At 41.6% G+C, this 57,671-nt stretch carries 47 protein-coding genes and 1 other RNA gene (1 of these 48 cut by a window edge); 13 read left to right on the top strand and 35 right to left on the bottom strand.

Annotation, left to right across the window (positions count from 1 at the left end; genetic code table 11):
• Window positions 1–203 precede the first annotated feature (203 nt).
• Window positions 204–4,130, bottom strand: a complete 3,927-nt coding sequence (gene purL, locus F0226_RS14810; protein WP_171736357.1) for a phosphoribosylformylglycinamidine synthase — start codon at window positions 4,128–4,130, stop codon at window positions 204–206.
• 327 nt (window positions 4,131–4,457) lie between these two features.
• Between purL and mltF the strand changes: the two genes are divergently transcribed.
• Window positions 4,458–6,080, top strand: coding sequence for a membrane-bound lytic murein transglycosylase MltF (gene mltF / locus F0226_RS14815; protein WP_171736358.1), 1,623 nt, complete (start codon window positions 4,458–4,460; stop codon window positions 6,078–6,080).
• A 271-nt stretch (window positions 6,081–6,351) separates the two neighbouring features.
• Window positions 6,352–6,489, top strand: coding sequence for a hypothetical protein (locus tag F0226_RS14820; RefSeq protein WP_171736359.1), 138 nt, complete (start codon window positions 6,352–6,354; stop codon window positions 6,487–6,489).
• A 10-nt stretch (window positions 6,490–6,499) separates the two neighbouring features.
• Here the strand turns inward: F0226_RS14820 and tadA are convergent, their stop codons facing one another.
• The 6 genes from tadA to F0226_RS14850 form a co-directional block, all read right to left on the bottom strand.
• Entirely contained in the window at window positions 6,500–7,024 is a 525-nt protein-coding gene (gene tadA / locus F0226_RS14825) for a tRNA adenosine(34) deaminase TadA (RefSeq protein WP_171736360.1), read from the bottom strand.
• A 147-nt stretch (window positions 7,025–7,171) separates the two neighbouring features.
• Window positions 7,172–8,734 carry an AbgT family transporter gene (locus F0226_RS14830; RefSeq protein ID WP_137374918.1) on the bottom strand — a complete coding sequence of 521 codons (1,563 nt, stop codon included), beginning with the start codon at window positions 8,732–8,734 and terminating at the stop codon, window positions 7,172–7,174.
• A gap of 274 nt (window positions 8,735–9,008) precedes the next feature.
• Entirely contained in the window at window positions 9,009–9,419 is a 411-nt protein-coding gene (locus tag F0226_RS14835; protein ID WP_171736361.1) for a prepilin-type N-terminal cleavage/methylation domain-containing protein, read from the bottom strand.
• Window positions 9,409–10,644 carry a hypothetical protein gene (locus F0226_RS14840; RefSeq protein WP_171736362.1) on the bottom strand — a complete coding sequence of 412 codons (1,236 nt, stop codon included), beginning with the start codon at window positions 10,642–10,644 and terminating at the stop codon, window positions 9,409–9,411. Before F0226_RS14840 ends, F0226_RS14835 begins: the two co-directional genes overlap by 11 nt.
• A complete protein-coding gene (locus F0226_RS14845; protein ID WP_171736363.1) occupies window positions 10,641–11,243 on the bottom strand; it encodes a pilus assembly protein PilW in 603 nt (200 codons plus the stop codon). The genes F0226_RS14840 and F0226_RS14845 overlap by 4 nt, the downstream gene beginning before the upstream one ends.
• A complete protein-coding gene (locus tag F0226_RS14850; protein ID WP_171736364.1) occupies window positions 11,221–11,721 on the bottom strand; it encodes a GspH/FimT family pseudopilin in 501 nt (166 codons plus the stop codon). Before F0226_RS14850 ends, F0226_RS14845 begins: the two co-directional genes overlap by 23 nt.
• A 102-nt stretch (window positions 11,722–11,823) precedes the next feature.
• Here F0226_RS14850 and F0226_RS14855 point away from each other — a divergent pair, with 102 nt between their 5' ends.
• Window positions 11,824–12,255 carry a type IV pilin protein gene (locus F0226_RS14855; RefSeq protein ID WP_171736410.1) on the top strand — a complete coding sequence of 144 codons (432 nt, stop codon included), beginning with the start codon at window positions 11,824–11,826 and terminating at the stop codon, window positions 12,253–12,255.
• A 148-nt stretch (window positions 12,256–12,403) separates the two neighbouring features.
• On the opposite strand, the gene dnaJ is transcribed toward F0226_RS14855, so the two are convergent.
• The 5 genes from dnaJ to grpE form a co-directional block, all read right to left on the bottom strand.
• Window positions 12,404–13,549 (bottom strand): molecular chaperone DnaJ, encoded by a 1,146-nt coding sequence (gene dnaJ, locus F0226_RS14860; RefSeq protein ID WP_137374923.1) that lies wholly within the window; start codon window positions 13,547–13,549, stop codon window positions 12,404–12,406.
• Window positions 13,550–13,791: 242 nt separating this feature from the next.
• Window positions 13,792–15,705: a molecular chaperone DnaK gene (dnaK, locus tag F0226_RS14865; RefSeq protein ID WP_171736365.1), complete on the bottom strand. Its 1,914-nt coding sequence runs from the start codon at window positions 15,703–15,705 to the stop codon at window positions 13,792–13,794.
• Between the two features lie 386 nt (window positions 15,706–16,091).
• The gene (locus F0226_RS14870; RefSeq protein ID WP_171736366.1) at window positions 16,092–17,129 is read right to left on the bottom strand and encodes a polysaccharide lyase family 7 protein; all 1,038 of its coding nucleotides are present in this window, start codon (window positions 17,127–17,129) and stop codon (window positions 16,092–16,094) included.
• A 290-nt stretch (window positions 17,130–17,419) separates the two neighbouring features.
• Complete coding sequence (locus tag F0226_RS14875; protein ID WP_137374925.1) at window positions 17,420–18,694, bottom strand: dicarboxylate/amino acid:cation symporter; 1,275 nt, start codon at window positions 18,692–18,694, stop codon at window positions 17,420–17,422.
• Between the two features lie 324 nt (window positions 18,695–19,018).
• Window positions 19,019–19,600 carry a nucleotide exchange factor GrpE gene (gene grpE / locus F0226_RS14880; protein ID WP_171736367.1) on the bottom strand — a complete coding sequence of 194 codons (582 nt, stop codon included), beginning with the start codon at window positions 19,598–19,600 and terminating at the stop codon, window positions 19,019–19,021.
• Between the two features lie 143 nt (window positions 19,601–19,743).
• On the opposite strand from grpE, the gene nadK reads away from it, so the two are divergent.
• The 3 genes from nadK (at window position 19,744) to bamE (ending at window position 23,152) form a co-directional block, all read left to right on the top strand.
• A complete protein-coding gene (nadK, locus tag F0226_RS14885; protein ID WP_171736368.1) occupies window positions 19,744–20,628 on the top strand; it encodes an NAD(+) kinase in 885 nt (294 codons plus the stop codon).
• A gap of 325 nt (window positions 20,629–20,953) precedes the next feature.
• Window positions 20,954–22,618, top strand: a complete 1,665-nt coding sequence (gene recN / locus F0226_RS14890; RefSeq protein WP_171736369.1) for a DNA repair protein RecN — start codon at window positions 20,954–20,956, stop codon at window positions 22,616–22,618.
• Window positions 22,619–22,792: 174 nt separating this feature from the next.
• Window positions 22,793–23,152 carry an outer membrane protein assembly factor BamE gene (bamE, locus tag F0226_RS14895; RefSeq protein WP_171736370.1) on the top strand — a complete coding sequence of 120 codons (360 nt, stop codon included), beginning with the start codon at window positions 22,793–22,795 and terminating at the stop codon, window positions 23,150–23,152.
• A 51-nt stretch (window positions 23,153–23,203) separates the two neighbouring features.
• On the opposite strand, the gene F0226_RS14900 is transcribed toward bamE, so the two are convergent.
• Window positions 23,204–23,512 carry an RnfH family protein gene (locus tag F0226_RS14900; protein WP_171736371.1) on the bottom strand — a complete coding sequence of 103 codons (309 nt, stop codon included), beginning with the start codon at window positions 23,510–23,512 and terminating at the stop codon, window positions 23,204–23,206.
• A 3-nt stretch (window positions 23,513–23,515) separates the two neighbouring features.
• Complete coding sequence (locus F0226_RS14905; RefSeq protein ID WP_171736372.1) at window positions 23,516–23,944, bottom strand: SRPBCC family protein; 429 nt, start codon at window positions 23,942–23,944, stop codon at window positions 23,516–23,518.
• Window positions 23,945–24,063: 119 nt separating this feature from the next.
• On the opposite strand from F0226_RS14905, the gene smpB reads away from it, so the two are divergent.
• On the top strand, window positions 24,064–24,549 hold the full coding sequence (smpB, locus tag F0226_RS14910; RefSeq protein ID WP_137374932.1) for an SsrA-binding protein SmpB: 486 nt from the start codon (window positions 24,064–24,066) through the stop codon (window positions 24,547–24,549).
• 66 nt (window positions 24,550–24,615) lie between these two features.
• Window positions 24,616–24,982: a transfer-messenger RNA gene (gene ssrA, locus F0226_RS14915) on the top strand.
• 47 nt (window positions 24,983–25,029) lie between these two features.
• On the opposite strand, the gene F0226_RS14920 is transcribed toward ssrA, so the two are convergent.
• The 3 genes from F0226_RS14920 to F0226_RS14930 form a co-directional block, all read right to left on the bottom strand.
• The gene (locus F0226_RS14920) at window positions 25,030–25,806 is read right to left on the bottom strand and encodes a hypothetical protein (RefSeq protein WP_171736373.1); all 777 of its coding nucleotides are present in this window, start codon (window positions 25,804–25,806) and stop codon (window positions 25,030–25,032) included.
• A 638-nt stretch (window positions 25,807–26,444) separates the two neighbouring features.
• A complete protein-coding gene (locus F0226_RS14925) occupies window positions 26,445–27,416 on the bottom strand; it encodes an ion channel (RefSeq protein WP_171736374.1) in 972 nt (323 codons plus the stop codon).
• 84 nt (window positions 27,417–27,500) lie between these two features.
• Window positions 27,501–28,427, bottom strand: coding sequence for a LysR substrate-binding domain-containing protein (locus F0226_RS14930; RefSeq protein ID WP_345776525.1), 927 nt, complete (start codon window positions 28,425–28,427; stop codon window positions 27,501–27,503).
• A gap of 99 nt (window positions 28,428–28,526) precedes the next feature.
• Here F0226_RS14930 and F0226_RS14935 point away from each other — a divergent pair, with 99 nt between their 5' ends.
• Together F0226_RS14935 and F0226_RS14940 are read left to right on the top strand one after the other, a co-directional pair.
• Complete coding sequence (locus F0226_RS14935; RefSeq protein ID WP_171736375.1) at window positions 28,527–29,780, top strand: D-amino acid dehydrogenase; 1,254 nt, start codon at window positions 28,527–28,529, stop codon at window positions 29,778–29,780.
• A gap of 300 nt (window positions 29,781–30,080) precedes the next feature.
• Complete coding sequence (locus tag F0226_RS14940; protein ID WP_171736376.1) at window positions 30,081–31,628, top strand: alanine/glycine:cation symporter family protein; 1,548 nt, start codon at window positions 30,081–30,083, stop codon at window positions 31,626–31,628.
• Window positions 31,629–31,786: 158 nt separating this feature from the next.
• Here the strand turns inward: F0226_RS14940 and F0226_RS14945 are convergent, their stop codons facing one another.
• A complete protein-coding gene (locus F0226_RS14945; protein WP_171736377.1) occupies window positions 31,787–32,383 on the bottom strand; it encodes an acetate uptake transporter in 597 nt (198 codons plus the stop codon).
• Between the two features lie 297 nt (window positions 32,384–32,680).
• Between F0226_RS14945 and F0226_RS14950 the strand changes: the two genes are divergently transcribed.
• Window positions 32,681–34,228 (top strand): DUF3369 domain-containing protein, encoded by a 1,548-nt coding sequence (locus tag F0226_RS14950; protein WP_171736378.1) that lies wholly within the window; start codon window positions 32,681–32,683, stop codon window positions 34,226–34,228.
• A gap of 76 nt (window positions 34,229–34,304) precedes the next feature.
• Here F0226_RS14950 and F0226_RS14955 read toward each other — a convergent pair whose 3' ends face one another.
• Window positions 34,305–36,251 (bottom strand): ATP-binding protein, encoded by a 1,947-nt coding sequence (locus F0226_RS14955; protein WP_171736379.1) that lies wholly within the window; start codon window positions 36,249–36,251, stop codon window positions 34,305–34,307.
• Between the two features lie 98 nt (window positions 36,252–36,349).
• Between F0226_RS14955 and F0226_RS14960 the strand changes: the two genes are divergently transcribed.
• A complete protein-coding gene (locus F0226_RS14960; RefSeq protein WP_171736380.1) occupies window positions 36,350–37,324 on the top strand; it encodes an ABC transporter substrate binding protein in 975 nt (324 codons plus the stop codon).
• Window positions 37,325–37,392: 68 nt separating this feature from the next.
• Here the strand turns inward: F0226_RS14960 and F0226_RS14965 are convergent, their stop codons facing one another.
• The 3 genes from F0226_RS14965 to guaB form a co-directional block, all read right to left on the bottom strand.
• The gene (locus F0226_RS14965; protein WP_171736381.1) at window positions 37,393–39,108 is read right to left on the bottom strand and encodes a chitinase; all 1,716 of its coding nucleotides are present in this window, start codon (window positions 39,106–39,108) and stop codon (window positions 37,393–37,395) included.
• A gap of 262 nt (window positions 39,109–39,370) precedes the next feature.
• The gene (gene guaA, locus F0226_RS14970) at window positions 39,371–40,924 is read right to left on the bottom strand and encodes a glutamine-hydrolyzing GMP synthase (protein WP_171736382.1); all 1,554 of its coding nucleotides are present in this window, start codon (window positions 40,922–40,924) and stop codon (window positions 39,371–39,373) included.
• 135 nt (window positions 40,925–41,059) lie between these two features.
• The gene (guaB, locus tag F0226_RS14975) at window positions 41,060–42,523 is read right to left on the bottom strand and encodes an IMP dehydrogenase (protein ID WP_171736383.1); all 1,464 of its coding nucleotides are present in this window, start codon (window positions 42,521–42,523) and stop codon (window positions 41,060–41,062) included.
• 255 nt (window positions 42,524–42,778) lie between these two features.
• Here guaB and xseA point away from each other — a divergent pair, with 255 nt between their 5' ends.
• Complete coding sequence (xseA, locus tag F0226_RS14980) at window positions 42,779–44,110, top strand: exodeoxyribonuclease VII large subunit (RefSeq protein ID WP_171736384.1); 1,332 nt, start codon at window positions 42,779–42,781, stop codon at window positions 44,108–44,110.
• A gap of 54 nt (window positions 44,111–44,164) precedes the next feature.
• Here the strand turns inward: xseA and F0226_RS14985 are convergent, their stop codons facing one another.
• From F0226_RS14985 to iscX, 13 genes are all read right to left on the bottom strand, one after another.
• Window positions 44,165–44,395 carry a zinc ribbon domain-containing protein gene (locus F0226_RS14985; RefSeq protein WP_171736412.1) on the bottom strand — a complete coding sequence of 77 codons (231 nt, stop codon included), beginning with the start codon at window positions 44,393–44,395 and terminating at the stop codon, window positions 44,165–44,167.
• Between the two features lie 125 nt (window positions 44,396–44,520).
• A complete protein-coding gene (locus F0226_RS14990; RefSeq protein ID WP_171736385.1) occupies window positions 44,521–45,522 on the bottom strand; it encodes a sensor domain-containing diguanylate cyclase in 1,002 nt (333 codons plus the stop codon).
• Window positions 45,523–45,801: 279 nt separating this feature from the next.
• Window positions 45,802–46,689 carry an alanyl-tRNA editing protein gene (locus F0226_RS14995; RefSeq protein WP_171736386.1) on the bottom strand — a complete coding sequence of 296 codons (888 nt, stop codon included), beginning with the start codon at window positions 46,687–46,689 and terminating at the stop codon, window positions 45,802–45,804.
• 75 nt (window positions 46,690–46,764) lie between these two features.
• A complete protein-coding gene (gene der / locus F0226_RS15000; RefSeq protein ID WP_171736387.1) occupies window positions 46,765–48,246 on the bottom strand; it encodes a ribosome biogenesis GTPase Der in 1,482 nt (493 codons plus the stop codon).
• A gap of 158 nt (window positions 48,247–48,404) precedes the next feature.
• The gene (gene bamB / locus F0226_RS15005; protein WP_171736388.1) at window positions 48,405–49,580 is read right to left on the bottom strand and encodes an outer membrane protein assembly factor BamB; all 1,176 of its coding nucleotides are present in this window, start codon (window positions 49,578–49,580) and stop codon (window positions 48,405–48,407) included.
• A gap of 11 nt (window positions 49,581–49,591) precedes the next feature.
• The gene (locus F0226_RS15010) at window positions 49,592–50,206 is read right to left on the bottom strand and encodes a tetratricopeptide repeat protein (RefSeq protein ID WP_171736389.1); all 615 of its coding nucleotides are present in this window, start codon (window positions 50,204–50,206) and stop codon (window positions 49,592–49,594) included.
• 72 nt (window positions 50,207–50,278) lie between these two features.
• Window positions 50,279–51,547: a histidine--tRNA ligase gene (gene hisS, locus F0226_RS15015; RefSeq protein ID WP_171736390.1), complete on the bottom strand. Its 1,269-nt coding sequence runs from the start codon at window positions 51,545–51,547 to the stop codon at window positions 50,279–50,281.
• Window positions 51,548–51,617: 70 nt separating this feature from the next.
• Window positions 51,618–52,739: a flavodoxin-dependent (E)-4-hydroxy-3-methylbut-2-enyl-diphosphate synthase gene (ispG, locus tag F0226_RS15020; protein WP_171736391.1), complete on the bottom strand. Its 1,122-nt coding sequence runs from the start codon at window positions 52,737–52,739 to the stop codon at window positions 51,618–51,620.
• A gap of 7 nt (window positions 52,740–52,746) precedes the next feature.
• The gene (gene rodZ / locus F0226_RS15025) at window positions 52,747–53,694 is read right to left on the bottom strand and encodes a cytoskeleton protein RodZ (RefSeq protein WP_171736392.1); all 948 of its coding nucleotides are present in this window, start codon (window positions 53,692–53,694) and stop codon (window positions 52,747–52,749) included.
• Between the two features lie 419 nt (window positions 53,695–54,113).
• A complete protein-coding gene (locus F0226_RS15030; RefSeq protein WP_171736393.1) occupies window positions 54,114–55,256 on the bottom strand; it encodes a bifunctional tRNA (adenosine(37)-C2)-methyltransferase TrmG/ribosomal RNA large subunit methyltransferase RlmN in 1,143 nt (380 codons plus the stop codon).
• Between the two features lie 201 nt (window positions 55,257–55,457).
• Complete coding sequence (ndk, locus tag F0226_RS15035; protein WP_171736394.1) at window positions 55,458–55,889, bottom strand: nucleoside-diphosphate kinase; 432 nt, start codon at window positions 55,887–55,889, stop codon at window positions 55,458–55,460.
• Between the two features lie 105 nt (window positions 55,890–55,994).
• Window positions 55,995–57,290: an aminopeptidase PepB gene (gene pepB / locus F0226_RS15040; RefSeq protein WP_171736395.1), complete on the bottom strand. Its 1,296-nt coding sequence runs from the start codon at window positions 57,288–57,290 to the stop codon at window positions 55,995–55,997.
• Between the two features lie 247 nt (window positions 57,291–57,537).
• A protein-coding gene (gene iscX / locus F0226_RS15045) for a Fe-S cluster assembly protein IscX (RefSeq protein WP_137374964.1) crosses the window boundary here: on the bottom strand, window positions 57,538–57,671 show its 3' portion. Its footprint extends 67 nt past the window's final position; 134 of the gene's 201 nt are visible here — the last part of the coding sequence; its start codon lies off the right edge, out of view; it ends in the stop codon at window positions 57,538–57,540.

A 57,671-nucleotide genomic window follows, 5' to 3' on the forward strand; every position in this document is an offset into this window, starting at 1 on the left:
CTGTCTCTGTCTCTGTCTCTGTCTCTGTCTCTGTCTCTGTCTCTGTCTCTGTCTCTGTCTCTGTCTCTGTCTCTGTCTCTGTCTCTGTCTCTGTCTCTGTCTCTCACGAGTTAAAGCCTAGACAAAGAAAAAGGGCAATGCTTTTGCACTGCCCTTTAATACATTTTCTACTTTAAGTAGCTAACTTAATTAACCTATTACCATTAACCTATGTTTTTACGTGCGTTTTGGAACATACGCATCCAAGCACCATTTTCTCCCCAAGTTTCTGGAGCCCAAGAGTTTGCAACCGTACGGAATACACGCTCTGGGTGAGGCATCATAATCGTTACACGGCCGTCAGTCGTTGTTAGACCTGTAATAGCGTTTGGTGAACCATTAGGGTTATTCGGGTATTGCTGCGTTTGGTTACCATTGTTATCAACGTAACGTAGAGCAACTGTACCTGAGTTTTCAATCGCGTTTAGGTGGTCGTTGTCACGCACTTCTACGCGACCTTCGCCGTGAGAAACAGCGATTGGCATGCGAGAGCCTTCCATGCCGTTGAAGAATACAGAATCAGACTTCTGGACTTCAACTAGGCTGAAGCGAGCTTCAAAACGTTCAGATTCATTACGAACGAAACGAGGCCAGTACTCTGCACCCGGAATGAGTTCACGTAAGTTAGACAACATCTGACAGCCGTTACATACACCTAGAGAGAAGGTATCTTCACGCTTAAAGAAGTTTTCAAATTGGTCACGAGTAGAATCATTAAACAATACTGATTTCGCCCAACCCTCACCAGCGCCTAGTACGTCACCGTAAGAGAAGCCACCACAAGCCACAAGGCCGTTGTACTCTTCTAGTACCGCTTGACCCGTTAGGATGTCGCTCATGTGAATATCAGTTGCTTCGAAGCCTGCGCGGTCGAATGCTGCTGCCATTTCAACGTGAGAGTTAACACCTTGCTCACGTAGAATTGCCATCTTAGGTTTAGCGCCCTTATTAATATAAGGAGCTGCAATGTCTTCGTTCACATCGAAGCTTAGGCTAACGTTCAGACCTGGGTCTGAGTTGTCTTTCTTCGCTTCGTGTTCTTGATCAGCACACACTGGGTTATCACGCAGACCTTGCATCTTATGCGTAGTCTCAGCCCAGATAGTACGCAGTTCAGTACGGTTACGTTGGATTACAACGTCTGCGCCTGACTTAATCACTACTTCGTCTGATGCTTCCCCTTCACCAACAACGCTACCAATTACGTGTGAACATGCTTCTAGGCCGTTTGCAGAAAGTGTAGAAAGAACCGCATCTAAATCATCGTTACGAACTTGGATTACCGCACCTAGCTCTTCGTTGAAGAGTGCAGCTAGCGTATCTTCGCTGTTCTCTGATGCAGATAAAAGCGCCGCAATATCAGCATTAACACCACAGTGACCTGCGAACGCCATTTCAGCTAGTGTTACGAATAGACCACCATCGCCTTTATCGTGGTAAGCCACAACTTGGTCGTTCGATACAAGTGCTTGAACGCCTTCGTAGAAACCTTTTAACTGTGCTGCGTTGTCTACGTCTGCAGGCTTATCACCAAGCTGCTTGTAAACTTGTGCAAGCGCTGTTGCGCCCATACGGTTTTTGCCGTTACCTAGGTCGATAAGTACCAGTGACGTGTTGCCTTTGTCTGTACGCAATTGAGGAGTAATCGTCTTACGAACATCTTCAACACGTGCAAACGCAGTGATAACAAGAGATAGCGGAGATGTGACTTCTTTCTGCTCGCCGTTCTCTTCCCACTTAGTCTTCATCGACATTGAGTCTTTTCCTACCGGGATAGTAAGACCCAGTGCCGGACATAGTTCTTCACCGACGGCTTTAACCGCTTCGTAAAGGCCTGCATCTTCACCAGGGTGACCTGCTGGAGACATCCAGTTAGCTGACAATTTAATGTGTTTGATATCGCCGATGTTGGTCGCTGCGATGTTAGTGATTGCTTCACCAACCGCTAGACGAGCTGACGCGCCGAAATCTAGTAGTGCTACTGGCGTACGCTCACCAAGAGACATTGCCTCACCGTGGTAAGAGTCGTAACTTGCAGCTGTTACTGCACAGTTAGCAACTGGAACCTGCCATGGGCCAACCATTTGGTCACGAGCGACAAGACCTGTAACCGAGCGGTCACCGATAGTAATAAGGAATGTTTTCTCTGCCACTGTTGGTAGGCGAAGAATACGGTCAACCGCTTCGTTTAGTTCGATACCAGAACGGTCAATCGCAGGATTGTTTGCTTTTAGCGTCTTCGCGTCACGGTGCATCTTAGGTGTTTTACCTAATAGGATGTCCATTGGCATGTCGATTGGCGTATTGTCGAAGTGAGAATCTTCTAATTTAAGATCACGCTCTTCAGTTGCTTTACCAACCACTGCATATGGTGCGCGTTCACGTTTACAAATCGCGTCGAATGTTGCCATGTCTTTATCAGCAACCGCCATAACGTAACGCTCTTGAGATTCATTACACCAGATCTCAAGTGGGCTCATGCCCGGCTCATCGTTTGGTACGTCACGTAGGTTAAAGATACCGCCACGCTCGCCATCGTCGACTAGCTCAGGAAGTGCATTCGAGATACCGCCCGCGCCCACATCGTGGACGAATGCGATTGGGTTCGCATCACCAAGCTGCCAACAACGGTCGATAACTTCCTGACAACGACGTTCCATCTCTGGGTTTTCACGTTGTACAGAAGCAAAATCTAAGTCTTCAGAAGAAGAACCAGAATCCATTGAAGATGCAGCACCGCCACCAAGGCCGATGTTCATCGCAGGACCACCAAGAACGATCAGGCTTGCACCTACTGGGATCTCTTTCTTCTGAACATGATCATCACGGATATTACCTAGACCACCAGCCAACATGATTGGCTTGTGGTAACCACGTACTTCTTCACCTGCATGAGAGTTTACTTTTTCTTCGTAAGTACGGAAGTAACCTAATAGGTTGGGACGACCAAATTCGTTATTGAATGCTGCGCCACCAAGAGGACCTTCAAGCATGATATCCAAAGCAGTAACGATACGGCTCGGCTTACCAAAGTCAGTTTCCCAAGGTTGAACGAAGTTCGGGATCTTAAGGTTAGATACAGAGAAAGCAACCAGACCTGCTTTTGGCTTACCACCAATACCTGTCGCGCCTTCATCACGGATTTCACCGCCTGAACCTGTTGATGCGCCCGGCCATGGAGAGATTGCCGTTGGGTGGTTGTGCGTTTCAACTTTCATCAAGATGTGTGTTTTCTCTTGGTGGTAGTTGTACTGGCGAGTTTCTGGATCTGGGAAGAAACGACCCACTTCAGAACCTGTCATTACCGCTGCGTTATCTTTATAAGCAGACAGGACGTGCTCTGGTGTCGTTTCAAAGGTGTTCTTAATCATCTTGAACAATGATTTATCTTGTTTAACGCCATCGATAGTCCAATCAGCGTTAAAGATCTTGTGACGACAGTGCTCTGAGTTCGCTTGTGCAAACATCATTAGCTCGATGTCAGTCGGGTTACGACCTAGCTTTTCAGTGAAGCTTTCAAGAAGGTAATCAATTTCATCTTCTGCAAGCGCAAGACCTAGGGTAACGTTTGCTTGTTCAAGCGCTTTACGTCCGCCAGTTAATAGGTCAACTTCCGCATAAGGAGCAGGCTCAGCAACAGTAAATAGTGCCGCTGCCGATTCGAAGTCAGTGAAAACCACTTCCATCATACGGTCGTGCAGGATTGCTTTCAGCTCAACAAGTTGAAGCTCAGAAAGTTCAGAAGAAGTTTCAATGTAGAAAGCTGTACCGCGCTCTAGACGTGACACTTTAGCCAGTCCACAGTTATGTGCGATATCAGTTGATTTTGAAGACCAAGGCGAGATAGTGCCAGGGCGTGGCGTTGCAAGCAGCAATAAACCTTCAGGTTCATGCTCTTCAATCGTTGGACCGTAAGTCAGTAGCTTTTCTAGCTTCTCAACTTCAGACGCATCTAGGTCTGCTGTTAAATCAGCAAAGTGGGCAAACTCAGCGTAAATACCTGTAACAGGTAAGCTTAATTCACGACAAAGCTCTAAAAGCTTGTTAACACGAAACTCAGATAGAGCTGGGGAGCCACGCAAAATTCTCATGTGCTTAGGTCTCTTATGCAGTTGATTAAGGTGATATTGGAATAAATTCAGTCAGTTAAACAATTAATCAAACTAATTCTTCAACGCTATTTGCGCAGATAACCAAACCTATGCCGATTGCACCTCTTCAATGCGAGCGCATTATAAAGCATTTCTTTTTGTGACGTAACACCAAAAGCAACCGTTTGCGTTATTTTTTTCATTGATTGCTATAAACGGTGATTTTGTCGGTTAAAACATCACTTTTAACAATGTTTATTTAAAGCCACTTTGCCAGCCTCTCGGGGTTTGATATAAAGGAGGTTCTACCTTTCGAGATTTCATTTGATGCCAAAGTTTACTTCTTCTTTTTTCTCTAAATTGCTAATCCTAACGTTAAGTACCCTTGGGCTATTAGGTTGCCAGATTGAATCTGAACCTAAAAGTGTTCTTGATCAAATAAGAGAACGTGGCGTGCTTCGTGTTGGCACCCTCAATAATCAACTTTCCTACTACATTGGTCCCGATGGTCCAGCAGGTTTAGATTACGAACTGGCTCAAGAATTTGCGAGTCAACTTGGCGTAAAAATGGAAATCAAACCGGCATACCGCTTATCTGAACTATTTCCCGCCCTTAAAAAGGGGGAGATAGACATAATTGCAACGGGTTTAACGCAAAATTCTAATTTAACGAAATCCTTTAGAGCGACTCCCGCTTATTACTATGTCAGCCAGCAAGTGGTATATAAGAAAGGACAATGGCGACCTAGAAATTTAAAGCAATTAATTGAGTTTGAAAACAAACGCCAAGCAGAACATGTAACAGAAATCGAGCTAAACATATCGAGCAATCTAGTTGAAGACGAAATCAGTGGAGCGGAAGCTGTCGATCAAATCGAGATTATCCAACCTCTTTCACCTGCACTAGTCGTAGTGAAAGAATCTCATTTCGAACCGACTCTAAAAGAACTTCAAAAAGAACACAGCGATTTCATTTACCAAGCCGTAAATAATGCCGACATTAATGATCTCCTGAGAAATGTATCTAAAAATGAACTTCTATTTACTGTGGCAGATTCAGTTGAGCTATCTCTAGCACAGCGCTTATATCCAGACTTAGCCCTTGCCTTTGAGTTAACCGAAGATCAGCCAATTTCATGGTATTTAAATAAATCTGAAGATGAGAGTTTATATGCCCTACTCATTGAGTTTTTTGGTCATTATAAACAGTCAGGCCAGCTGGCAAGCTTAGAAGAGAAATACATCGGCCATATTGGGACTTTTGACTATGTCGATACGCGTGCGTTTATTCGAGCACTAGACAGTAAATTGCCGAAATGGTCTCCACTCTTCCAAAAATACTCTCAAGAATTTGATTGGCGAATGATCGCAGCTTTAGCCTACCAAGAGTCGCATTGGAACCCTGTTGCTAAGTCTCCGACAGGAGTTCGTGGGATGATGATGTTGACACTACCTACAGCAAAAAGTGTAGGCGTAACCAACAGGCTTGATCCTAAGCAGTCTGTGCAAGGTGGGGTTGAGTACTTAGGCCGAATTGTACGACGAGTGCCAGATTCCATTACTGAACATGAAAAGATATGGTTTGCTCTTGCCTCTTATAATGTCGGCTTTGGTCATATGATGGACGCTCGACGTTTAACTAAATCACAAGGAGCCAACCCTGATTCATGGGCAGACGTAAAAGAACGGCTCCCTCTTCTCAGACAGAAAAAATATTACAGCCAAACCCGCTATGGTTACGCTCGAGGTGATGAAGCACAAAATTACGTTGAGAATATACGACGTTATTACCAAAGCATCATAGGTCATGTTGATAAACAAGCATTAGCAGAGCAAGCTTTGGAAATGGACGATCTCGTTGTTATTGTTCCACAATTACCACTATCTTCAGCATCTGCAGCGCAACCCGCTAACGAATTAACTAACAGCCCGAATGAAACAGACAAGTAAGGGCTCGGGGAGTAATCAAGTTCTCTTACTTTCAAACAAGAGCACTCGCTGAAAAGTAGCGGTGCTCTGGCAAGTCACAAGGCTCTTTCTAAGGTTTCGACTTTTTCCAGCTTGCGAATTAAAAATTCAAGTAACCACGCCATATGTCATACTATGGTAATAAAATCGTTCTATAACCTCAGTCTATATACGCAAGCTCAAATAATGGCATTAACTATTACGAGTGTGTGAAAGTACTAACGGCAAAAGCAAAAATTGGGAGTTCGGCACCATGAAGTTAAGACATAGACTAAAACCAAAGCGCCTTGATAAAACGGTAGCAGCTAATCGTCGTAAACGTATGCTTGCAAACAATAAGAAGAAAATCATTTGGCGCAATCGTGCATTCATGCAAATGATCGTGGAATAGACTCGCTAAGTTAACGGCTTTCCTTCTCATCTAATGATCTTTCTTGCTTTCTTTTCTCTTTAATTTCTTTACGACGTCTTTTAAAGAAAGCCTGAAGCTGTTCACGACATTCATTCTCTAACAAACCACTGTCCACATCGGCATAGTGATAGGAAGCTTGGCTTTCAAATAAATTTAAAACGGTTCCAGCAGCACCCGATTTCAAATCAGGAGCACCAAATACAATTCGTTTAACGCGGCTATGAAGTAAGGCACCCGCGCACATAGGGCAAGGCTCTAAAGTGACATAGAGCGTTGTATCAAGCAGCCGATAGTTTTGAAGTGTTTGTCCTGCTTTACGAAGCGTTTCTACTTCTGCATGTGCCGTTGCATCATGACCACCTATCGAGCGATTCCACCCTTCGGAAATAATGCTTCCGTCTTTAACTAGAACAGCACCGACCGGGACTTCCCCCTCATCTTCGGCTTTTGAAGCAAGCTCAATAGCTCTGCGCATAAACAACTCATCTTGAGCAGTAAAGGTGTTCTCTGACAAGGCTTATTCCTCAAGTTTTCTTTATACGCGTAGATTAACGTGATCTTTTGAATATTCAATAAAAAAGCCCGTACATATCGGTACGGGCTTCATCAATTATTCGCTTAGTTTCATCCTTTCTTGATAATAATCAGAAAGAAATGCTACTTACATTGTGTAAGTGTAAGGAGCTTGAATACCCAGAGGGATACCTAAAGCCCAGTATGCTAGTAGGAAGATACTCCAACCGATTAGCATTGCGATCGAGAATGGCATCATCATAGAAGCAAGAGTACCAATACCTGTCGACTTAACGTAACGCTGACAGTAAACAACCACTAGCGGGAAGAATACCATTAGAGGTGAAATGATATTAGATACAGAATCACCTACACGGTAAGCCGCTTGAGAAAGCTCTGGAGAAATACCAACAACCATTAGCATCGGAACTAGGATAGGACCAATCAGTGCCCATTTCGCTGATGCCGAACCAACAAGTAAGTTAACAAATGCCGTTAGAAGAATCATACCTACAACAGTAGCTTCACCAGGAAGGTCCATTGCTTTCAGACCTTCCGCACCGTACAACGCTAGCATTGTACCGATGTTTGATTGACCGAATGCAGAAAGGAATTGTGCACAGAAGAACGACATTACAATGTAAGCACCCATTGTTGCCATTGTTTCTGACATTGCTTTGATTACATCATTACTGCTTTTAAACGTACCCGACACACGACCATAGACAATGCCTGGAATGATGAACAAGATGAAAATCAAAGGAACAATTGATTTCATGACTGGTGCAGAGAATGAAGTTAACTCACCTTCAGGAGAACGAAGCGCGGAGTTTTCAGGCATTAATGCCGCAATAAGCAGACCAATACCTGCAACCATTGCCCAACCAGCGTATCTAAATGCTTTTGCTTCAATGTCCGTAAACGTACCAAGGTCAGGAGCAGTTTCTGCATCTTCATCAATTGGAAGTTTAGCTAAACGTGGCTCAATGATTTTCTCAGTAACATACCAACCAATCGCAACAATTAAAATTGAAGATAGACCAGTAAAGAAGATATTCGCTAGAGGGTTAATCACATAAGCAGGGTCAAGAACATTTGCCGCTGTTTGTGTGAAGCCCGCGAGAAGAGGATCAATACCTGAAGGAATGAAGTTTGCAGAGAAACCACCAGATACACCAGCAAACGCTGCTGCGATACCCGCTAGAGGGTGACGACCCGCAGCATGGAAGATGATACCGCCAAGAGGAATAACGAGTACATAACCAGCATCAGCTGCAGTGTGAGATACAATAGCAACCAAAATTAGCATTGGTGTAAGAAGTTTAGCTGGCGTGAAGTTCAGCATCTTCTTAAGGCCAGTAGTAATGAAACCAGAAGAGTCAGCAACACCAACCCCTAACATAGCAACAAGTACGATACCTAATGGTGCAAATCCGGTAAACGTAGTTACCATGTTCGCAAGGAAGCTCGCAAGAGCTTCACCCGTTAATAGGTTATTAACTTCTAGAGCATCACCCGTTCGAGGGTTGATAAGATCGAATGAAACATTCGACAAAAGTGCAGATAATACCCATACAATAACTAACGCCCAGAAGAATAAGATTGCTGGATCTGGAATCTTATTACCTGCACGTTCAATGAAATTTAAAAAGCGGTCCATTCCACTGATTTTGCCAGTGTCCGGTGCTTGTTTTACGGCTTGGTTACTCATGGTAACTCCATATGTGATGTTGTTTTCTTTAGGTCTAATTAAAGTTATGACCACGACCTATTGGTTCACACATATTCTATTAAAACCACAATTAAAAAGCACAAGATTCCATCTATATTTCCATAAATGGAGACATATTTTGCAAAAACACCATAATGCAGTAACAATGTAAAAACAAAAAGAACACCATGCTGGATACATCATTTTAACTAGCACGTAAACAATGTCCGAGAAGAGCAAACTATCACGACATTGAAGTTATAAGCTCAAAGAATCAATCGAACTCGCTGTATTTAGAAACCATGGTTTGTAATTTGATTGATTGACTATTACCAAACCTGTCTTCCCAAGAGCTAGTGATTTGAATGGTTTTTAGTGCTCCAGATAAACTGTCCGCCACTGTCCAATCAAGTTGGTATTGAGCATGGGTGTGATCTAGACCATCAACAATATCCGTAGCAAAATCCGCAGGCGTTATACTCGATAAAGCGGCAGATGCACCACGAGTTCTAAACCACTCCAGCTTATTCTCAGCCAAATGCAGAGCTTCCACACTGTGAATAGCAAAGTCAGACTTTTGCTCAACATAAGTCTGCAATTTAATGAGCCCTAGAGAGCCTACTCCGATCAATAAAAATGAAATGAGTACTTCAATTAAGCTAAAGCCTTTTTGCTTATAAATCATTCCATGATCCTTTTTGCCATTGAATTTTCATAAATTCTTTTCTTGAATTATCGATCACATCTTTATTAAATCTAAAATCCAGTGAATCAAAGAACACAGCGGCTTGGTTCGGTGTATCGAAATACTGCCCACCAGATACAGTAAATGCACCATGCTGATAATAAGAGGCGATAGTTCGGTAACTTTCTTCGATAACACTCGGAACATGATTTAAATAGATATTTGCATCAAAGGACGCCCAATCCGCAGGTGTAGGTGAATAGTCCACATTAAAATGAAACAGCACACCTTTAAGTTTATTTGAAGTAGCCCCCGTAGAGGGTTTCCCCATAAAAGACATCAGCCCATCATGAATTAAAATAGTGACCCCATCAGTTGCAGCTGTAGCATCAACCAAATTGTTATATTGATCTTGAGTGACTTCGCAGCCTCCTTCAACCCATAAATGATGATTGCCTGCATTTATCTGTGTTGCCAAAACTTGCCCACAATTAGATAATATTTTTGGTGCCCCCCCACCATTAATAACAAAAAATGATCCTTCATCTCGTATCTCATTATGGTCTGCAGCAGGTACGCCAAAGAATGATTCGAATGGTTTTACATTAGGGTCATGATAAAAATCATCCCCCGTACCATTAGATAAATGATCATTACCAACTACATTTGAACAATCTGCACCTGAAGGATTATTAAAACTACTGTAAGGAGGCACACCATGAATAACTCCTTTATTATCAACAGAAGATGAATAAAACCTATTCCGATAACGTAATGCTACACACTCCCAACCATCACTACTTAAGGCACCAGGATCCGGTGTTGAAAACGTTGCACTTGAATAAAAGTAAACATCGGCACTCGATTGCATCGCACCAGAACTAAGTGAACCTCCAAATACGATATTTTTCTTCAAATGAGAATGCCCACTCACAGAGGATATTTGATAACCTGTTGGAATAACATTAAAAACAGGAGTGATTTGATTCTTCATTGAGCACACCGAAATTATAGGGGGAAGACTTCCTTCATTTTTAAACTGAGTGAAACCACATTCCAGACCTCCCTCTGCTTCCCAATGTTGCTTGCGTGCTTCAACTTCATTTTGCGCTCTTTTTATTTGGTAAAAAACAGAACGATAACTACCAAAAGTTAACATTAAAGCAGAGACCAGCAATACACTTGTTACAAGTAAAACAACTGCGCCTTGTTGATTTTTATTCATCGCCAATTCCTATTTTGTACAATCACGCTTGATGAATAGTTCACTGACGTATCTCCTACTAATTCTGCAGAGATCGTAATAGTTGTAATACCTGAACTAACCCCTTGAGATTCAATACTTGACTGGTTCGCATTAAAGTCAACTACTCGAATTTGATTAGGCTCAAAGATAGAAGAGCACCCACTAGTCGCCGCTGATATTGTTTTTACGATACTGGAGGGACTATCACAAACCTTGACCAAGCCTGAATCAAATACAAAAGCGACATTTCGGATCTCAGATTGATGAGCGTAAGCATATGCGACCGTTTTTGAGTCTGGAGAAATATATAAAGTATCAGTGGAGCCTGATAATTTTAGAGATACACCAGCACCTCCATCGTAGCCCGCACGCTGGATATCCTCTTTAAAGTATTGAAGAGCACCTGAAACTTGTTGTAATAATAGTAATTCTTTACTTCTCTCGGATGCGATGTTTTGTCCGGATATAAATACCGATCCCACGCTTCCAATAACTACAATTCCCAAAATGGAAGAGATCATAAATTCGACTAATGTTGCACCGAATTGTCCCCTCTTAAGTGCAGGTCTGATAACCATAAAAATTTCCCTCTACACCACAAATTCTCATTCTTCCAGAAGCACGATATGTTATGAGCTTTAAAGGCTTAGAGTTCATATCAAATAAAAGATGCCCATCTTTAGCCTTACCGTTTACTCCACTAAATTTAATTTGCTCAGAACTGTAGTTAACGGTGAAGTCTACGTTTCGAAATGAAATCCCTTCCATTGTAAGTATTGCCGTACCAGTATTTGGCACATCGAATTCGGTCAATTCAATTTTCCACTCACCGGTATCATTTGAGTTACCACTCATTAGAAAATGAGCCCAAAGATCTGTATTTCTCATGACCGCCTCAGATTTCGCCTGCATCATAAAACCATTCAACTCGGTAGCTAACCGTTGCATCTTCACCGTTTCCGAGACAGAGCTAAAACTTGGAGCAGCAACAGCCAATAATATTGAGAGCACTGATATGGTTATGAGTAGCTCTAAGAAGGTAAACCCGCGAGACATTTCCCAAATTCCTATGTAAACCGATACGTAACCGTATTTAATCTTGCAAGGATGCTATCACCGGAGAAAAATAGGCTGAATATAGAGAAGGAACTACTCGTGATGATTCGAAAAAATAAATGTAACAACAACAACTTAAGTCGCAAAGGAATGACATTGATCGAACTATTGATCGCAGTGGCTATTATTGGAGTGCTGACCGCTATTGCCTACCCAAGCTATACCGATCATGTAATTAAATCTCATAGAACGGCAGCATTAGCTGATATGGCAAAAATACAACTCACACTTGAACAGTCTTACAATGGTACATATAGCTGGGGAAGTATTATTTCAGGAGGGGCTTGTACTATGTGTGAATCACCAAGTGAACGCTACGTTTTTTCTGTCGCAAGTTCCAGCAGCATGGCATATACAATAACCGCTACCGCGCAGTCAACTAAAGGGCAAAGTGGAGATTCTTGCTTAGGCACTCCCAAAACAATGACGCTAAAATCTTCAGGTGAAGAATCCCCTCCTGATTGCTGGAAATAATAGGACCTAGCTTATAGAAGTTAATGTCTTTTTGATGAATAAAGAATGACTAGGACTAGGCATATACATAGCTACATTTTTAAGTAAACGAGAAGATCAAAAAAGCCTGCACACTGGCAGGCTTTTCAAATTTCAAACCACTATCTAATTACTTAGTTAGGTCATCAAAGAAGTTTTTAACACCGTTAAAAAAACCTTCAGATTTAGGCTTATGCTTATTGGCTGCTTCACCGCCACATGTCTCTTCAAACTCTTTTAGAAGTTCTTTCTGACGAGAGCTCAACTTCACTGGAGTTTCAATAACAAGCTTAACGATTAAATCACCAACGCCACCGCCACGAACGCCTTTAACACCTTTGCCACGCATACGGAACATACGACCGGTTTGCGTTTCTTCAGGCACTTTAAGGTTTACACGACCATCTAGTGTTGGAACTTCAACTTCACCACCCAATGCTGCCATAGCAAAGCTTACTGGCACTTCGCAGTAAAGGTTGTTGCCGTCACGTTCGAAGATGTGGTGCTCTTTAACATGAACTTGCACATACAAATCACCAGCTGGAGCGCCTTGCTCTCCCGCTTCACCTTCGCCAGATAAACGAATGCGATCGCCAGTGTCCACGCCAGCAGGGATCTTAACGTTAAGCGTTTTAGTCTTTTGCTTGCGACCTTGTCCATGACAAGAGTTACAAGGGTCTTTAATGATTTTGCCTTTACCGTTACATGTTGGACATGTTTGTTGTACAGCAAAGAAACCTTGACGCATTTGAACTTGACCGTGACCGTGACAGGTTCCACATGTTTGTGCAGATGAGCCTTTTTTCGCTCCGCTGCCATCACATGTATCACACTCAACAAGGGTCGGTACTTCGATTTCTTTAGAAACACCACGAACCGCTTCTTCTAGCGTTAATTCCATGTTGTAACGTAAATCAGAACCACGTTGTGCACGTTGCTGACCGCCACCACGGCGACCACCACCGAAGATATCACCAAAAACATCACCAAAGATGTCGCCGAAATCACCTTGACCGCCGCCGTAGCCACCGCCACCACCCATTCCGCCTTGTTCAAAAGCAGCATGACCATATTGGTCGTAAGCGGCTTTCTTTTGCGAATCGGTTAAGATTTCGTACGCTAATTTTACTTCTTTAAACTTATCGGCTGCGCTCTCGTCACCCTGATTACGGTCTGGGTGGAATTTCATTGCTAAGCGCTTATACGCTTTTTTAATATCACGCTCTGATGCATCGCGGCTAACGCCTAATACTTCGTAAAAATCACGTTTTGACATGTTTTAAGTCACCAAATTATTGCTACCATATCGCATTTAATACTCACTATTGGTTAGTAAGCTATCACTACAATCGGCGGTTTATGTATCAATCTAGATAAAGGTTCGAGATTCGAAATTCGAGAGCCATTATCTAGATCGACAAGCTAATTACAAATATGCGGGCGTAAGAGTTACCTCTGACGCCCGCAAAAATATTCATGAAGAAAAGGAGCTGTTAAAAGCCCCTTAATCAATAAGAATTACTTCTTATCTTCTTTTACTTCTTCAAATTCAGCGTCAACAACATCGTCGTCTTGCTTCGGTTGCTCACCAGCGTCAGCACCAGCTTGTTCTGCTTGAGCTTTCTGTTGAGCAATTTCCATTAGCTTTTGAGCAGCTTGCATAAGTTCTTGAACTTTAGCGTCGATAGCTTCTTTATCATCACCAGACTTAACTTCTTCTAGTGCTGTAATTGCCGCTTCGATCTTCTCTTTCTCGTCTGCAGGTAGAGCTTCACCAGCTTCTTCTACTTGCTTCTTAGTGCCGTGGATCATTTGGTCAGCTTGGTTACGAACTGTTACTAACTCTTCGAACTTTTTGTCCGCTTCTTTATTAGCTTCAGCTTCTTGTACCATTGCTTCGATCTCTTCCTCAGACAAACCGCCTGATGCTTGGATAGTGATCTTCTGCTCTTTACCTGTCGCTTTATCTTTTGCAGATACGTTCAGGATACCATCAGCATCTAGGTCGAATGTTACTTCGATTTGTGGCATGCCACGTGGTGCTGGTTGGATACCTTCTAGGTTGAACTGACCAAGAGACTTGTTGTAAGTCGCTTGCTTACGCTCACCTTGAAGAACGTGGATAGTTACTGCGTTTTGGTTGTCTTCAGCTGTAGAGAACGTTTGATCCGCTTTAGTAGGGATAGTCGTGTTTTTCTCGATTAGCTTAGTCATTACGCCGCCCATCGTTTCGATACCGAAAGATAGAGGAGTAACGTCTAGAAGAAGAACGTCTTTAACTTCACCAGCTAGTACACCACCTTGAACAGCAGCACCCATTGCAACAGCTTCGTCTGGGTTCACGTCTTTACGTGGCTCTTTACCGAAGAATTCAGTTACTTTAGCTTGAACCATAGGCATACGAGTCTGACCACCAACTAGGATAACGTCAGTGATTTCGCCTACAGATAGGTCAGCATCTGCTAGAGCAACTTTAAGTGGCTCAAGAGAACGTTGAACTAAGTCTTCAACTAGAGACTCAAGCTTCGCACGAGTCACTTTGATGTTCATGTGCTTAGGACCAGTCGCATCAGCAGTAACGTAAGGTAGGTTTACGTCTGTTTGAGTAGTAGAAGAAAGCTCAATTTTCGCTTTTTCTGCTGCTTCTTTAACACGCTGCATAGCTAGTGGATCAGCTTTAAGGTCGATACCTTGCTCTTTCTTGAACTCATCTACTAGGTAGTTGATCATGCGGTTATCGAAATCTTCACCACCTAGGTGAGTATCACCGTTAGTTGAAAGAACTTCGAAAGTTTTCTCGCCTTCTACTTCATCGATTTCGATGATAGAGATATCGAATGTACCACCACCAAGGTCGTATACAGCGATAGTGCGGTCGCCGCCTTTCTTGTCTAAACCGTAAGCTAGAGCTGCAGCCGTTGGTTCGTTGATGATACGTTTAACATCAAGACCAGCGATACGACCAGCATCTTTCGTTGCTTGACGCTGTGCATCGTTGAAGTAAGCAGGAACAGTAACTACTGCACCAGTTACTTCTTCGCCAAGGAAGTCTTCAGCTGTTTTCTTCATTTTCTTAAGAACTTCAGCAGATACTTGAGGAGCAGCCATTTTTTGGCCTTGCGCTTCAACCCATGCATCACCGTTATCAGCTTTAACAATGTTAAAAGGCATGATTTCGATATCGCGCTGTACTTCTTCATCTTCAAAACGACGACCGATTAAACGCTTAATAGCGTATAACGTGTTTTGAGGGTTAGTCACCGCTTGACGCTTCGCTGGTTGACCAACTAGTGTTTCGCCGTCTGTATATGCGATTACAGATGCTGTTGTGCGTTCGCCTTCAGCATTTTCTAGTACGCGTGGTGCGTCGCCGTCTAAAACAGCAACACAAGAGTTAGTAGTACCTAAATCAATACCAATGATTCGACCCATCAGGCTATCTCCGAATAAATTCTATTTAGTTTTTGCTATACCCACTATGTGGGGGATGGTAATCAGGGATTCAACCCTAATACACAAAATTAAAGTGCAAATGTATTTTGCTTTCGTATGCACCATAGATAGGGGCTGCAAACTGGTTTTCAAGGGAATAAGTAAAAAAAAACGCATTTTTCATGCTTCTTTTTACTTATCGATGAAAAATAGGTTATCCCTTACAGGTTAAGGCTTGAAGGTTAGAGATTCGAAAGTTCAACATCCATAAAGTAAATGCCTGATATATCCTGCCCATATAAAAAAAAGACCTCCACAAAGAAGGTCTTTTTCAAATAGATGTTAATCAAATAGATATTGATAAAATGATTATTGATTCGCCAATATTATTGATTGAGAGTTAACTGATAGAAACTTGCTTGGGTGTAATCTCCCGCTTCCATACCACGCCATTCACAGGCTGAACTCGATTTTTTAGTATTACATTGGTTATAAGCGCCAGCTTTGAAATACATCCAGTCTTGACCATATCCAAGATCGACATCATGCCCTTGGTATTTGCCTTTAGCTAAATCAACATCGTAAGTCTTAACAACTGGATCCGCTGAGTTAGGATTTTTAGTAAACGTTAAATGCATAATGTTGTCTTTAATGTCTACATCATATGAGAAAACTTCACCAAGCTTAATACCATCACTAGGATCTGTGCTGCCTTTCTTTAGATTGTATTGTCCAAACACATCATGACGAATATCTTTACGCAGCTTTTTACCATTTTCGTCTTTGGCATTTTTAAGTTCTTTTGGAGGGTTTAATTCATAATTCCAAGTCAAAGAACCGTGCTCATGCTCAGGTAATTTACGGTAAACAATTTTTAATGGCTCATTATCTGAACCATGAATTTGACCGATCACCACAGAGAACGCGCCTGTCTTCTTATAATTTCCGCTAGTACTCACTTGGTCAACAGAAAGTGTCGCTGTCATTTGTCCGCCGATAGAACCAAACTCTTCAGCATTCTTATGGCTAGAGATCGCAAAGTTATTGCTCGGTGCTGAGTAGCTATCTGCCAGCATTGCTCGTAGTTCACTACGTGTATTCTTACTATTTGGTGTTGTTGGTGCTGTATTCGGAGCAACAAAAACCATCGCGCCAGATTCTGCATCTGTATAGAACCATTTAGGGTGAACATAAGGCGTTTCTACATTCGACAGTTCTTTCTTACCTATCTCTAGTGTTTTTCCTTTTCTAGAACCTTCAGTGGTCAGCTCTGGTAAATTAATTTTCCACTTTGATAAGTCGAAGTTTTGAGCTGGGGCTTTCGCCGGATCAAGGTCAAACTGTTGACCAACATCGAGATTAGAAGCAATTGCAGGAGCAGCTAAAAGACCAGCAGTCAGTAGGCTAAGGTAAGACAACTTCATTATTGGGTTTCCTTTATGTCGTCAGAATGTAGGTTGTCAAAGAATATAAAATACTATTGTAGTATTATATGTGATCAAGGTTAAATATTGAAAATAGATGATCTATCCCTATCCAAGTAACGATAAAAAGTGAGATCTAAAACCAAACTTGGCACTTATTTTCAACCATCATATTAAGTACCCACGAACTGTTATTACTTAATAATAAATATTACAGGCACAAAAAAGCCCCGCTCTATTTGAGCGAGGCTTCCAGTTATCAAGCTTTAGTTAAAACTTAAAATTAAAACTTAAGCTTCTGCATTTTTAAGTTCAGCGCCTTCTTCTTTCTCCACGCCAATCTCATTTTCAGATTTCGCTACGATAGTGTTTACCGCAGTGTCACCAACAACGTTTGAAGATGTACAGAACATGTCACAAATACGGTCAACAGCAGCAACAATCGCTAGACCTTCTGGCGGTAAGCCTAGTTGGTGTAATAGAACACCGACCATAACAACACCACCACCAGGAACACCACCAGCACCAATAGATAGAAGAAGGATAGTTAGACCCAGAGTAAAGATATCAGCAGTGTTGATTGGCTGACCAAATGCGTTTGCTACGAACATAGTTGCTAGTGCGATGTAGATAGAGACACCTGACATGTTCATCGTTGCACCAAGCGGTACACCAAAACCAGCTACTGATTTAGATACGTTCAGTTTATCCGTTAGAGTACGCATTGTTACTGGAATTGTAGCGTTCGAACTTGCAGTAGAAAGTGAGAAAAGAACTTGCTCACGTGTTGCACGTAGGAATTGCTTTGGTGAAATACCAGTGAAAGAACCAACCATCATTGGATAGAAGAAGAAAATCCAGAATACTAGCATTGCAACAACAAGCGCAACGTAACCCGCAACCGACATTAAGGTATCAGCATCAAGTGTCGCACCTAGTTGAATCATAAGCGCAAATACACCGTATGGCGCTAGGCTCATCACTAGACCAATTAGCTTCATCATGATTTCGTTAGCCATCTTGAATGTCTTGATAGCAGGACCGCCACGAGAATCAAGCGCCTGAATAGCAAGACCTGTCAAAATTGCCATGAAGATGATTTGTAGCATATCGCCGCTTGCAAACGCTTGAACAGGGTTGCTTGGAACGATATTAACAACAAGAGAGAAGATGTCTGGCGTTTCTGTTGTAGTCAGCGCAATAGTTTCAGAAACCGTACCTGCAAGGTTTGCACCTGCACCAGGTTGGAAAATCAGACCAATCGTTAAAGCAGCTGAGATCGCGATGATGGTGTTAATAATGTAAAGAGCAAAGGTTTTACCACCTAGACGACCAAATGAACGAATGTCTTTCAGTTCAACAATACCGCAAACAATCGATACGTATACCAATGGAACAACAAGAAGTTTAATCAGCGATACAAACATACCACCAGCACCTTCTGCAGCGCCGAGTAGGTAAGTGTCAAAGATTGCAATGCCGCTAAATAGATACTGAATCGCAGTACCAATAAGTAGGCCAGCAAACAAGCCTACAAAAATCTTACTTGAGAGCGATTTATCCATCGTTCTTCTCCAGTCTGTTATGTTTGAAAAATGTGTTTTTATAGTTATATATGCGAGTCAAACCGCTATATTGCAGAGGATTTTACATACAGAAATAACAATTAAAAGCATTATTTTACAAAATAATTACAACTGTGACATTGAAGCATTTAATCAAAAACAATCAGTTTCATAAAATAAAACACTAAATAATTGAAAAACCGCATTTTAAAGGAATGAGCAACCATAAAATTAGAACATGCTTATTTAATAAGGTATCTAGCGTATAGGCATAAAAAAAAGAGAGGCATATGCCTCTCTTTTAGTATCGATTTTGCTAGTGGTTTATTTTGCAACCATAACCATCGCAGGACGAACAACTCGACCATTTAGCTCATAGCCTTTTTGCATCACGAACATAACTGTGTTTGCTTCATGATCTGGGCTTTCTTGAATCGACATTGCTTGGTGAAATTCAGGATTGAAAACTTCACCTTCAGGGTTGATCTCTTTAAGACCAAACTTAGATACAGTATCAACAAAAGTTTTATGCGTTAGCTCAACACCTTCAAGGATTGGCTTAACCGCGTCATTTTCTGTATCAGCAGCTTGGATAGCGCGCTCTAGGTTATCGATAACCGGAAGTAAACCTTCAGCAAATTTGTTCAAAGCGAATTTACGCGCCTTATCAACTTCTTGCTCACTACGACGACGCATGTTTTCAACTTCAGCTTTCGCGCGAAGAACAGAATCTTGCTGCTCCTTCACTTTAGATTCGCTAGAAAGCAGTGCTGCTTCCAGTTGAGCAATTTTTGCTTCCTGCTCATCAGCAGCGTCTTCATTCAGTTCAGCTTCTTCCACTTTCTCAGCTTCAGCAATGATCTGATCTAGCTCTGCTTCGGTTACTTTGTTTTCTTCGTTGCTCATGATATCTCCAGAATTCGTTTTCAATGCAAGTGACAGGCGTTTTTGCGCCCCAAATTGATATAAAACACTCGCATAGACGTTCAACTTGCCTTTATTATGGGGATGAAGAATTTTGATTCAAGCCTAATTCGTTTGGAAACGTTATGAAAAAGCCATTTGAAGTCATCGCCATTATCGGTAAACCTCGAGATCAGCAAGCAATTCAGACTCATAGAGAGCTCTATCAGTGGTTAAGTACTGAAGGTTATCAAGTATTTGTTGATGACCGACTTGCGAGTATTTTAGACGATATCCCACAAGAACACTTTTCTAGCCTCATTGAGCTGGGCAAACGCGCCGATCTTGCGATAGTTGTTGGTGGTGACGGAAATATGCTCGGGGCCGCTCGTATCCTATCGCGTTTCGATATATCAGTGATCGGTGTTAACCGAGGTAACCTAGGTTTCCTTACCGACTTAAACCCTGAAAACTTCCAAGAGTCGCTGACCGATGTATTGAAAGGCGAATTTATGGAAGAAGAACGCTTTCTACTTGAAACCGAAATACACCGACACGGTCAAATAAAAAGTCATAATGCCTCCCTCAACGAAGCCGTGTTACACCCTGGGCAAGTCGCACATATGATCGAATTTGAGGTATACATTGATGATAGCTTTGCATTTTCTCAGCGCTCTGATGGTTTAATAGTTTCAACACCTACGGGTTCTACCGCGTACTCACTATCAGGTGGTGGTCCAATTTTATCTTCAAGTTTGAATGCTATCTCATTAGTACCGATGTTTCCGCATACACTCTCCAGCCGACCTCTTGTAGTCGATGGAAAGCGCCGCATCAAGCTTATCGTTTCACCTGATAATCGTGGTACTCAAGAAATCAGCTGTGATGGTCAAATCTCGCTCCCGGTTTCCCCAGGCGATGAAATTCACATTTACCAAAGCCCAAATGTACTCAAGCTTATCCACCCAAAAGACTATAATTACTATCACGTTCTCCGTAACAAGCTAGGCTGGTCGAGCAAGCTGTTCTAAACCAATAGACTGCTTTCAGCGAATAACGAATAACGAATAACGAATAACGAATAACGAATAATTTAAACAAGGTTGGCTAAGTTCGGTCAGCCTTTTTTATTACCTATAGAACTCTCATCAAATCAATACTTATCCTTACGTCCTGTATCAAGATCCCTTCATTGGAAACGAGTTAATCAGGAATCTATAGTAGTTTCAGTGCTCTATAGAGAACTCCAATTCTGATGACTATCACAAAAAATTTTCAACCGTTGACTTTACTGTATAAAGAAACAGTATATACTGAGCTTATATACAGTATTGTTCAGTTATACAGGTAAATAAAATGCTGGCTCATTTAAGTGTTAATAATTTTGCTATTGTTAAGTCTTTACAGCTAGAACTTTCTAAAGGCATGACAACAATTACCGGAGAAACCGGTGCAGGTAAATCTATTGCAATTGATGCATTAGGTTTGTGTCTTGGAGGAAGAGCTGATGCAGGAATGGTTAGGCAAGGTGAAGATAAAACCGAAGTCAGCGCTGCATTTTTACTCGAAAACAACTTACATGCGACTCGCTGGCTAGAAGATAATGATCTTCTCGATGGTGGTGAATGTATTTTACGTCGAACAATTTCAAAAGAAGGTCGCTCAAGGGCTTTCATCAATGGTAGCCCTGTGCCTTTAGCTCAGCTCAAATCTCTAGGACAATGCTTAATCAATATTCATGGTCAGCATGCACACCATCAACTAATGAAAGGTGACTACCAAATGGCTATGCTTGATCAATATGCAGGTCATTTCAACCTTCTCAAATCTACCCGCTTGGCTTACCAAACTTGGCGTCAGGCTGATAACTATCTGAAACAACTTCTTGAAAATAGCCAACAAAACCAAGCTCAAAAACAGCTGCTTGAATATCAAATAAAAGAGTTTAATGAACTATCAATCAATGAAGAAGAGTTTACGGAGTTAGAACAGGAACATAAGCGCCTTTCTAATAGTGGTGAGCTAGCTTCTACTTGCCAGCAAGCAATTGAGTTGATTTATGAAGGTGAGAATGTAAATGCACTAAGCATCTTACAGTCAGCAAACCAATCATTGCTAGAATTAGCTGAGTTAGATGAAAGACTCGTTGAACTTCCGAATTTACTTGCTGAAGCCATTATTCAAATCGAAGAAACCAACAGTGAACTCAGAACGTATTTAGATAGTATCGATGTTGACCCAGCTCGTATGGCATATGTCGAAGAACGTTATTCTAAAATCATGTCTATGGCTCGTAAGCACCAAGTATTGCCTGAAGATCTATACCAACACCACCAAGACCTATTGCAACAAATTGAAAGCTTAGATTGCTCTGACGAAAAACTTGAAGAGCTTGCTCAAGATGTCGAATTGCAGTACCAAGCGTTCGTCGTAAAAGCTGAAAAACTGCATAAATCACGAACTCGATATGCTAAAGAACTCAATAAGCTAATTACGCAAAGCATGCATGAACTCAGCATGGAGAAAGCACAATTTGAAATACAGGTGAGCAATACCAACACACACCCTTCACCTTTAGGTATGGATAGTGTGACTTTTGTGGTTTCAACCAACCCAGGTCAACCAATGCAACCTATCGCAAAGGTGGCTTCAGGTGGTGAACTTTCGCGAATCTCACTTGCTATACAAGTTATTACTGCACAAAAAGTTGATACCCCTAGCCTCATTTTTGATGAAGTAGATGTAGGCATTAGCGGCCCGACAGCTGCTGTAGTCGGTAAAATGTTACGCACTCTAGGGGAATCAACCCAAGTGATGTGTGTGACTCACTTACCTCAGGTTGCAGGTTGCGGTCACCAACAGCTGTTTGTTGCCAAAAGCACCAAAGCTGGAAAAACAGAAACACAGATGCGCACACTAGATGAACAGCAGCGCATTTCAGAGCTGGCACGCCTGCTTGGGGGAAGCCAAATTACAGAATCTACGCTCGCGAATGCAAAAGAACTATTGATTGCAGCATAGTATTTGGTGTTGAAAACATACTTTCATTCTCAATCGAGTCTAATTTGTTCATAAAATTTGCAACTTAATTCAAATTTGCTAGTCATAACTAGCTCAATACGCAAGGAGCTTTTTACTTCTTGCGAGAGCTTGTTTATTATCAGGCTGTATTTTAGCGAATTAAGATCTCAAACTATGCGAATTAAAAAGTGGCTAGTCGCCGTTCCACTAGCTCTCACAATGTTGACGGGTTGTTCTGTACTAGAAAAATTGGTTTATCGTATTGATATAAACCAAGGTAACTATGTTGAGCAAGATGCCGTAAACCAACTCAAGTTTGGTATGACCAAAACTCAAGTTCGTTATGTTATGGGCTCACCAATGTTGATTGAAAATGGCTTCCCTGATACTTGGTATTATATTTACCATCATACTGAAGGGCATAACGACTCCATCCAAAAGAACCTTATTGTTGATTTCAACGCTGACGGCACATTAGTCGCTGTAGCGGGTGACTTTGAAAGTGGTGATGAGTTTTTCGAAAGTCTACGATAAATATAAATAAAGCTCGCCACTGGCGAGCTTTATTTTAAATGTCTTAATAAATTATTTTGCGGCGGCTTTCTTAGCTTGCTCTGCACGTTTCCTGCGAATCTCTTTTGGGTCAGCAAGTAAAGGTCTGTATATCTCAATACGATCTTTATCTCTAACAGTCGCATCTAACTTAACATTTCGGCTAAACACTCCCACTTTATTTTTAGCGAGATCAATCTCAGGGTAAAGTTCCAACACACCAGATTGCTCAATAATATCGCTAACATTAGTGTTCTTATTCACCACTAAAGTAAAAACGCGCTGTTCCAGAGGAAGCGCATAAACCACTTCTACATGGATCATGTCTGATTCAATTGTCATGGCTTAGTAAACCTGCTTAGCTCGTTGTGTGAACGCACTGACCATATTTCCTGTGAGTTCATTAAAGACTTTTCCAAATGCCATTTCAATCATTCGGCTGGAGAATTCAAATTCTAACTTTAACTCAACTTTACACGCTTGCTCGTCTAATGGCGTAAAGTGCCATCCACCCTGTAGCTTCTTAAAAGGTCCATCAACCAACTCCATCATGATCATCGCCCCTTGAGTCAGGCTATTAGAAGTGGTAAATGTTTTACTTATGCCAGCCTTTGACACATCAACAGATGCTACCATCGATGTTTCTGATGATTCAATCACACGAGAGCCTGAGCATCCTGGTAAAAATTCTGGATAACGAGCAACATCGTTGACCAAATTAAACATTTGATCAGCACTAAATGACACCAATGCTGAACGAGTAACCTTTGGCATATAGACTCCTGTTAAAGACAGCGTTACATTAAAAGCTGTCAGCAATTCTAATTCTATTGAGCTAGCGCGCAAACAAAAGGATTCCCCAATAGAGGCGCAATCCGTATAATGAGGCCATTATGGCAAAGAATAAATCAAAATCCAAAGCTGGTAGTAATACCATTGCGCTTAATAAGAAAGCTCGCCACGAATATTTCATCGATGATGAAATAGAATCGGGGCTTGAGCTACAAGGCTGGGAAGTTAAATCCTTACGTGAAGGCAAAACCAACATTGCTGAAAGCTATGTTTACATCAGAGATGGTGAAGCATACATCAGTGGTATGACGATTACTCCGCTTACTCAAGCTTGTACTCATACCGTTGCAAACCCAACGCGTATTCGTAAACTTCTTTTAAAACGTAAAGAACTCGATAACCTTATCGGACGTATAAACCGTGAAGGCATGACTTTAGTGGCAACCGCACTTTATTGGTCTCGCTCATGGGCGAAAATCAAAATTGGCGTAGCTAAAGGTAAAAAGCTGCATGATAAACGTACTGATATGAAAGAAAAAGATTGGGCTAGAGATAAAGCACGAATTATGAAGAGTAATTTGCGCTAAATTTAAGCACTTAAACGCACAATGCTAGACAGGCAAAGCTTTTCTGGTACTATGCAAATAACACTTGGGGCTGATTTAGGATTCGACAGGAATTTTGAAGTCTGAGGTGCATGCCGTGGGGCGGTTGGCCACGTTAAAAGCCGCAAAAAAATAGTCGCAAACGACGAAAACTACGCACTAGCAGCTTAATAACCTGCTCAGAGCTCTCTTACCCTAGCTTCCGCTCGTAAGACGGGGACCAATAAGAGATCAAACCCAAACTAGCTAGCGCGGATTCTCCCACCTGAGAGGAAAAGCGCGAATAACAATTCAGGTTAGCCTTTAACTAGCGTGTCGGTTCGCAGGTTGCTGGTGAAATTAAAGATCGACTAAGCATGTAGTACCAATGATGAATGATTTTTGGACGCGGGTTCAACTCCCGCCAGCTCCACCAAACGTTTGGAAAAGCCCAACTCGCAAGAGTTGGGCTTTTTTATCAAATCAAAAGTCATAATAGATGCAATTACTTCTAGTAAGCACTTTTTCTGAGAAATTGAACTCTCCATTCAAATCTCGGTAAGCTTCATTTTGACCGAATCGGTATAACAAAGAAGCATAGATAGAATCTAGATATAAAGACATAGGATCGATTAGCTCTTGATCTGTACCTAGCTCCTCCATGCAGTTTTCCCATGCAAAAAGAGAATTAAACAGTTCAAGGGACTCTTCTTCCAATAAATTAATCGACTCATCAAGCTCTAATTCATGTACTGCTCGATAAATAAATGACATATTCAATGCCATTCGTTGAAGTTCTTCATTTTGATAAGTCTCTAGCACAGCCAGTTCAAAACTGTCTTTAATGTTATTTCTGTTTAGATCCGTACCTAAAATCACCTCTGCCGACTTGGGGTTAGATGATTCAACAGAAACTTCGATATTACTTTCAAGTACACCATCAGTAGCAAGCCTTCTCCAGTACCATGACGTTTCAGGTTGCTCTCCTTTATGCCCCCATTTAGATAGGTATAAATCTCCGTTTACATAAACCACCTGCCCGCTATGATAATTCTCATCGACATCAAATTGTGGGATAGATTGATTCACATGTATCCAACCTTCCCAATGGCTCTTGCTGACACTCGGTTCATTGCTTTTATTCCATAATGTGGCGACAAAAATCTCCCTACTATGAGTAACTCTATCTCCTACATTGTAAGTTACTTGTTCTTCCCAAGGTTGCTCACTCAATGCATAGAAGCTTAAAAACCAGCACATAACCAAAAATAACTTTATTAAATTCAAAGTGTTTACTCACATAAAAAGTCGCATGAGCAGTTTGGTGGTAAGTTAAGTTGATGTTCATTTTGGAGAAAAGAAAATGGATCAGTTCGCCTAATTTGAATAACTAGCTAGCAGTCAATTACACTAAAAATGAGAGTTAAGAGATAACTAAGATCAAACACTAGAATTCAATACAGTGATCTTATTAGTCAGAAATAAAGGGATGATATAAACAAAGAATTTATGAGTGGTGCGGGGAGAAATAATTCAGCGGTTTTGAAATCTATTGCAGATTGGAGAGTGTCTTATTTACTTAATGCATAGGCTGTAAGAACACCTACCGTTACTGGCATTAGCCAAAGCATAATTTCGATCCAAGTTCTAACGATGCTCTTCTTTTTTTTCTTATTGCTTGTTTTTTTATTGCTATGATTCTGACTTCCTGATGATTTCACTTGTGCCTCAACCATAACCCAATATACGAGTTTACATTCTCCCAGTACGAGGTTAAAACACAAGACAAATATAATGTAAGTATCTATAACAAAAGACCAAATAGACAATTGCCATACAAATATTTTACATATTAGACTCAACTACCAAGCCATCTTAATAAATAAGTTAGGTATTGTTCACCGAGTCATTTTCTTTACAAATACAACAACAAACAATGCCATGATAAAACTCCCCATAAAAGCTTCCACTGCAGCAATAAACCGAGCAATCCCAACAGGCGATATATCTCCATACCCAAGGGTTGTAAACGTCACAACGCTAAAATAAAGAGCATTAAAAAACTCTAAAAGAAGAAAGTAAGGTGCACTGGTGTCTGCATTGGAAGTAATGGTCGTATCTAAGAAAAAATACGCAACTGCACAAGTAATAATAAGAACAATAGAAAAAAGGACAACACGCAATGGGGACTCACCATAGCCACAAAAATAATCCACCAGCTTAGAAATAAAACGATGAAAACTGTACCTAGGTAACTGATACCGGCGAAAGCGCATTTCTTTAGTGAAAAACATCCCTGCAGTCTCGAACAAGCCCTGCTTCTCGCATTGCTTGCGTATATTTCTGCATACCTCTTCAGCTTCTTGATACAACGACCTGGCTTTTCTTCTCTCTTTACGCTTTTCTGCTTTCTTAGCTTCAGTCTCTTGTTTTAATGAATTACCCCAATTGATGTTATCCAACCTTGCTCGTCCTAAATCAGAGCCAAGTAAGTTACAATTGTCCAAGTGAGCGCAGTGTAAATTGGCATTCACCATTCTTGCTTTCATCAGTGAAGAACCGCGCAGATCAAGCCCAAAGAAATGCGCGTCTCTTAAATCCGCTCTATAGAAATCAACATTTCGGCATGAGTACCCCTTTTTACACCCTCTATTCACTAAATCGATATCACGTAAGTTTGTTTTGGCTAATTGGAATCCATCAAGTGGTTTACCTGTGATTACCCATTTTTCTATTTTTTCTTTTACGTCATCATTACTTTTGTCGACTTTAGGGTCATGCCAATAACAAAGCCCTGAATCACCACCCTCTTCTTCACAATGCCAACCGTCGGGATTTATATAACCACATGTTATTTTTTCTTTTTCCATGGCTCCTCCTTACAGTTACTGATAATTGTAGAAGTTATATTGTAGGCTTGTACAAAAGTGCTGAAAAATATGTTTCGACCACACTTACTGGTCGTCAATTTGCTTCGATAACCATGAAACAAATGATTGAACGGATCTGCTAGAGGAGTGGGTTAAAGTGAAGTAACCAGCGTTTGCTTTCACCTCTTCAGACAATGCCACTAAGCGACCTGTCTCTAATTCATCTTTAATCAACGCTTTTCGAGCAAGCGCAACCCCTACACTCGCTTCCGCAGCTGCCATTGCCATATCTGTTCGATTAAAAAAATGGCCTCGGTTAGTTTCAAAATCTATATTCATTTTATATGCCCAATAAGCCCATTCTTGATCTCGATTAGAGCCCAACCAAGGTTGAGCGTCGTGCAACAAGGTAACGCTAGCCCAATCAATATCTACAACAATTTCAGCAGCATTTTTACTAGAACCTTTTGCAAATAGAGTCTGCAAGTAATGCGGGCTGGCTACTGGCACTAAATATTCTTCAAATAACAAAGTCGCATTTGCATCTGTATAAGGTAATTCCCCATAATCAATAGCAATATCAAAGTCCTCCCCTGATTTATCAACAATTGCTCCTTCAGCAAAGGTTTGCACTTGGATCTCCGGGCAAAGCCTATGGAAATCTTCAAGCCTTGGAACCAACCATTTAAACGCAAAAGAAGGGGTGAGCTTTAAGCGGATATCAGTATTCGGATAACTTGCGGAGTCGAATTGCGCTAATACTTCATCTATATCCTCAAGGCTCGACTTAGCAACTTGATGTATGCGGGAACCAACCTCTGTTAAGCGGATCCCTCTAGAGTGTCTTTCCACTAATGTCAGCCCAAGCTTTTGCTCTAGTTGCAATAATTGCTGGCTGATTGCTCCAGTTGTTAAACACATAGATTTAGCCGCGCTAGTCAAGCTAGAGTGCCGCCCAACTTCTACGAATGTCATCAAAGACACCGCCATATTACTTTTTAAATACTTCACACTCAGCCTTTAGTAAAACTATAACCTGCTGTTAATTTATATCGATTGTTAGCAATTTGTAAACAAGACACTCTACCTCTATAGAATTTAGGGGATAGTATGAAGATTATTGTGTTAGGCAGCGGTGTGATTGGTTTAACAAGTGCGTGGTATCTTGCTCAGCAAGGACACCAAGTCACTGTTATTGATAGGCAGGATAGCGCAGCAAATGAAACCAGCTTTGCTAATGCAGGGCAAATCTCTTATGGCTATTCGTCACCTTGGGCTGCTCCAGGGGTTCCCCTAAAAGCCATAAAATGGCTGGCTCAGCAACATGCTCCATTAAAAATCACGTCCCCGCTATCATTAGCGACCATCAAGTGGGCTTCAAAAATGGTAAGTAACTGCACGACACAGCGTTACGACCAAAATAAAGCTCGAATGTTGCGTGTTGCCAACTACAGCAAGCAATGCTTAAACGACCTTAATGCTCAAACGAATATTGAGTATCAAGGGCGTCGCTTGGGGACGCTTCAAGTTTTCAGAACAGCCAAACAACTACAAGCAGTACAAAAAGACATGAAGCTTCTCAAGCAAGCGAATACCGCTTTTGAGCTCTTAGACCAAACAGGCTGTATTGATAAAGAGCCAGCTCTTAAAGGCGTTAAAGATAAAATACTGGGAGGACTGCACCTACCTGAAGATGAAACTGGCGACTGCTTTTTATTTTGTCAGCAACTGAGGAAACTAGCTTCATCATTAGGTGTGAACTTTATGTTTAACACGCAAATAAAAAGTCTAACTACAAACAAAAATCGCATTACTTCTGTGGTCACTAATAACGGAGAGCTTACCGCAGACAGTTATGTGGTGGCATGTGGCAGTTATTCCGCGCAGCTTCTAGCTCCTTTAGGTATCACACTTCCGACTTACCCCGTAAAAGGCTACTCGCTAACCTTACCCATCAAAAATAGTGAACAAGCACCACGCTCAACCGTGATGGATGAAACGTATAAAGTTGCCCTCACTCGTTTTGATGACAGGTTAAGGGTCGCTGGTACAGCTGAATTGAGCGGTTTTAATTTAGAACTTCCAGAAAAAAGAAGAAAAACCATAGAACTTGTTATCCAAGATTTATTCCCAAATGCGGGAGATTTACAGCAAGCAGAGTTTTGGACAGGGCTAAGGCCAATGACACCTGATGGACCCCCTATCATCGGCGCAACACCGATAGAAAACTTATTCACCAATACAGGTCACGGCACATTAGGTTGGACTATGGCTTGCGGTTCTGGAAAGTTACTCGCAGACATAGTGTCAAAGCGCAAACCTGATATTGATTACACTGATCTTTCTGTTTCCAGATACCTTTAGAGCCTATAAAACCACCAGCACAACAGGTTACATAGCGACCACCAATCAGAATTAAATCCGTTGCATATTAAAAAACTTAAAACCGACGTTAATCCTGACATTTTGCAGAATGGACGCATATATATGCAGATATGAAGGGCATCAGTATGCCAATACTAAATTTTAACACTTAATTAGCATTTCGTGCTTGGCATCACGCATTAAGATAAAAGCAGATAAATAAATTAACAAATAAGTTACAAAAAGATTAATATATCGAACGAAAAATAAACATAATAGTTAATAACAGGGAAAATACTCATGCAGTCACTCGTTGATTTTTTGAATGGAATTATATGGAGCCCAGTGCTGATTTACTTGTGCTTGGGCGCAGGTTTGTTCTACTCCATCATGACTCGATTCGTACAAATTCGTCACTTCTTTGAAATGTGGCGCTTGCTTCTTAATGGTAAAAGTTCTGAAAAAGGAATCTCTTCTTTCCAAGCATTAGCAGTATCGCTATCAGGTCGTGTTGGTACTGGTAACATTGCTGGTGTTGCTGCCGCGATTGGCTTTGGTGGCCCAGGTGCAGTATTTTGGATGTGGGTCGTAGCTTTCTTCGGTGCAGCAACTGCATATGCAGAATCAACATTGGCTCAAATCTATAAAGAAGAAGATGAAGGTCAATTCCGTGGTGGTCCGGCTTACTATATTGAAAAAGCAATGGGTCAGAAATGGTACGCTTGGATCTTTGCTATCTCGACAATTTTCGCTTGTGGTATTTTACTTCCAGGCGTTCAATCGAACAGTATTGGTAATGCAGTAGAAGCCGCGTTTGGCTCTGGTGACATGATTGAAACAGCTATCGGTACCTTTAGTTTTGCCAAAATTTTAACCGGTACAATCATCGCTGTCATTCTAGCGTTCATCATCTTTGGTGGTGTGAAACGTATTGCAAACTTCACTCAAATCGTTGTTCCATTTATGGCGCTGGCTTACATCATTGTTGCCTTCGTTATTATTCTATTGAACATCGGTCAAGTTCCTGTTGTTTTCTCTATGATCATTGGCGACGCATTCACTCCAATGGCTGGCTTTGGTGCCGCGATTGGTTGGGGTGTGAAACGTGGTGTTTACTCAAATGAAGCAGGTCAAGGTACAGGTCCTCACGCGGCAGCGGCTGCAAGTGTTGATCACCCGGCACAGCAAGGTTTGGTACAAGCATTCTCTATCTACATTGATACGCTACTTGTTTGTTCAGCGACTGCCTTCATGATCATCATCACTGGTGCTTATAACGTACACGGTGGCGCTGAAGGTGTTTTCCTTGTTCAAAACTTAGCAGCAAATATCGGTGCTAATGGTCCTGTCTTTACTCAAATGGCAATCGAAAGTGCGCTACCAGGAATCGGCAAACCGTTCATTGCATTTGCTCTATTCTTCTTCGCATTTACAACGATTCTTGCTTACTACTACATCGCAGAAACCAACATTGCGTACCTAAGACGTACAGTTAAGATCCCTGGGATGATGTTCACACTTAAACTTGTGCTTATCACGGCTGTTTTCTACGGTACGGTAAAAGCAGCAAACCTTGCTTGGGCTATGGGTGATGTTGGTGTTGGCGTGATGGCTTGGTTGAACATTGTCGGTATTCTTATCATCTTCTTCATGGCTAAACCTGCAATTAAAGCTCTGCATGATTACGAAGAACAGCAACGAGCTGGCGTGACTGAGTTTACTTTTAACCCTGTAAAACTTGGTATCAAAGGTGCTACTTACTGGGAAGAAAAATACAAACGTAAAACAGGCATAGACCCAAAATCTGAAGCACAACAAACAGATGCTGTAGAACAACCATCAACATAATGGTGAGTTTTAAAAGCACTTAAAAATTAAATGACTTATTTAAAATAAGCAGTGGATATAAAAAAGGGTTAGCAAATGCTAACCCTTTTCTTTTGTCTTAGTACCATCTAAAGCTTCAAAGCAGCATTCGAATGGCTTTCAATTTAGAGAAGTTGCTATTAAGCAGCAATCTCTTGAGTCATTGTTTTTTCTACAGGTTTCTTTTCACCAATAGGTAAAACAGTGCGACCGTATTCATTGTTGATTACTTGAGCCATTGCAAAGTAGATTGCAGATGCACCACAGAAAATACCTTCAAAACCCGCGATAGTGCCGATTAATTCGCTGCCAGTGAAATCACGAGCGGCAAGCAGGAAGAATAGAATCGTCAGAGAGCCAAACACCACTTGTTTCGCCACTGGGTAGCAAAGTGAACCAATAAACATGAAGCCTGTGAAGATACCCCATAGCAATAAGTACCAACCCATGAAGCTAGCTGGGCTTGCAGGTAACCCCATGTAAGGCATAACAATAATACCAACTAGAGTTAACCAAAATAGACCGTAAGAAGTAAATGCAGTTGTACCAAACGTGTCACCACGTTTAAAGCACATCATGCCAACAAGCACTTGGCTAATACCACCGTAGAAAATACCCATAGCAAGAATCATTGAGTCAATTGGGAAAAACCCAGCATTGTGGATATTAAGAAGAATAGTGGTCATACCGAAACCCATTAGGCCAAGTGGCGCTGGGTTAGCTAGTTTGGTCGACATTGCGAATTTACCTTACAAATGATGGTTATTAAAAAATAATGATAAAATTTATTAGAAAATTTTAATCTATAAACTGCAGTAAAAATATTTAAGTTATCGCAAACTAAGGTTGTACAAATGATCACATATAAAAATACGGTCTAAATACCCTCCATACTCATTCCACTTTGTGATAATTCGTTTTAATTTGTTCGTTTTACATTCATTGGGGACATTTCATAGTACCAACTCATACGTTAAGCGTTGAACTATGCTAAACCTATACAAGAGGCTATTAATGTTGAGTCGAGATTGCATATGGATTTGTTCGCCGATCACAGGGAGCCTTCTTCGTCTCCCAATACACCCGTGACACCTTCTTCTTTAGACGTGGCACTGTGGAAAGTATTGTTAATCGATGACGATGAGCAAATGCATCAAGTGACTAAGTTAGTACTCGCCAACTTTACATTTCAAGGGAAAGGTTTAGACCTTATATCTGCCTATTCTGCTGCTGAAGCTAAAAGTATTTTGACTCAACAGCAAGATATTGCACTAGCGTTAGTCGACGTAGTGATGGAACACGATCACGCCGGATTGGACGTTGTAAAATACATCCGAGAAGAGCTAAAAAATACTAAAATTCGGTTAGTGCTTAGAACCGGTCAAGCAGGGCAAGCGCCTGAAGATTTTGTTATTCAAGAGTATGAAATTGATGACTACAAAGAAAAAACCGAGCTGACGACCCAAAAGCTCAAGACTCTCCTTTATTCAATGCTTCGAGCCTATCGAGATCTGACCACCATCGAAGTCCAAAAAGAAGGTCTAAGTAAGGTGATTAAAGCTTCGGCAAACGTACAAAATACAACCACTCTAAAAGATTACGCCTCTTCTGTTTTGAGCCAACTCACGTCGCTGATTCAATTAGATGCCTCTGCTTTTTACTGCTTAGTTAAACCACGACCTGATGGTGAAGAATCACGAGCATTAACATTAGCAGCGACGGGGGATTACGTAGATTCTTACTCTGAATGTCTCTTTGAAGTGTTACCTGAGGTTGTCTCAGCCCGTTGCCAGTTTGCACTTAACCAACAAAGCAGCCAAAGCTATGATGATGCCTATGTTTTTCATATGACCGATGAATCTGGAGTCGACAGCCTTCTATATATCAATATATCCAGTAAATTGAGTGAATTAGACAAACAGTTACTCGAAATCTATATGCACAATATTGGGCTTACTTTTGAAAACCTAAATCTACTTGTCGACCTGCGCGAAACCTCTAAAGAGTTAGTCTATAACTTAGCCAATGCGGTAGAGGCAAGAAGCAAAGAAACGGGTGCTCATGTACAAAGAGTTTCACTTTTTAGTGAAAAGCTAGCACAGCTTTATGGATTACCTCCACAAGAAGTACAAATGATAAAGCACGCTTCTCCTTTACATGATGTCGGTAAAGTCGCCATACCTGATAGCATTTTGCATAAACCAGGAAAGCTCGATGCCGAGGAGTGGGCAACCATGCAAAAACACGTTGAATATGGTGTCGATATTCTCAGTAAATCAAAACGAAAACTCATTTCTGTCGCTAAAGAGATCGCTCAAAACCACCATGAAAAGTGGGACGGTAATGGCTACCCAGCCCAACTAAGCCAGTTTGATATCCCTGTAAGTGGTCGAATTACAGCTCTCGCTGACGTATTTGATGCGCTGGGTTCGATTCGCAGCTACAAAAAAGCGTGGTCAGATGACGATATTAAAAATGAAGTCATAGCTCAAAGAGGTAAGCACTTTGAACCCAAGCTCGTAGATCTACTTGTTGAATATTGGGATGAATTCATTGCCATTAGGGAGTCACACCCAGATTAGTATCCCCTACCCATTCATCATATTGGTTTATGAGGTTATAGGTTTGGCTAATGGTTTATGGTTTATGGCTCAAAGCTTAGGGCTTATTTAGTTCTTCATCGTTCATCGGTAAATCTCTAGGCAATGAAAAAGTAAAAGTGACTCCATCCCCTAATTCAGATTCAAAGCTGAGTTGTCCAGAAAGCTTCTGATGGACCAAATTGAAAACTAAGTTCAAACCTAGCCCAGAACCACCTTGCCCTCTTTTACTAGTAAAGAAGGGTTCAAAAATTTTCTGATGTAAGGCGCTGTCTACGCCACAACCGTTATCCCGATAAATAAAAATGATGCAATCACCTTCTTCATGGAAGTTAAGTTCTATTTGCGCATCTTGTTTCTCAGAGAAAGCATGATTAACGCTATTCAATATAAGATTAGACACCACTTGCGTTAATACCCCAGGGAGGCTGTTCATTGTGACGCTAGAATCACCATTTAACTGCGGTGTTACGGGTACTTTTCTAGTTTCGGGGTGAATACTCGTAATAAGAGCATCTAAGGTTTGTTTTACATTAAATTGACTACGACTTTCTGATACTTGATCGACAGCTGTTTGCTTGAAATCTCGGATCAATTTAGCACCACGATTTAAGTTATCTTCAAGTAAAACGCTGGCTTGATTCATCTGCTGCATAATTTGTTCAAATTGCTGGCTCGTTAATGTTTGAGAGGTAAATGCACTGTTCAATTCATTACATGATTCTTTAATCAGAGAAGACGCCGTCACTGCAATACCAAGCGGGGTATTCACTTCATGAGCGACACCAGCAACCAACCCACCTAATGCCGCCAATTTTTCTGATTCAACCAGTTGCCCTTGAGCCTCTTCCAGAGATTGCATACTTTGTTCAAGATCACGTGTACGTTCAGCTACTTTTATTTCTAGGTTTTGATTCAAATCTTCCAGTCTAAGCTGCGCATCTTTTAGAGCTGTCACATTAATTGAGCTACCGCGGTACCCTTTGAATTTATTCTCTTCGAGGACACTCATTCCTTGAAAGAACATATAAAAAGTCTGCCCATCAATTTCTAAGTTCACTTCGCACATTGAGAAGTCTTTTTGCTTACTCATATAATCGCAAAGTCTGTAAGCATTAAGTATTCCATCGACATCATTAATAAAAGGGTGCTGATGAATATCAATATTCAAAGCTAGCTGCATAGCTTCAGAGACAAACACTAACCGACCAATTTCATCCGTTTCCCAAAGCCAATCTGAGGAGACATTGGCAAAGTCGACAAATCGTTCTTGTTCGAATCGTATATTGTTGTAGAGAGTTCGAATATTACCCGTAATTTTATTGGTTTCGTCTGCCAGCCAATTCAATTCGTCATCCTGTTCCATTACCCATGGATGATAAGGTAGCTTTAACGGATCACTTGGATGCCTTGGGTTGAACTTACGTAAATACGTTGCCACAGCAAAAATACGTCGATTCACATTTTTATGGAAAACCATCAGGATCAGGTAACAAACAATAGTCGTTTTGATGGCGTTAATCGCTAAGGTTAACAAGAACTGCCGAAGTAAATAACTGTAGATTTCCTCCCCATTGGATTCCATGTACAAACTGCCAAGGGCTTCTAATTGGTTATCTATTGGAGAGTGGTATTGCAGCTCAAACTCAGTCTGAATTGGGTACTTGGTGACTTTTTCACCCGCAATGAACGTGTAACTACCCGAACGAATCTCCAAGTAATTAACCTTAGGGAGGTTTACTAGCCCTTCTAATTTTTGCTGAAGCAGCACTAAGTCATAGCTCCACAAAGAAGCAGCGAGTAACTCAGCATGAACAGATTCAATTTCCTGCTGCCTTTGTTCTACACCGCTAAATTCTCGGCTGTAATCCCAATACAGCTGAACAGTAGTCGCAAGTAACGTTACTGCCCCGCTTAGAATCACCATAATCAGAATGATTCGACGACCTATACGGCTATAAATTGGGTTGCTATCACTGTCTTCAAATTTTTTAGTACGGCTCATAACATTGCGCTCCAATGCCCACTTGATGGCATACTTTTCAGTATAGAAGCGAATAGCTTAGCTATACTAAATAGATGGTTTATTGAAGGAAATGAGTGATGAAATTGTTCTTGTCGGTTCTATTTGCTTTACTTGCACCTTCAGTTTCCGCTGAGGATGTCCTGATCATTGAAAGTTACCACTCTGAATACCCATGGGATAAAGACTACGTAAAAGGTATACGCAACACGTTAGATGAAAAACACTCTGTCACGACCTTTCAAATGGATACCAAGCGTTTACCACAACACCAATTTCCAGAAATGGCTCACAAAGCCTTATTACGCTATCAAGAGCTCAAACCTGATGTCGTTGTATTGGGTGACGATAATGCATTGAAGTTTATGCTGCCGAAGCTTTATAACGAGCCTATTAGTATCGTCTTTCTGGGTATCAATTCGAACCCGAGAAAACTCCTTGCTCGTTATCAAGGGCAAGCACAAATAACAGGGATACTAGAACAGCCTTTATTGATTAAAAACATCAATGAGATTGGCGAACTTATTAATGACAAGAACTCAAAAATATTGGTGCTGTTTGACTCTGGTACAACTTCAAAAATTGCAGAGGAATATATTTCAAAGCAGTATCAATCAATAAAAAATTCACTCTCTGTCACGGTCGATATCGAGAATGTAGCAACATTAAGTCACTGGAAGAACATCGTTAGAGCAAGCCAAGAAAAAGGATACTCTGCGATTGTAATGGGCTTATATCACACCTTAATAGATAAGAAAGGACACCATGTTAACGCAGACGATTTAATGGCATGGACACATCAACACTCGCCAGTGCCTTTATTCGGGTTTTGGGATTTTTCCGTTGGTAAAGGAAAGGCTTTAGGAGGTGTTGTATTATTTGGGCAAAGCCAAGGAATAGAAACGGGTAAGATTCTCAATCAGATACTGTCGGGGAAAAACACTGACCACATACCTATCCGCATCGGAAAACAGGGAAAAGCTATTTACAGCAAAGAAGAAATGGAAAGATGGGACTTAACGCCACCCTCTCATTGGCAAGCAATAGATGAATAAATAAGGGAGTGACAATGCACTCCCTATTCTACTTTAAAAAATCAGTCTACTTTAAAAATCAGACATCACTACTGACAGCTAATTTCATCCCAGAACCAATTAGATTGTGTTGGGGTTTCCCATGTTCCTGGACCATTTTTCGCAACAAAGCACTTACCGTTATAAGTCACTTTATCACCATTACTCACTTGGCTAGCACCTGGTGCCCATGTAATGAATTCCGATGGATCAACCACTACAGGTGGCTCAGTTACTGGTGGCTCTACAACTGGCGGTTCAGTGACTGGTGGATCAACTGGTGTTGGATCTGGCACTACTGGTGGAACCGGCTCACCAGAAATCAACTTCCAAGGGTCTCCAGCAGTTGGTTCATTACCTTGGCTCCACCACTTCGCTTCATAAGTCGCTCCATTGAAGGTCACTTGGTCACCAGAGTTATAGACCTTATTCGCATCCCACGCATTTCCACCAGGATCTGTGCCTGGATCTGTAGGTTCTAGCTTATCAACCACTTTCACTTCAGGCCAGCTGGCATGTGAGCCATAGAAATTCGTCACACACTTTTCGTAATCACCAGGGACTAGCGCTGAATAAGCCGTTTGGAACCCAACAAGTTCACACTCAAAAGAGTAACCTTCAGGGCGATCTGCGTAGTATTTCCAATTGCCGTCCCAGTTAGTGTAAAGCACATCTGTCGCACCATTTAGATTCAAACTACCGTAAGGGGTTTGCTGCCAACAGGTGTTCGCTTCATCCGCTTCAATAGGAATCTGATAATGTTCTGCTAAACCTTCCCAGTAACGAATTCGGTTAACAGGTTGTCCTTTGTTTTTGTTTTGCTCACCACATTCAATGCCACCATTGATTACATTGATTGTGGTGCCGAAACCATAGCCAATCCCTGCATCTAACTCACGTTGGGATGGCGTCCATGTACGGTCAATAACATGCAACATAGCTGGTTTAGGCGCTTGAGGCGTTAAGAAGAACCAAATAGCAGAAGCAAGGTTCAGCCAAGAGTCTGCAACTAAACCTGGATTATTCAACAGTACAGTCGCATCACCGTCATACATAACTTCAGAGAAAGCACCATAGTTGAAATGATAAGACAGCTGCTTCGCGCCTCGACCAAAGTAACCTTGACCGGCAGCACATGGCCAGCGAGCATTTTGCCAATCATTCTGACCACAACCAGTCGTGTAACCTTCTTGTCCTTCTGACCAACCCATTTCGCGAACATGCACTAAAGCTTGTTGCCATTCTTCTAATGCTAATGGGTTATCCCACGTATTATCTTTTGCTATATGTCCGCCCGTTTCTTGAGAGAAATGAGCAAATGCCGTCACTATAGATTTTTTACATATCGCGTCAGAATCTCGCCCATCGGTGTACTCTCCACAAAAAGCTGGGAACTTACCAATAGCACGCAAAAATCGCGTATAGGTATATTCTGGAGCCGCCATTTGAGTTAAGAAATCCCACTCTGATTGCGGGAAAACACGCTCAACACGCTTTACGTTATCAGGGTTGCTTGCTAAACCAGGCAGTATCGCCTCTACAACAGAATTAGGACGTGTATCTAATGCTTGTGACCAAATGGCATACATCGGATCAGCGGTTTTAGATTGCTCTGCAGCTTGGAGATCACTCTTTAACACCAAATATCCATTGGGGTTTTGAGGGTCAGGCTGAATATTCATTGATGATTGGCTATTTACTTGAGCATAACTATTGCCCGCCAGTAAACAACCCAGCACTGTAGCTAAATATTTAGGTTTAAACATTTTTAGTTCTCTATCTATCCATAATAAGTCGATAAAATAGTAGATAGGTCTGGAGAGATAAGGTAGGTCCAGATTTGATAGACGATAAGAAGTGCGAGTGAGAATATTAATTCTCGGTGTGCACTAAGTAAAAATGACATTAAGTTTGGACACCATGTCTAAAAAACAAAAAGCCCCAAACTAAGTTTGAGGCTTCTAATATTTAAGACATCATTGCAATGATAAAGATCTTACCAGAGCTATTGCTCGCAATGAATCAGGATTATTCCCACTCGATAGTTGCTGGTGGCTTACCAGAAATATCGTAAACAACACGGGAAATACCGTTAACTTCGTTGATGATACGGTTAGATACCTTACCTAGGAAGTCGTATGGTAAATGCGCCCAGTGAGCAGTCATGAAGTCGATAGTTTCTACGGCACGTAGAGATACAACCCAATCGTACTTACGGCCATCGCCCATTACGCCAACTGAACGTACTGGTAGGAATACCGTGAATGCTTGAGATACTTTGTGGTAAAGGTCAGCAGCGTGAAGCTCTTCAATGAAAATAGCATCAGCACGACGCAGTAAATCACAGTACTCTTTCTTAACTTCACCAAGAACACGAACACCTAGACCAGGACCAGGGAATGGGTGGCGGTAAAGCATATTGTATGGAAGACCAAGCTCTAGACCAATCTTACGTACTTCATCTTTAAACAACTCACGTAGAGGCTCAACAAGACCCATTTCCATATCATCAGGAAGACCACCAACGTTATGGTGAGATTTGATTACGTGTGCTTTGCCTGTCTTAGATGCAGCAGACTCGATAACGTCTGGGTAGATAGTACCCTGAGCAAGCCATTTAGCATTCTTCAGTTTCTTAGATTCTTCATCGAAGATGTCTACGAATACGTGACCGATAATCTTACGCTTCGCTTCTGGTTCAGCTTCACCTTCCAGAGCGTTAAGGAAACGATCTTCAGCATCAACTTTAATGATATTAAGGCCGAATTGGTCACCAAACATGTCCATAACCTGCTCGCCTTCGTTTAAACGAAGAAGACCGTTATCAACAAATACACATGTTAATTTGTCGCCGATAGCACGGTGAGCAAGCATCGCAACTACAGATGAATCAACACCACCAGAAAGACCAAGGATAACTTCGTCATCACCCACTTGCTCTTTAATACGAGCAACTGCGTCTTCAATGATAGAAGCTGATGTCCACAGACCTTCACAGCCACATGCGTTAAGAACAAAGTTCTCAAGCATTTTCAGACCGTTTTTAGTGTGCGTTACTTCTGGGTGAAATTGAACGCCGTAGTATTTTTTATCTTCGTTTGCCATTGCCGCGAATGGGCAAGTTTCTGTCTCAGCAATCTTTGTGAAATCAGCTGGGATCTCAACAACTTTGTCACCGTGGCTCATCCAAACATCTTGAGTCGACTCAAGATCTGCAAACAACGCTGATTCACCAGTCACCTGAACGGCTGCATAACCGAACTCACGTTCTGTAGACGTTGATACTTTACCGCCTAGCTGTTCAGCCATAGTTTGCATGCCGTAGCAAATACCGAAAACAGGAACACCTGAATCAAATACGTACTGTGGTGCACGTGGAGAGTTATCTTCTGTAACACTTTCAGGGCCACCAGATAGGATGATGCCATCTGGGTTGAATTCACGAATGTCAGCTTCTTCTACGTCCCAGCTCCAAAGCTCACAGTAAACACCGATTTCACGAATACGACGCGCAACAAGCTGCGTGTACTGAGAACCGAAGTCTAAAATCAGAATACGTTGGTCATGAATATTAGTTGTCATTTTGGGGTAATCTCAAAAATTAATTGATTGGATGGAGGCATAAAACACCGCCATAAACTTCAAAATAATGTCTCTCAACAACTGGTGTTTGCATCATAGAATCAACAAGCACCAATCATGAGTGAAACGTTCTACTTAACCTAAACGGTAGTTAGGTGCTTCTTTAGTAATTTGAACGTCATGTACGTGAGACTCTTTCATGCCTGCACCAGAGATACGAACGAACTCTGCTTTAGTACGCATATCTTCAACAGTTGCTGAGCCAGTTAGACCCATGCTTGAGCGTAGACCACCCATTTGTTGGTGAACGATCTCTTTTAGACGACCTTTGTATGCGATGCGGCCTTCAATACCTTCAGGAACAAGTTTGTCTGCAGCATTATCAGATTGGAAGTAACGGTCAGATGAACCTTGAGACATAGCACCAAGAGAACCCATACCACGGTAAGACTTGTAAGAACGACCGTTATAAAGAATAACTTCACCCGGAGCTTCTTCAGTACCCGCGAACATTGAACCTACCATCACACAAGATGCGCCAGCAACGATAGCTTTACAGATATCGCCAGAGAAGCGGATACCACCATCTGCGATTACTGGAATACCGTATTCGTTTGCCACTTCAGCTGCGTCTGCGATTGCAGTAACTTGAGGAACACCTACACCGGTAACAATACGAGTAGTACAGATTGAACCCGGGCCGATACCCACTTTAACCGCACTAACACCCGCTTCGATAAGAGCACGAGCGCCAGCGCCAGTTGCTACGTTACCACCGATAATTTGTAGATCAGGGTATGCAGCACGAGTATCGCGAATACGGTTAAGTACGCCTTCAGAGTGACCGTGTGAAGAGTCGATAAGTAGAACGTCTACGCCAGCTTCAACAAGAGCAGCAACGCGCTCTTCGTTACCAGCACCAGCACCAACAGCTGCGCCTACGCGCAGGCTGCCGCGCTCATCTTTACAAGCGTTTGGTTTACGTTCTGCTTTGTGGAAATCTTTTGCAGTGATCATTCCTGTAAGTTGGAAGTCATCATTTACAACAAGAACTTTTTCAACGCGCGCTTCGTGCATTTTCTCTTGAACTTCTTCACGAGTTGCACCTTCTTTAACAGAAGCAAGGCGAGCTTTAGGCGTCATTACTACATCAACTTTCTTAGAAAGGTCAGTAACAAAGCGAACGTCACGGCCGGTAATAATACCAACAAGTTCGTTTGTTTCAGTAACAACAGGGAAACCGGCAAAACCGTGTTTTTCAGTAAGGGCTACAACATCAGCGATTGTCGCGTCAGGGTTTACAGTAACAGGGTGAGAAACTACACCTGCTTCGTAAATTTTAACCTGGCGAACCATTTCAGCTTGTTGTTCTATAGACATGTTCTTATGAATGAAGCCTATTCCGCCTTCTTGTGCCAGTGCAATCGCTAGGCGAGCTTCTGTCACAGTATCCATCGATGCAGAGATCATTGGGATGTTTAGGGAAATATTCTTCGTCAGCTGAGTGCGAAGATCAGCTGTATTAGGGAGAACGGTGGAGTGTGCTGGCACTAGCAGTACGTCGTCGAATGTCAGCGCTTCTTTGGCAATTCTTAGCATTTGCAATATCTCACAATAATAGGAGTAAAAAGAAACAATCCAATCTCATCGTTTCGCCTAATGAGGGCAGCCAATTAAGGAGAATCAAACTGCATTTGGATTAGATATTGCGGACGGATTATACGGCTAACGAAATCGCTTGGCTACTCATTTTTATAATTTTAATTTGCATTATCCCCCTTGCTATGTATTATATTTCCGCTATCTTCCATACTCACGTCTTGTGGGTTAGATTCTAAGAATGATAGTCACTCTATGACCAATCCAAATATCTTCACTGTGTCTCGCCTCAACTCTGAGGTTCGCTTGCTTCTTGAAAATGAAATGGGAATTGTTTGGCTGATCGGCGAAATTTCTAATTTCTCAGCTCCGGTTTCAGGTCACTGGTACCTAACGCTTAAAGATTCTCGAGCTCAAGTAAAGTGTGCGATGTTCCGTGGGAACAACCGTAATGTTTCATTTAAACCTAAAAATGGTAACCAAGTTCTAGTGAAAGCTCGCCTTTCTCTTTATGAACCACGTGGTGATTACCAACTGATAATTGAAAGCATGCAACCTGAAGGCGATGGTCGACTTCAACAAGAATTCGAAAAGCTGAAAATGAACCTCGCGGCTGAAGGTTTATTCTCTCAATCTAGCAAACAAGACTTACCTGAACACCCTAAACGAGTTGGTATCATTACCTCTAAAACAGGCGCTGCGCTTTACGATATTTTGGATGTTTTAAAGCGAAGAGATCCATCATTACCCGTTGTCATCTATCCTACTATGGTTCAAGGTGACGAAGCTTCGATTCAAATCGCACAAGCTATCGGTCGAGCAAATGAACGTGATGAATGTGATGTGTTAATTGTGGGTCGAGGGGGAGGCTCATTAGAAGATTTATGGTGCTTCAATAATGAAATTGTTGCGAGAACTATCGCGGCAAGCCAAATTCCTATCATCAGTGCTGTAGGTCATGAAGTCGATGTGACGATTGCAGATTTCGTTGCTGATATGCGAGCACCTACGCCATCTGCTGCGGCTGAGCTAGTGAGCCGTGACAACAGTAATAAAGAGCAAGCTTTCGCAGCTAAGAAAGCGCGTTTAAACAGTGCGATTCGCCATTTTCTACTCAAGCAAGGCAAGCACACTCAATTGCTTACACATCGACTAGAAAGAAACCACCCTAGCTACCAATTACAAAAACAAAGCCAACAACTGGATGATCTTGATACACGTTTGCGTCAAAGCATAAATCAATACATCAAGCAGCGCTCTCAAGATATTGAACGAAAACATCACCAGTTACAGCTCCACTCTCCAGTAAAACGTTTAGGTGAACAAAAACTGCATCTACAGCGCTCTGAGCAAAAGCTATTAGACGCAATGGATAGAAATTTACTGACTACGCGCCACAAGCTAGCAATGGCTGCTGAAAAACTTGAAACCGTAAGTCCACTAGCGACTTTAAAACGTGGCTACAGTATTTCTCATTCGAAATCTGGTGCAACAATTTCATCAATTAAGAATGTAGAAGTGGGTGAAGTGATCAAAACACAAGTGGAAGATGGGATCATCGAATCAAAAGTCATCGATATAAACTAGCAGGGTAAACTCCCTTAAAAGCCTTCTAATAAAAAATTTATTGGTAAACGCAAATTAAGCGTCAACTTTTTGGAAAATGAATTTAGCTCTAGACTTTGATTTAAGTTCATTACACTTAGAGTTACAAAAATAACTTGCCGCACCACACGCCTGCAATTTTTCTAACTCGGCTTCACAATCAGGACAAAAAGCAATTTTCTTAAAATGAAAGTTGCAGCTACTACAAACGTACTGACCATCCCAATTCAATTCAACTTGGCATCCTGGGCATATATTTTCTTGCATCATTTCCTCTCACTTAGCTCTTACAAGGTAGTTATTACAGATGGTTCTTACAAAATAGCTCTTACAAGACGCTAGTGGTGTAACTCATCATATCAGTGGGTATTTCACCGCCTCGTAAGAATGTACTACCACTTGGATTTAGCTTGTTTGACTTTATACATGTTCTTATCAGCTAAGGTGATTAATTGATCTAGGTTCACCTCATCTTTCGCGCACGCTAGTCCAACACTGACAGAAAATTGCATTTCATTAATAAGTAGCACTTCCTTCAATTTTGAATTCAGAGCTAAATAATAGTTCTGAGCGACTTCTTCAGAAGCAAAACAAGAAAAAATAACAAACTCATCGCCTCCGTAGCGCCCTATTTTTGAACATGGCGAAGATACTGAAGACAAAGTATCAGCAACTGTCGTTAGGATTTGATCACCAAATTTATGCCCAAAATTATCATTAATAAATTTAAACTTATCTATATCCACGAAAAGACATGACATGACCTTGCCAGAAAAACACTCGCCATCCATCACTCTCTTTGCCTCAGAAAATAAAGCTCTGCGGTTGTAGCAATGCGTTAATGAGTCGCGATTAGCATAAAAGTTGAGTTGAGTTTCCATTGCAAACTTTTCAAGCGCAACAGAATATAAAGAAGCGAGAAGTTCCAGGATCTCAGTTTCAAGTTCACCAGGGGTCGATGGTAAATCGCTATAGATAGCAAAAGTACCCAAGACTTGATTATGTGACGAAATGATAGGGACAGACCAACAAGCATGAAGGTTAGCACGATGAGTCAATGATAGAAAAAGAGACCAATTGGGATGCTCATTTATATTAGAAACGATCACAGGCTTTTTTAATGCCGCAGCTTCACCGCATGAGCCAATCCCAACACCAATTTTTACTCCTTCAATTGCTTCATTATAAAAATCTGGCAAATTTGGAGCAGACTCTAAATGTAGCCTTTGAGTTGAAGGATCCAAAAGTAGAATTGATGCCTTTCTCTTACCAAAAAGATCCTCTGTTAACGCGATTACTTTCTTGTTCAGTGCTTGTCGATCAAGCCCAAGAGCAAGTTGTTTAAGTAAGGAGTTTACGGAACGATGGGCTTCTAATAAAAATTCTTGGTCCATTTACAACGACTTCCTATAAGATTCGTGCGTAATTTATACATCTATAGTCTATTTTGCAAACAAATACTAAAAGCTCACTAATAATTTAAAAGCGAAAGATCTTTATGTGATCTTTCGCTTTATCTAATTTGATCAGCGATCTACCCTTAAAAGAATATTTATATCACCACACACCGAAAGCATAAGTTACATGTGCTGCATTCTCATTTTAAATAGAGTTATAAACTGCGATATGATATTTAAATTAGAATAATTAGAGCTTTGTAATAACAAAGAACGCTAGCAGGTAGAGTTTACATCGGTGCGCATTTCAATATGTTGTTCATCGAATATACTGAGTGTGACAGTGACTTGCTGTAACTCTTTAATACTGTTGATATGGCTTCCTCCGCAAGGTATTGATACAGCATCACCATCAATTAAGCATTCCCAGTAACGGGAATCAGTCAGAGTTTCACCTTCTAACCTCATCGTTACCTCAGCTGGCGTCGTTAACCATTTCGTTATCAGTTGATTTGTATTCGACTCAATATCTTTAAGGTTGCTCAACATATCAGCCACATTCAAACCACGCTTTTTCAGCGTTTTACCTAATCGATATTTATCAATACAAGTATCTGGTGTTACAAAGCTCGTCACTTGAGCATAGCTATTAAAATCATAACTACCTAGAGCGTCCTTTCTATCTGCATCTTTACGCCAGTAACTTTCTGAAAGTATTTTATTCAGAGCTAAGAAGGCGATATGGCCCGCACTATGACCTCGGCTCAAACTCATTTGGTAATCCTGATCCACATTCAACTGAATCATATCTCCAACTTCCGGTGAACTTGCTTCTTCTGAAAGCTGGTGAACAACAACAAAACTCCAGCCCTCTGCATTTCGTTTAACTGGAATATCAGAGCCTACAAATAACAGCCCTGTTGCTTCTTCAAACGCTCCGACTAAGCAATCTTCAACTGGACACAAGGTGTTTTTAAATTGAATCGTTCCTCGGTCTGCTGGGTGATCTGGCCAAATATGGCTGACAGGGTGAAAAGGCGTTTCATCTGTAACGATATAAATTCTACCTTCATTCTTTTCTACCAGTTGAACCACTGCTTCTAGCACCCATGTGTTATGGCAAAATTTAATTTTAGTTGGGGGTACAGCTTTAGTATTAGTCATATTAATTTCTTTACTGAATTTTGCTTAAAAAAATACCCAAGACTAAGCTCGGGTATTTAAATGTAAGGAGGAAGGTTATTTACGACCTTTCATCATCGACATCATGCGTTTACGTTTACGCTCTTGTGAAATCGTCAGCTTATTCGTTTTCGCTTCAAACGGGTTTTCACTGTTTTGGAATTGAATACGAATCGGTGTACCCATGATTTCCAAAGAACGGCGGTAGTAATTCATTAAGAAACGTTTGTATGAATCTGGCAGGTTACGAACTTGGTTACCGTGAATAACGATAATAGGTGGGTTATAACCACCAGCGTGCGCATACTTAAGCTTAACACGACGTCCACGAACCATTGGTGGTTGGTGATCATCTGTTGCCATTTTCATAATACGAGTCAGTACTGAAGTACCTACGCGAGTCGTTGCTGATTTATATGCTTCTTCAACAGATTCAAACAAGTGACCAACACCAGTTCCGTGAAGTGCAGAGATAAAGTGAATACGCGCAAAATCTACGAAACCTAAACGACGGTCTAGTTCTTTCTTCACGTGTTCTTTAACATCACTATCAAGACCATCCCACTTGTTTACTGCGATTACGATTGAACGACCCGCATTCAATGCAAAACCAAGTAGGCTTAGATCTTGATCAGAAATGTTTTCACGAGCATCAATAAGCAGTAAAACTACGTTAGCATCTTCAATTGCTTTCAGAGTCTTAACTACAGAGAACTTCTCTACTGTTTCATTAATGTTTTTACGGCGACGAACACCTGCAGTATCAATCAGAACGTATTCACGATCGTCTCGCTGCATTGGGATGTAAATTGAATCACGAGTCGTACCAGGCATATCGTAAACAACAACACGCTCTTCACCAAGAATACGGTTTGTTAGTGTAGATTTACCTACATTTGGTCGACCAATGATTGCTAGCTTGATTGGTTGATCTTGAAGACGCTTGAACTCTTCTTCAGCTTCTTCTTCAGTGAAATCAACTTGCTCTTCTTCGTCGTCTTCGAACTCAGTTAAATCGCTTACTTCGCCGTTTTCCGCTTTTAGTGCTTCTGCAAAAGGGTTAAGAGCAAGATCAATCAAAGCTGTTACACCACGACCATGAGCCGCAGCGATTTGGTACATGTCTTCAACACCTAGCTGCCAGAAGTCAGCACTTGCTGCATCAGGGTCAATACCATCAACCTTGTTTACTACAAGCATTGAAGGCTTTTCTAGTTGACGCAGGTGCTTGGCAATCGCTACATCTGAAGGTGTAAGACCAGCACGGCCATCTACCATAAATAGAACCACATCAGCTTCATCAATCGCTGCTAGCGACTGCTCTGCCATTTTTGTTTCAACACCTTCTTCAGTACCGTCGATACCACCAGTGTCGATAACAATAAAGTCGTGCTCACTAAAATGTGCATGACCATATTTACGGTCACGCGTTAAGCCTGGGAAATCCGCAACCAATGCATCACGAGTTCGAGTCAATCGGTTAAATAACGTAGATTTACCTACGTTTGGACGCCCTACTAGAGCAACAACAGGTACCATAACAACCTCTACAATTTCATTTCTTAATGTAGTTATAGGTAAACACTTGCCAGCAAGTTTAAATTTTTACCTATAACCACATGATTTATTAAATTTATAACAACAAAACGGCTCCTAGCTGTTACCAACCAGGAGCCGATTGTGAATTATATCACGCTTTATTGGCTAATCGTCAGTTTCTTTACATCGCCATTGCGAGTAACGATTAAGTAACCTTCAGGCAATTCAATAGGGCTAACAGAGAATCCACTATCATGCACTAACTGCTGGGCAACAAATTTGCCAGTTGAGCGATCCAACCAATGTAAGTAACCTTCACTGTCGCCAACTACTAGATAATTATCAATAAGTGATGGTGCCGTCAGTAAGCGGTTTTCAAGTTGATCTGTCTTCCACAGCTCAGTACCGCTTCGAGCATCCACAGCGACTACATGATCTTTATCCGTAACAACAAAAATACGGCTACCATCGCTAGTCATATCGATGGCTGAAGAATAATTACGTTTCCAAGTTGGTTTACCTGAACGTAAATCAATTCCTATCAACTGACCATTAATACCAATGGTATAAAGCGTTCCACCTAGAACAATTGGAGAAGCATCAACATCGACTAGACGATCAATTTCAGTCGCACCTTGGGGTGTGCCAACAGGCTGTTGCCAAATAAGTTGACCACGTTCAACAATAGCGGCTGCTAAGCGACCATTTGCCGTTCCCCAGAAGACACCACCAGAAACCGCAACAGGAGCACTGTCACCACGGAGTGTTAAGCTAGGAACTTCAGTACTTATTGTCCATTTTTGTTCGCCAGTCGCTTGATCAAGAGCAATCAACATACCGCGGCTAGTATGAACAAGGACTAAGTTACTGTCAGTTGCGGGAGAAGCGAGTACTTCACCATTAACCAGCACTCGCCAAAGTTCTTCACCGGTTTCTTCGTCAAGAGAAATGACTTCGCCGTTCTCAGTACCAACAAATATTTGCCCGTAAGCAGCAGTCAAACCACCAGATAAACGTGCATAAACCTCTTTTTCAAGATCCGCTTTCCAGATTTCTTTGCCCGTTTCGGGGTCAAGTGCCTTTACTAAGCCATCTCGGCTCGCAATAAATACTTTCCCATAAGCAAACTCTGGATTGAGCTTAGAAAAATAATGCCCTACTCCGTCACCAATTGAAGTTGACCACTCTGCCGACGGCGTAAATTCACTATTTACAACAGGCACAGGAGCCATAATTACAGTGTCTTCCTCACTAGCACAGCCAGCAAGTAATCCAAGACCAAGAGCACAGATCGTGAATTTAGAAAGTACCGATTTTTGGAACATTCTCTTCATTGAGATCTGCCTTACTTAGCTAGGTCGTCGAGTTTGATTTGCAGTGTTTGGCTTGCATCAGCAGCTTGTTGAGCTTCAGAATAAGCGCTGTATGCTGCATCAGAGTCACCTTTACGAAGTGAGATATCACCACGTAATTCAGCTACTCGACCTTTCCATGATTCGTCAGAAATCGCGCTTAGCTCAGTAAGAGCGGCATCAAAGTTACCTTGTTCAGCTTGAATACGAGCTACACGGTAAGCCAGCAATGGAGATAGTGCAGCGTCTTTCGTTGCCGCCTTAGCCCACTCTAGTTGCTTTAATGCTTCATCAAGGTTGCCCGCTTCAACTTGAGCTTTCGCTAGTTGCATCGCCGCTAAAACAGAGTATTCAGCGTCAGAGTTAGAATCAATAAAGCTTTGAATATCAGCTTGTGCATCAGCACCTTTAACGTCTAAAACAGAGATTGCTGATGTGTAGCTTTCAGAAGCAGCCTCACGAGCTTGAATCGCTGAATCTTGGTAATAACGCCAGCCAAATAAACCGCCTAAACCAATAACAGCACCAAAGATTACGGCTTTGCCATTCTCTTTCCACCAATCTTTAATGGCTTCAACTTGTTGTTCTTCAGTATCGTAAAGTTCCACTTCCTGTCCTCTTTAATTCTTTAGTAAAGCGATAAAGAATGCTTCATCGCTTAATATTCTTTAATGGCTTAATTAGATAAGCGCTGCAATTTTTTGAGCTACGTCTGCTTGAGAAAGCGTTTCTTGTGTTCCAGCAACAAGATCTTTAAGAACTACCGTTCCATCAGCAACTTCGTTCTCACCAAGTACAAGCGCTACAACCGCACCTACTTTGTCAGCACGTTTAAATTGCTTCTTGAAGCTACCACCACCGAAGTGGCTCATTACACGCACACCTTCAACAGTATCGCGTAATTGATTCGCTAATTGCATGCCCGCGATCATCGTGCCTTCGCCTGCGGCAACCATGTATACGTCAACGCTGCGACGAACTTCTGTTAGCTCTAGAGTTTCCATCATTAGCACTAGACGTTCTAAACCCATTGCGAAGCCAACTGCAGGGGTAGCTTTACCACCAAGTTGCTCAACAAGACCATCGTAACGACCACCACCACATACTGTTCCTTGTGCACCAAGGCTGTCAGTGATCCACTCAAATACAGTGCGGTTGTAGTAATCAAGTCCGCGAACTAGGCGCTCATTAACTTGGTATTCGATACCTACAGCGTCAAGAAGTTCACATAAACCAGTAAAATGTTGCTTTGATTCTTCACCTAAGTAGTCAGATAGTCGAGGAGCGTCACCTAAGATAGCTTGAACGTCTGGGTTCTTGGTATCTAATACACGCAAAGGGTTCGTGTGCATGCGACGTTTGCAATCTTCATCTAGTACATCAATGTGTTGCTCAAGGTACGCCACTAACGCGGTGCGGTAGCTTACACGATCTTCTTGAGAACCAATTGAGTTCAGCTCCAAACGAACGTGCTTATCGATACCTAGCTCACGCCATAGACGCGCAGTCATCATAATAAGTTCAGCATCAACGTCCGGACCTTCTAAGCCAAACACCTCAACACCACATTGGTGAAATTGACGGTAACGACCTTTTTGAGGACGTTCGTGACGGAACATTGGACCCATGTACCATAGGCGCTGCTCATCACGGTTGATAAGGCTATTCTGAATACATGAACGTACGCAACCTGCTGTACCTTCTGGACGCAAGGTTAGGCTGTCGCCATTACGATCATCAAAGGTATACATTTCTTTTGAAACAACGTCTGTCTCTTCACCAACGGCACGGCTAAATAGGTTCGTTTCTTCAACGATAGGCATACGTACTTCGTTATAACCGTGTGCACTCACCACATTTTTCACAGCGTTTTCTACTTTCTGCCACAGTGGTGATTGAGTTGGAAGGCAATCGTTCATGCCTCGAATTGCTTGAATATTTTTAGCCACAATAATTTTTCCATCATGCTTTCAAGGAGAAGTGATAACTCATAGAGTTCACCCACTCATTGAAATTGAATTAATCTTCTAAGTTTTGTACATCAATGCGATTTTTTTCATCTAGCACTGATGCCTTTGCTCGAATTCTAGCTTCAAGCTTATCCACTAGATCGTTGTTATCAAATCGTTCTTTCTGGCGCTTACCATCTTCATAGAAAGCACTTTTACGAGCACTGCCCGCAAGACCTAAGTGAGAGACTTCAGCTTCACCAGGACCATTCACAACACAGCCAATGATTGATACATCCATTGGAGTGATCACATCTTCTAAGCGCTCTTCTAACGCATTCACTGTATTGATCACATCAAACTCTTGACGAGAACAGCTTGGGCACGCAATAAAATTGATGCCACGAGAACGAATACGTAGAGATTTAAGAATATCAAAACCAACTTTGATTTCTTCTACTGGATCAGCGGCAAGTGAGATTCGTAATGTATCACCAATACCTTCCGATAATAGCATCCCCAAACCAACAGCCGACTTAACAGAACCGGCACGCGCACCGCCAGCTTCTGTAATGCCTAAGTGAAGAGGCTGATCAATCTGTTTCGCCAGTAATCGATATGAACCAACGGCCAGAAATACATCTGACGCTTTTACACTGACTTTAAACTGATCGAAGTTCATACGGTCAAGGATATCTACATGACGCATTGCCGATTCAAGTAGAGCTTCCGCTGTAGGCTCGGTGTATTTCACTTGGATGTCTTTCTCCAGTGAGCCACCATTTACGCCAATACGAATTGGAATATTCATATCTTTTGCGCAATCAACAACCGAGCGAATTCGGCTTTCATTGCCAATATTCCCTGGATTAATACGCAAACAATCCACTCCATATTCCGCAACTTTTAGCGCAATGCGGTAATCAAAGTGAATGTCAGCAACCAAAGGAATGGAAACTTGTTGTTTAATGAGCTTGAAAGCCTCTGCTGCATCCATTGTTGGAACAGAAACGCGAACAATATCAGCACCTACATTTTCAAGTGCTTTAATTTGAGCAACAGTCGCGGCAACGTCTGTTGTTCTTGTATTGGTCATGGACTGCACAGCGATAGGTGCACCATCACCGATCGGCACATCACCCACATAAATGCGGGTTGATTTGCGACGAATAATAGGAGATTCGGGTTGCATATTGACTCTAAGGTAAGGTGATTCTTGCTACTTTGCCTGAAGTATACCCAGAAAGGTCGACAGGTTCACTTGCAAATGTCATTGATACACCTTCAGGTGCACCTAGAACCACTTTATATGGTGTGGTTCCTGAAAGGTTAAGCGATTGCCCTGCTTTTTTGATCCCAGTAGAAAGAGTGGCACCAGTGGCATCTTTGACTTGAATCCAACAATCGGCTTTAAACTGCATTACCAGTTCATTTAATATAGGTTCAACTTGTGCCGTGTTTTCTTCCACTAGCACGTCTTCAACTACAGAAGGCACCTTTGTGCTTACTTCCGCTGGATTGCTATCTGATACGTTAGTTTCACCTGACGCAGCTGCAGCAGTTGTAGTAGCTTGATCTGCACTAGAAGCAGTAAGTTCGAAGTCAGCAGTAAGCTCTTCAGGTGCAATCATCGATAAATCGGCTTCTGATGATGTATCTACCAACAGTTCTTCTTGTACTTGCTCTTCAACGACTGGCTCACTAGAGGTAACAGCTAAAGTATCTTGCTCTTGATTCTGCCACCACCAGATAGATGAAATCCCCGCGATCACAACAAAAATACCCCAAGTTAAGCTCATGATTCGGCTGTTGTGCTTTTCGGTATTAGTTTTACGGGAAAAGCTTTGCATTTCTTGTTCTTCATGCTGAGCATCGCCCGCATGATCCAGTGCATCTAGCACTACCTTTTCATCAACATTAACGCATTTTGCATAAGAACGAAGGTAACCTCGAGTAAAGGTAGCCACGAGATCGGATTCAAACTGGTTTTCTTCAATTTTTTGTATAACGGTAATGCGAAGTTTAAGTCGATCAGCAATTTGTTTTTGAGTCAGCCCTAGAGACTCACGCTTGTTCTTTAAAATTGTGCCAGCTTCTGGTCTTACCGTTGCATTTTGTGATGCTTGAATATCTTGTTCTGTGTTCATAAAAGTGAACTTCTAAAGTAATACTACGAATAATGGAGAACGTTTTTATTCTAATATGGCTCAATCAAATAGTTCGTAATAGATGGAAATTATTCTTGTTACTCAAACGTAATTTAAAAAGAAAACAACAGCAGTAGTGATACTTTGGCTGTTTTCACAGGTAACCAACCTAAATAGACAATTTCTGGTTTGAGCTACAAGCTAAAGCTTAAAACACTAAGCAGTATCAATCATAAGCTAATGCCATGACAAGGCAAAAACACTTTCAACGAAATTTACCGTTAGCTCAAGCTTTTGTCTAAAAATTAACTGAAAATGTAAGAAAACATGCAGTCACAGTCAAAATTGACAGAAATCTAGGAACTAAAAAGCAACAAGCCAGAAGTATTACCTCTGGCTTGTTTTCATTAGAATGGTGTTTAAACCGCTTTGACTTCGATAACGCCACCAGCGATAAGATTTGCTTCACTGGCTGCTTTAATCATTTTGGTTCGTTTCGTTCTGTCTATCACGTCACCAACTAATTGACCGCAAGCGGCATCAATATCATCACCACGAGTTTTGCGTACCGTGACAGTATAGTTGTATTCCATCAATGTTTTCTGGAAACGGTCAATACGAGAATTACTTGGTTTCTTATAAGGAGAACCTGGGTATGGGTTAAACGGGATTAAGTTAATTTTACAAGGCGTGCCTTTCATAAGCTCTGCAAGCTCACGAGCATGATCCATATCATCATTCACACGATCAAGTAAAACGTACTCAACCGTCACCTTACCGCGGTTTGCATTAGAAGATGCAATGTAACGACGAACTGATGCTAAGAAGTCTTGAATATCCCAACGATCATTAATCGGCATAATTTCACTACGAAGCGCATCATTCGGAGCATGAAGTGAAATAGCTAAAGCAACATCAATGTTATCAGTCATCTGATCAAGGCCTGAAACAACACCAGATGTTGATACCGTCACACGACGCTTAGACAATGAAAAGCCTAAATCATCCAACATGATTTCTAGTGAAGGTATTAGGTTCTTCATGTTTAGAAGAGGCTCACCCATCCCCATCATTACTACGTTAGTAATTGGACGACGACCGGTCTCTTTTTCTAAACCGATTTCACGAGATGCACGCCAGATCTGACCTACAATTTCAGAAACTTTAAGGTTGCGGTTAAAGCCTTGTTGAGCTGTTGAGCAAAATTTACATTCAAGAGCGCAACCTACCTGTGAAGATACACACAGTGTTGCTCGGTCACCATCAGGAATGTATACCGTTTCAACATCTTGGTCGCCAACTCGCATCGCCCATTTGATAGTGCCATCAGAAGAGTGCTGAGCATCAGAAACGATAGGAGCGGTAATCTCACATCTACGGATCAATTTCTCACGCAATTTTTTGTTGATGTTATTCATTTTTTCGAAATCATCGACACCAAAATGATAAATCCACTTCATCACTTGCTCTGCTCGAAACGCCTTTTCATCTAGCTCTTCTATGAAAAATTTACGAAGACCTTTACGATCAAAATCGAGTAGATTGATTTTAGCTGTGGTCATGATGCCTCTCAATGACGGAACGATAAATAAGGGCGCGAATTGTACAGCCTTTAGTCATTACCAACAAGTGTTGTAAAACCTTGAGTTTGGTAAGGCATTCAAACAAAAAGACTAATATTTAGACATTTGTTTATCGAGCCCTCCTTAAAACGAAAAAGACCCCACATAGTGAGGTCTAAGTATTCATCAACGTCTCTACATTTACTCAGGACGAGGGCAAATTTCTGAGTCAGGGAAGAAGAATTCAATTTCACGAGCCGCTGATTCAGGGCTATCGCTACCATGTACAGAGTTGTAACGCATGCTGATCGCGTAATCTGCACGGATAGTGCCACATGCAGCTTCTTCAGGGTTAGTTTTACCCATCAGCTCACGATAGCGAGCAATCGCGTTTTCGCCTTCAAGTACTTGAACCATGATAGGACCAGAAGTCATGAACTCTTTAAGTGGTCCAAAGAACTCTTTACCTTCATGTTCTGCGTAGAAGCCACTTGCTTGCGCTTCAGTAAGACAAACCATTTTAGCGGCAATAATCTGTAGGCCAGCCTTTTCTATGCGGTGGTAGATTTCACCAACAAGGTTACGCTTAACTGCATCAGGCTTAACAATTGAGAACGTTCTTTCTAGAGCCATAGGGATTCCTTCACTTCATTTTTTGTTATTAAATTCTGAAATTACTGAGATCATTCGATATCAGTTTATGAATAAGCGGTATCGATATACCGCTCACTCTTATTATTATTTTGCTTGGTCGGTAAGAAGACGAGCCAGTGTACGAACGCCCATGCCAGTCGCGCCTGCAGCCCATTTATCACTCGCTGACTTACGGTAAGTACCTGCGCAATCCATATGTAACCAACCTTTTTTGTAGTCATCTACAAAATAAGAAAGGAACGCTGCAGCGGTACTTGCACCAGGAGTGTAATCACCAGAGCTGATGTTTGAAAGGTCAGCAAAGTTTGAAGGCAACATACCACGGTGGAAATCAGCAAGTGGAAGTGGCCATAGCCCTTCTTTTTCTTGATTTGCCGCTGTTAACGCTTGGTGTGAAAGTTCATCATCAAAGCTTAAAAGTGCGTGATAATCATTACCTAATGCGTTTTTAGCTGCGCCAGTTAATGTCGCGCAGTCAATAATAAGCTCTGGGCTTTGTTCACAAGCATACATTAGACCATCAGCAAGTACTAAACGCCCTTCAGCATCAGTATTCATGATTTCTACAGTCTTACCATTTTTGTAAGTAATGATATCGCCAAGTTTAAGCGCACGGCCTGAAATCATGTTTTCAGCACAACATAGAATAAGTTTTACACGTTTATTCAAACCACGTTCAATAGCTAAACCAAGTCCGCCAGTGATTGTCGCTGCGCCACCCATATCGGCTTTCATCGCAGTCATAAACTGCCCCGGTTTGATGCTGTAACCGCCCGAATCAAACGTGATGCCTTTACCCACTAAACATGCAAATACAGGCGCGTTTTCATCACCAGTAGGGTTAAAGTCTAGTTGTAGCATCGCTGAAGTTCGTTCAGAACCACGACCTACTGCGTAAATACCTTGCCAACCTTCGGTCAACAAGTCTTTGTCTTTTACTACTTTAGCTTTAACCGTGCCTTGAGGCGCGACTGATTTAATATATTCAGCGGCCATCGTAGCAAGTTGGCGCGGAGCCACCTCTTCAGCGGTTTTGTTAATTACATCGCGCGTCCAATCAGTAGCACGAATACGGGCTTCTAGTTCTAATTGAGCTTCTTCAGATAGAGAATCCCATTCAATATTATTCGCTTTCTTCGGACCACGGTAACCTTGGTAAAATGCCCAAACACTTTCCAAATCCCAGCTTTCACCTTGAAGAGAAATAAATGCGATGCCTTGTCCGTCAAGCTTACGAGCTGCGCGCTGAATTGCGCCGAAATCATGCCCTTCACCTAAATGAATAGTCGCACCGTTTTCTGAAAACGATAAGATTGCTTTGTTTCCCCACTGAGGCTGGGCAGGTTCTTGACTTAAAAATACGGACATTTGTGTAGACATGTTTTCTCCTTGTCTTTGAATGATGATGACTTTATTCCAGTCACTCATGCCATTCAGATTATTCTTTATGAGCGACCTGATGTTAGCATTATGTAGAAGTAAAATGTCACTTTGATAAAAAAACGGACCATAAGGTCCGCTTTTTTTAGTAAGAATTGTTAACTTGGCTATATTTTCACAGAAGCCCTATTTAAAGCCTCCTACGAATAACTGAGTTACCTGATTCAGGAAGATTGCCGAATGGCAGTTAATCCATTTCATCCATCCAACATAGGATTACTGCTTCTAGGATTTTCTCATTTGATTTATTAGGTTCATCTTCAAACTCTTCTAAATCGAGTATCCATTGGTGAAGGTCAGTAAAACGTACCGTTTTAGGAT

Origin of the sequence: Vibrio sp. 99-70-13A1, from assembly GCF_013114625.1 — a bacterium.
GTDB lineage: Bacteria > Pseudomonadota > Gammaproteobacteria > Enterobacterales > Vibrionaceae > Vibrio.

What these genes read in the sequence shown, in the direction of transcription:
- F0226_RS14920 (WP_171736373.1), bottom strand. Translation starts at nt 25,806, where the DNA reads ATGTGCTGGTTTTTAAGCTTCTATGCATTGAGTGAGCAACCTTGGGAA.
- ndk (WP_171736394.1), bottom strand. Translation starts at nt 55,889, where the DNA reads ATGGCTCTAGAAAGAACGTTCTCAATTGTTAAGCCTGATGCAGTTAAG.
- F0226_RS14950 (WP_171736378.1), top strand. Translation starts at nt 32,681, where the DNA reads ATGGATTTGTTCGCCGATCACAGGGAGCCTTCTTCGTCTCCCAATACA.
- grpE (WP_171736367.1), bottom strand. Translation starts at nt 19,600, where the DNA reads ATGAGCAACGAAGAAAACAAAGTAACCGAAGCAGAGCTAGATCAGATC.
- F0226_RS14820 (WP_171736359.1), top strand. Translation starts at nt 6,352, where the DNA reads ATGAAGTTAAGACATAGACTAAAACCAAAGCGCCTTGATAAAACGGTA.
- F0226_RS14835 (WP_171736361.1), bottom strand. Translation starts at nt 9,419, where the DNA reads ATGATTTATAAGCAAAAAGGCTTTAGCTTAATTGAAGTACTCATTTCA.
- pepB (WP_171736395.1), bottom strand. Translation starts at nt 57,290, where the DNA reads ATGTCTACACAAATGTCCGTATTTTTAAGTCAAGAACCTGCCCAGCCT.
- ispG (WP_171736391.1), bottom strand. Translation starts at nt 52,739, where the DNA reads ATGCAACCCGAATCTCCTATTATTCGTCGCAAATCAACCCGCATTTAT.
- bamE (WP_171736370.1), top strand. Translation starts at nt 22,793, where the DNA reads ATGCGAATTAAAAAGTGGCTAGTCGCCGTTCCACTAGCTCTCACAATG.
- bamB (WP_171736388.1), bottom strand. Translation starts at nt 49,580, where the DNA reads ATGAAGAGAATGTTCCAAAAATCGGTACTTTCTAAATTCACGATCTGT.
- F0226_RS14995 (WP_171736386.1), bottom strand. Translation starts at nt 46,689, where the DNA reads ATGACTAATACTAAAGCTGTACCCCCAACTAAAATTAAATTTTGCCAT.
- dnaJ (WP_137374923.1), bottom strand. Translation starts at nt 13,549, where the DNA reads ATGTCAAAACGTGATTTTTACGAAGTATTAGGCGTTAGCCGCGATGCA.
- nadK (WP_171736368.1), top strand. Translation starts at nt 19,744, where the DNA reads ATGAAAAAGCCATTTGAAGTCATCGCCATTATCGGTAAACCTCGAGAT.
- mltF (WP_171736358.1), top strand. Translation starts at nt 4,458, where the DNA reads ATGCCAAAGTTTACTTCTTCTTTTTTCTCTAAATTGCTAATCCTAACG.
- F0226_RS14990 (WP_171736385.1), bottom strand. Translation starts at nt 45,522, where the DNA reads ATGGACCAAGAATTTTTATTAGAAGCCCATCGTTCCGTAAACTCCTTA.
- rodZ (WP_171736392.1), bottom strand. Translation starts at nt 53,694, where the DNA reads ATGAACACAGAACAAGATATTCAAGCATCACAAAATGCAACGGTAAGA.
- F0226_RS14985 (WP_171736412.1), bottom strand. Translation starts at nt 44,395, where the DNA reads ATGCAAGAAAATATATGCCCAGGATGCCAAGTTGAATTGAATTGGGAT.
- F0226_RS14945 (WP_171736377.1), bottom strand. Translation starts at nt 32,383, where the DNA reads ATGTCGACCAAACTAGCTAACCCAGCGCCACTTGGCCTAATGGGTTTC.
- F0226_RS15030 (WP_171736393.1), bottom strand. Translation starts at nt 55,256, where the DNA reads ATGACCACAGCTAAAATCAATCTACTCGATTTTGATCGTAAAGGTCTT.
- dnaK (WP_171736365.1), bottom strand. Translation starts at nt 15,705, where the DNA reads ATGGGTCGAATCATTGGTATTGATTTAGGTACTACTAACTCTTGTGTT.
- F0226_RS14955 (WP_171736379.1), bottom strand. Translation starts at nt 36,251, where the DNA reads ATGAGCCGTACTAAAAAATTTGAAGACAGTGATAGCAACCCAATTTAT.
- guaB (WP_171736383.1), bottom strand. Translation starts at nt 42,523, where the DNA reads ATGCTAAGAATTGCCAAAGAAGCGCTGACATTCGACGACGTACTGCTA.
- F0226_RS14830 (WP_137374918.1), bottom strand. Translation starts at nt 8,734, where the DNA reads ATGAGTAACCAAGCCGTAAAACAAGCACCGGACACTGGCAAAATCAGT.
- guaA (WP_171736382.1), bottom strand. Translation starts at nt 40,924, where the DNA reads ATGACAACTAATATTCATGACCAACGTATTCTGATTTTAGACTTCGGT.
- F0226_RS14845 (WP_171736363.1), bottom strand. Translation starts at nt 11,243, where the DNA reads ATGGTTATCAGACCTGCACTTAAGAGGGGACAATTCGGTGCAACATTA.
- F0226_RS14940 (WP_171736376.1), top strand. Translation starts at nt 30,081, where the DNA reads ATGCAGTCACTCGTTGATTTTTTGAATGGAATTATATGGAGCCCAGTG.
- F0226_RS14875 (WP_137374925.1), bottom strand. Translation starts at nt 18,694, where the DNA reads ATGGATAAATCGCTCTCAAGTAAGATTTTTGTAGGCTTGTTTGCTGGC.
- F0226_RS14935 (WP_171736375.1), top strand. Translation starts at nt 28,527, where the DNA reads ATGAAGATTATTGTGTTAGGCAGCGGTGTGATTGGTTTAACAAGTGCG.
- F0226_RS14850 (WP_171736364.1), bottom strand. Translation starts at nt 11,721, where the DNA reads ATGTCTCGCGGGTTTACCTTCTTAGAGCTACTCATAACCATATCAGTG.
- F0226_RS14870 (WP_171736366.1), bottom strand. Translation starts at nt 17,129, where the DNA reads ATGAAGTTGTCTTACCTTAGCCTACTGACTGCTGGTCTTTTAGCTGCT.
- xseA (WP_171736384.1), top strand. Translation starts at nt 42,779, where the DNA reads ATGACCAATCCAAATATCTTCACTGTGTCTCGCCTCAACTCTGAGGTT.
- F0226_RS14905 (WP_171736372.1), bottom strand. Translation starts at nt 23,944, where the DNA reads ATGCCAAAGGTTACTCGTTCAGCATTGGTGTCATTTAGTGCTGATCAA.
- F0226_RS14900 (WP_171736371.1), bottom strand. Translation starts at nt 23,512, where the DNA reads ATGACAATTGAATCAGACATGATCCATGTAGAAGTGGTTTATGCGCTT.
- F0226_RS14960 (WP_171736380.1), top strand. Translation starts at nt 36,350, where the DNA reads ATGAAATTGTTCTTGTCGGTTCTATTTGCTTTACTTGCACCTTCAGTT.
- F0226_RS14840 (WP_171736362.1), bottom strand. Translation starts at nt 10,644, where the DNA reads ATGAATAAAAATCAACAAGGCGCAGTTGTTTTACTTGTAACAAGTGTA.
- F0226_RS14855 (WP_171736410.1), top strand. Translation starts at nt 11,824, where the DNA reads ATGATTCGAAAAAATAAATGTAACAACAACAACTTAAGTCGCAAAGGA.
- der (WP_171736387.1), bottom strand. Translation starts at nt 48,246, where the DNA reads ATGGTACCTGTTGTTGCTCTAGTAGGGCGTCCAAACGTAGGTAAATCT.
- F0226_RS14925 (WP_171736374.1), bottom strand. Translation starts at nt 27,416, where the DNA reads ATGGAAAAAGAAAAAATAACATGTGGTTATATAAATCCCGACGGTTGG.
- F0226_RS14965 (WP_171736381.1), bottom strand. Translation starts at nt 39,108, where the DNA reads ATGTTTAAACCTAAATATTTAGCTACAGTGCTGGGTTGTTTACTGGCG.
- smpB (WP_137374932.1), top strand. Translation starts at nt 24,064, where the DNA reads ATGGCAAAGAATAAATCAAAATCCAAAGCTGGTAGTAATACCATTGCG.
- recN (WP_171736369.1), top strand. Translation starts at nt 20,954, where the DNA reads ATGCTGGCTCATTTAAGTGTTAATAATTTTGCTATTGTTAAGTCTTTA.
- purL (WP_171736357.1), bottom strand. Translation starts at nt 4,130, where the DNA reads ATGAGAATTTTGCGTGGCTCCCCAGCTCTATCTGAGTTTCGTGTTAAC.